This is a genomic window from Bradyrhizobium sp. ORS 86 (genome assembly GCF_045571475.1).
GTDB lineage: Bacteria > Pseudomonadota > Alphaproteobacteria > Rhizobiales > Xanthobacteraceae > Bradyrhizobium.
On sequence record NZ_CP120699.1, the window covers coordinates 2,742,084 to 2,798,854 of the forward strand.

Annotated in this window: 52 protein-coding genes (2 of these 52 cut by a window edge); 25 read left to right on the forward strand and 27 right to left on the reverse strand. The window is 63.1% G+C overall.

Annotated elements, in window-relative coordinates:
* From P6U25_RS12330 to P6U25_RS12345, 4 genes are all read left to right on the forward strand, one after another.
* Window positions 1-64, forward strand: partial view of a class I SAM-dependent methyltransferase gene (locus tag P6U25_RS12330; RefSeq protein ID WP_407151436.1) — the end only. Its footprint begins 845 nt before the window's first position; 64 of the gene's 909 nt are visible here — the last part of the coding sequence; its start codon lies beyond the left edge, outside the window; it ends in the stop codon at window positions 62-64.
* 63 nt (window positions 65-127) lie between these two features.
* Entirely contained in the window at window positions 128-1,564 is a 1,437-nt protein-coding gene (locus tag P6U25_RS12335) for a DUF6418 domain-containing protein (RefSeq protein ID WP_407151437.1), read from the forward strand.
* Window positions 1,530-2,378: a hypothetical protein gene (locus P6U25_RS12340; RefSeq protein ID WP_407151438.1), complete on the forward strand. Its 849-nt coding sequence runs from the start codon at window positions 1,530-1,532 to the stop codon at window positions 2,376-2,378. The genes P6U25_RS12335 and P6U25_RS12340 overlap by 35 nt, the downstream gene beginning before the upstream one ends.
* 103 nt (window positions 2,379-2,481) lie before the next feature.
* The gene (locus tag P6U25_RS12345; RefSeq protein WP_407151439.1) at window positions 2,482-3,675 is read left to right on the forward strand and encodes an HAD-IIIA family hydrolase; all 1,194 of its coding nucleotides are present in this window, start codon (window positions 2,482-2,484) and stop codon (window positions 3,673-3,675) included.
* Between the two features lie 14 nt (window positions 3,676-3,689).
* Here P6U25_RS12345 and pseF read toward each other — a convergent pair whose 3' ends face one another.
* From pseF to P6U25_RS12395, 10 genes are read right to left on the reverse strand one after another with little or no spacing between them, the layout of a single operon-like run.
* Window positions 3,690-4,379: a pseudaminic acid cytidylyltransferase gene (gene pseF / locus P6U25_RS12350; RefSeq protein ID WP_407151440.1), complete on the reverse strand. Its 690-nt coding sequence runs from the start codon at window positions 4,377-4,379 to the stop codon at window positions 3,690-3,692.
* Entirely contained in the window at window positions 4,376-5,551 is a 1,176-nt protein-coding gene (pseC, locus tag P6U25_RS12355; protein WP_407151441.1) for a UDP-4-amino-4,6-dideoxy-N-acetyl-beta-L-altrosamine transaminase, read from the reverse strand. Before pseC ends, pseF begins: the two co-directional genes overlap by 4 nt.
* Window positions 5,548-6,549: a UDP-N-acetylglucosamine 4,6-dehydratase (inverting) gene (gene pseB / locus P6U25_RS12360; RefSeq protein WP_407151442.1), complete on the reverse strand. Its 1,002-nt coding sequence runs from the start codon at window positions 6,547-6,549 to the stop codon at window positions 5,548-5,550. Before pseB ends, pseC begins: the two co-directional genes overlap by 4 nt.
* Before the next feature lie 51 nt (window positions 6,550-6,600).
* Window positions 6,601-7,440, reverse strand: coding sequence for an SDR family oxidoreductase (locus tag P6U25_RS12365; RefSeq protein ID WP_407151443.1), 840 nt, complete (start codon window positions 7,438-7,440; stop codon window positions 6,601-6,603).
* Between the two features lie 14 nt (window positions 7,441-7,454).
* Window positions 7,455-8,216 carry an SDR family NAD(P)-dependent oxidoreductase gene (locus P6U25_RS12370; RefSeq protein ID WP_407151444.1) on the reverse strand — a complete coding sequence of 254 codons (762 nt, stop codon included), beginning with the start codon at window positions 8,214-8,216 and terminating at the stop codon, window positions 7,455-7,457.
* Window positions 8,213-9,061 carry a sugar phosphate isomerase/epimerase family protein gene (locus P6U25_RS12375; protein WP_407151445.1) on the reverse strand — a complete coding sequence of 283 codons (849 nt, stop codon included), beginning with the start codon at window positions 9,059-9,061 and terminating at the stop codon, window positions 8,213-8,215. Before P6U25_RS12375 ends, P6U25_RS12370 begins: the two co-directional genes overlap by 4 nt.
* A complete protein-coding gene (locus tag P6U25_RS12380) occupies window positions 9,058-9,819 on the reverse strand; it encodes an SDR family oxidoreductase (protein ID WP_407151446.1) in 762 nt (253 codons plus the stop codon). The genes P6U25_RS12375 and P6U25_RS12380 overlap by 4 nt, the downstream gene beginning before the upstream one ends.
* A complete protein-coding gene (locus tag P6U25_RS12385) occupies window positions 9,812-10,510 on the reverse strand; it encodes an acylneuraminate cytidylyltransferase family protein (protein ID WP_407151447.1) in 699 nt (232 codons plus the stop codon). Before P6U25_RS12385 ends, P6U25_RS12380 begins: the two co-directional genes overlap by 8 nt.
* Window positions 10,507-12,426, reverse strand: coding sequence for an N-acetylneuraminate synthase family protein (locus P6U25_RS12390; protein ID WP_407151448.1), 1,920 nt, complete (start codon window positions 12,424-12,426; stop codon window positions 10,507-10,509). The genes P6U25_RS12385 and P6U25_RS12390 overlap by 4 nt, the downstream gene beginning before the upstream one ends.
* Window positions 12,427-12,442: 16 nt before the next feature.
* Window positions 12,443-13,819: a CBS domain-containing protein gene (locus P6U25_RS12395; RefSeq protein WP_407151449.1), complete on the reverse strand. Its 1,377-nt coding sequence runs from the start codon at window positions 13,817-13,819 to the stop codon at window positions 12,443-12,445.
* A gap of 231 nt (window positions 13,820-14,050) precedes the next feature.
* Between P6U25_RS12395 and P6U25_RS12400 the strand changes: the two genes are divergently transcribed.
* From P6U25_RS12400 to P6U25_RS12415, 4 genes are all read left to right on the forward strand, one after another.
* Complete coding sequence (locus tag P6U25_RS12400) at window positions 14,051-16,144, forward strand: hypothetical protein (RefSeq protein ID WP_407151450.1); 2,094 nt, start codon at window positions 14,051-14,053, stop codon at window positions 16,142-16,144.
* Between the two features lie 136 nt (window positions 16,145-16,280).
* Entirely contained in the window at window positions 16,281-17,342 is a 1,062-nt protein-coding gene (locus P6U25_RS12405; RefSeq protein ID WP_407151451.1) for a Gfo/Idh/MocA family protein, read from the forward strand.
* A complete protein-coding gene (locus P6U25_RS12410; RefSeq protein ID WP_407151452.1) occupies window positions 17,339-17,806 on the forward strand; it encodes an acyltransferase in 468 nt (155 codons plus the stop codon). The genes P6U25_RS12405 and P6U25_RS12410 overlap by 4 nt, the downstream gene beginning before the upstream one ends.
* A gap of 10 nt (window positions 17,807-17,816) precedes the next feature.
* Window positions 17,817-18,914: a DegT/DnrJ/EryC1/StrS family aminotransferase gene (locus P6U25_RS12415; protein ID WP_407151453.1), complete on the forward strand. Its 1,098-nt coding sequence runs from the start codon at window positions 17,817-17,819 to the stop codon at window positions 18,912-18,914.
* A gap of 40 nt (window positions 18,915-18,954) precedes the next feature.
* Here P6U25_RS12415 and P6U25_RS12420 read toward each other — a convergent pair whose 3' ends face one another.
* Together P6U25_RS12420 and P6U25_RS12425 are read right to left on the reverse strand one after the other, a co-directional pair.
* Window positions 18,955-19,485 carry an HAD family hydrolase gene (locus tag P6U25_RS12420; protein WP_407151454.1) on the reverse strand — a complete coding sequence of 177 codons (531 nt, stop codon included), beginning with the start codon at window positions 19,483-19,485 and terminating at the stop codon, window positions 18,955-18,957.
* 118 nt (window positions 19,486-19,603) lie between these two features.
* A complete protein-coding gene (locus tag P6U25_RS12425) occupies window positions 19,604-20,827 on the reverse strand; it encodes a phenylacetate--CoA ligase family protein (RefSeq protein WP_407151455.1) in 1,224 nt (407 codons plus the stop codon).
* A gap of 90 nt (window positions 20,828-20,917) precedes the next feature.
* Here P6U25_RS12425 and P6U25_RS12430 point away from each other — a divergent pair, with 90 nt between their 5' ends.
* Complete coding sequence (locus P6U25_RS12430; RefSeq protein ID WP_407151456.1) at window positions 20,918-22,069, forward strand: AGE family epimerase/isomerase; 1,152 nt, start codon at window positions 20,918-20,920, stop codon at window positions 22,067-22,069.
* A gap of 64 nt (window positions 22,070-22,133) precedes the next feature.
* Here P6U25_RS12430 and P6U25_RS12435 read toward each other — a convergent pair whose 3' ends face one another.
* The 6 genes from P6U25_RS12435 to P6U25_RS12460 all read right to left on the reverse strand — a co-directional run bounded on the left by P6U25_RS12435 (window position 22,134) and on the right by P6U25_RS12460 (window position 29,391).
* Window positions 22,134-22,973: an ABC transporter ATP-binding protein gene (locus tag P6U25_RS12435; protein ID WP_407151457.1), complete on the reverse strand. Its 840-nt coding sequence runs from the start codon at window positions 22,971-22,973 to the stop codon at window positions 22,134-22,136.
* 140 nt (window positions 22,974-23,113) lie between these two features.
* On the reverse strand, window positions 23,114-24,397 hold the full coding sequence (locus tag P6U25_RS12440; RefSeq protein WP_407151458.1) for an ABC transporter substrate-binding protein: 1,284 nt from the start codon (window positions 24,395-24,397) through the stop codon (window positions 23,114-23,116).
* 59 nt (window positions 24,398-24,456) lie between these two features.
* Window positions 24,457-25,530, reverse strand: a complete 1,074-nt coding sequence (locus tag P6U25_RS12445) for a branched-chain amino acid ABC transporter permease (protein ID WP_407151459.1) — start codon at window positions 25,528-25,530, stop codon at window positions 24,457-24,459.
* A gap of 3 nt (window positions 25,531-25,533) precedes the next feature.
* Window positions 25,534-26,427 (reverse strand): branched-chain amino acid ABC transporter permease, encoded by an 894-nt coding sequence (locus tag P6U25_RS12450; RefSeq protein ID WP_407151460.1) that lies wholly within the window; start codon window positions 26,425-26,427, stop codon window positions 25,534-25,536.
* A gap of 217 nt (window positions 26,428-26,644) precedes the next feature.
* Window positions 26,645-28,573, reverse strand: coding sequence for a long-chain fatty acid--CoA ligase (locus P6U25_RS12455; RefSeq protein ID WP_407151461.1), 1,929 nt, complete (start codon window positions 28,571-28,573; stop codon window positions 26,645-26,647).
* Window positions 28,570-29,391, reverse strand: coding sequence for an ABC transporter ATP-binding protein (locus tag P6U25_RS12460; RefSeq protein WP_407151462.1), 822 nt, complete (start codon window positions 29,389-29,391; stop codon window positions 28,570-28,572). The genes P6U25_RS12455 and P6U25_RS12460 overlap by 4 nt, the downstream gene beginning before the upstream one ends.
* 383 nt (window positions 29,392-29,774) lie before the next feature.
* Between P6U25_RS12460 and P6U25_RS12465 the strand changes: the two genes are divergently transcribed.
* From P6U25_RS12465 to P6U25_RS12475, 3 genes are all read left to right on the forward strand, one after another.
* Window positions 29,775-30,449 (forward strand): Crp/Fnr family transcriptional regulator, encoded by a 675-nt coding sequence (locus P6U25_RS12465; protein ID WP_407151463.1) that lies wholly within the window; start codon window positions 29,775-29,777, stop codon window positions 30,447-30,449.
* Window positions 30,450-30,580: 131 nt separating this feature from the next.
* Window positions 30,581-31,666: a GDP-mannose 4,6-dehydratase gene (gene gmd / locus P6U25_RS12470; protein ID WP_407151464.1), complete on the forward strand. Its 1,086-nt coding sequence runs from the start codon at window positions 30,581-30,583 to the stop codon at window positions 31,664-31,666.
* Window positions 31,647-32,603, forward strand: a complete 957-nt coding sequence (locus P6U25_RS12475) for a GDP-L-fucose synthase family protein (RefSeq protein WP_407151465.1) — start codon at window positions 31,647-31,649, stop codon at window positions 32,601-32,603. The genes gmd and P6U25_RS12475 overlap by 20 nt, the downstream gene beginning before the upstream one ends.
* 112 nt (window positions 32,604-32,715) lie before the next feature.
* Here P6U25_RS12475 and P6U25_RS12480 read toward each other — a convergent pair whose 3' ends face one another.
* Entirely contained in the window at window positions 32,716-33,561 is an 846-nt protein-coding gene (locus P6U25_RS12480) for a uroporphyrinogen-III synthase (protein WP_407151466.1), read from the reverse strand.
* Between the two features lie 137 nt (window positions 33,562-33,698).
* Between P6U25_RS12480 and purU the strand changes: the two genes are divergently transcribed.
* Window positions 33,699-34,562 carry a formyltetrahydrofolate deformylase gene (gene purU, locus P6U25_RS12485; protein ID WP_407151467.1) on the forward strand — a complete coding sequence of 288 codons (864 nt, stop codon included), beginning with the start codon at window positions 33,699-33,701 and terminating at the stop codon, window positions 34,560-34,562.
* Here the strand turns inward: purU and P6U25_RS12490 are convergent.
* Window positions 34,559-34,819, reverse strand: a complete 261-nt coding sequence (locus P6U25_RS12490) for a hypothetical protein (RefSeq protein ID WP_407151468.1) — start codon at window positions 34,817-34,819, stop codon at window positions 34,559-34,561. The two genes, purU and P6U25_RS12490, sit on opposite strands and share 4 nt — an antisense overlap.
* A gap of 375 nt (window positions 34,820-35,194) precedes the next feature.
* On the opposite strand from P6U25_RS12490, the gene P6U25_RS12495 reads away from it, so the two are divergent.
* The 10 genes from P6U25_RS12495 (at window position 35,195) to P6U25_RS12540 (ending at window position 46,600) form a co-directional block, all read left to right on the forward strand.
* Window positions 35,195-36,382: an ABC transporter substrate-binding protein gene (locus P6U25_RS12495; RefSeq protein WP_407151469.1), complete on the forward strand. Its 1,188-nt coding sequence runs from the start codon at window positions 35,195-35,197 to the stop codon at window positions 36,380-36,382.
* 181 nt (window positions 36,383-36,563) lie between these two features.
* Complete coding sequence (locus P6U25_RS12500; RefSeq protein ID WP_407151470.1) at window positions 36,564-37,433, forward strand: branched-chain amino acid ABC transporter permease; 870 nt, start codon at window positions 36,564-36,566, stop codon at window positions 37,431-37,433.
* 7 nt (window positions 37,434-37,440) lie between these two features.
* Window positions 37,441-38,472 carry a branched-chain amino acid ABC transporter permease gene (locus P6U25_RS12505; RefSeq protein WP_407151471.1) on the forward strand — a complete coding sequence of 344 codons (1,032 nt, stop codon included), beginning with the start codon at window positions 37,441-37,443 and terminating at the stop codon, window positions 38,470-38,472.
* Window positions 38,469-39,221, forward strand: coding sequence for an ABC transporter ATP-binding protein (locus P6U25_RS12510; RefSeq protein ID WP_407151472.1), 753 nt, complete (start codon window positions 38,469-38,471; stop codon window positions 39,219-39,221). Before P6U25_RS12505 ends, P6U25_RS12510 begins: the two co-directional genes overlap by 4 nt.
* The gene (locus P6U25_RS12515; protein ID WP_407151473.1) at window positions 39,214-39,930 is read left to right on the forward strand and encodes an ABC transporter ATP-binding protein; all 717 of its coding nucleotides are present in this window, start codon (window positions 39,214-39,216) and stop codon (window positions 39,928-39,930) included. Before P6U25_RS12510 ends, P6U25_RS12515 begins: the two co-directional genes overlap by 8 nt.
* Window positions 39,931-39,949: 19 nt before the next feature.
* Window positions 39,950-41,068 (forward strand): cobalamin-independent methionine synthase II family protein, encoded by a 1,119-nt coding sequence (locus P6U25_RS12520; RefSeq protein WP_407151474.1) that lies wholly within the window; start codon window positions 39,950-39,952, stop codon window positions 41,066-41,068.
* 477 nt (window positions 41,069-41,545) lie between these two features.
* Window positions 41,546-42,901, forward strand: a complete 1,356-nt coding sequence (locus P6U25_RS12525; RefSeq protein ID WP_407151475.1) for a hypothetical protein — start codon at window positions 41,546-41,548, stop codon at window positions 42,899-42,901.
* 60 nt (window positions 42,902-42,961) lie between these two features.
* A complete protein-coding gene (metK, locus tag P6U25_RS12530) occupies window positions 42,962-44,155 on the forward strand; it encodes a methionine adenosyltransferase (protein WP_407151476.1) in 1,194 nt (397 codons plus the stop codon).
* A 201-nt stretch (window positions 44,156-44,356) separates the two neighbouring features.
* Window positions 44,357-45,784 (forward strand): adenosylhomocysteinase, encoded by a 1,428-nt coding sequence (ahcY, locus tag P6U25_RS12535; protein ID WP_407151477.1) that lies wholly within the window; start codon window positions 44,357-44,359, stop codon window positions 45,782-45,784.
* A gap of 354 nt (window positions 45,785-46,138) precedes the next feature.
* Complete coding sequence (locus P6U25_RS12540) at window positions 46,139-46,600, forward strand: hypothetical protein (protein ID WP_407151478.1); 462 nt, start codon at window positions 46,139-46,141, stop codon at window positions 46,598-46,600.
* Between the two features lie 115 nt (window positions 46,601-46,715).
* On the opposite strand, the gene P6U25_RS12545 is transcribed toward P6U25_RS12540, so the two are convergent.
* From P6U25_RS12545 to P6U25_RS12560, 4 genes are read right to left on the reverse strand one after another with little or no spacing between them, the layout of a single operon-like run.
* Window positions 46,716-47,498 (reverse strand): IclR family transcriptional regulator, encoded by a 783-nt coding sequence (locus P6U25_RS12545; protein ID WP_407151479.1) that lies wholly within the window; start codon window positions 47,496-47,498, stop codon window positions 46,716-46,718.
* 26 nt (window positions 47,499-47,524) lie between these two features.
* The gene (locus P6U25_RS12550) at window positions 47,525-48,289 is read right to left on the reverse strand and encodes an SDR family NAD(P)-dependent oxidoreductase (RefSeq protein WP_407151480.1); all 765 of its coding nucleotides are present in this window, start codon (window positions 48,287-48,289) and stop codon (window positions 47,525-47,527) included.
* Window positions 48,286-50,010, reverse strand: a complete 1,725-nt coding sequence (locus P6U25_RS12555) for an FAD-dependent oxidoreductase (RefSeq protein WP_407151481.1) — start codon at window positions 50,008-50,010, stop codon at window positions 48,286-48,288. The genes P6U25_RS12550 and P6U25_RS12555 overlap by 4 nt, the downstream gene beginning before the upstream one ends.
* A 10-nt stretch (window positions 50,011-50,020) precedes the next feature.
* Window positions 50,021-51,223: an ABC transporter substrate-binding protein gene (locus tag P6U25_RS12560; protein WP_407151482.1), complete on the reverse strand. Its 1,203-nt coding sequence runs from the start codon at window positions 51,221-51,223 to the stop codon at window positions 50,021-50,023.
* A gap of 394 nt (window positions 51,224-51,617) precedes the next feature.
* Between P6U25_RS12560 and P6U25_RS12565 the strand changes: the two genes are divergently transcribed.
* Window positions 51,618-52,547, forward strand: coding sequence for an aspartyl/asparaginyl beta-hydroxylase domain-containing protein (locus P6U25_RS12565; protein WP_407151483.1), 930 nt, complete (start codon window positions 51,618-51,620; stop codon window positions 52,545-52,547).
* A 169-nt stretch (window positions 52,548-52,716) separates the two neighbouring features.
* Here the strand turns inward: P6U25_RS12565 and P6U25_RS12570 are convergent, their stop codons facing one another.
* Together P6U25_RS12570 and P6U25_RS12575 are read right to left on the reverse strand one after the other, a co-directional pair.
* Window positions 52,717-52,872 (reverse strand): hypothetical protein, encoded by a 156-nt coding sequence (locus P6U25_RS12570; protein ID WP_407151484.1) that lies wholly within the window; start codon window positions 52,870-52,872, stop codon window positions 52,717-52,719.
* Window positions 52,873-53,111: 239 nt separating this feature from the next.
* Complete coding sequence (locus P6U25_RS12575; protein ID WP_407151485.1) at window positions 53,112-54,218, reverse strand: trypsin-like peptidase domain-containing protein; 1,107 nt, start codon at window positions 54,216-54,218, stop codon at window positions 53,112-53,114.
* Between the two features lie 279 nt (window positions 54,219-54,497).
* On the opposite strand from P6U25_RS12575, the gene P6U25_RS12580 reads away from it, so the two are divergent.
* Window positions 54,498-56,195: an NAD-dependent malic enzyme gene (locus P6U25_RS12580; protein ID WP_407151486.1), complete on the forward strand. Its 1,698-nt coding sequence runs from the start codon at window positions 54,498-54,500 to the stop codon at window positions 56,193-56,195.
* A 103-nt stretch (window positions 56,196-56,298) separates the two neighbouring features.
* Here the strand turns inward: P6U25_RS12580 and P6U25_RS12585 are convergent, their stop codons facing one another.
* A protein-coding gene (locus tag P6U25_RS12585; protein WP_407151487.1) for an FkbM family methyltransferase crosses the window boundary here: on the reverse strand, window positions 56,299-56,771 show its 3' portion. 394 nt of this gene lie beyond the right edge of the window; 473 of the gene's 867 nt are visible here — the last part of the coding sequence; the start codon falls outside the window, past its right edge; the stop codon is at window positions 56,299-56,301.

Here is a 56,771-nt window from a genome sequence, read left to right on the forward strand (position 1 = left end):
CGCGCCCACGCTGCATAATGATGGACTACTCTACACTTGGGAGCCGCTGAGGGACTCGGACTGACCTCGGGATAGCCTGGGCTTTTGTATCGACGGGGAAGAGATGCACGTCCCATGGTGGTGGAGCTTGGATAGCTTGTTTTCGGCAATGATCTGTATCGTGGTCGCCAGCCTTGTGCTTGCAGCCATGGGGCGGATCGCGACAAGTCGGCCCGCCCTTCTTCTGATCGTGTTCTTTTTCTTCTTTGCGTTTGCCTGGCGGCTTGTCTCGGTTCTCTACATCGATGTATTTGGTCCGGTTTACTCCGAACAACTGGAACGGCAGATCGGTCCCGGTCTCGCAGTCCTGCCGCTCGCGGCGTCCCAGGGGCTGGTCATCGTAGCACTGCTCTACTCCTTTCGACCGCGACGGCTGCACGCGCTCTCGGACGAATCTGTCATCCGGCTCTCTGGCTTGCTTAAGGCCGGAAGATGGGACTTGTCCGATCTGGCTTTTCGCACTGTTGGGTTGTTCGTGCTTGCGCTCTGGGTGGAACTGCTCGTGAAAGGACACATTCCGTTGTTCGCGGGGACCGAGCGGTTTAGTTATTCTCAACTTTATGGCGGTCCCTTGCATCAACGTCTGTTGCAATGGGGGCCAATGCTGGCGTTTCAGCTTGGCATTCTGCTGACGCTTCCCGCTCTCCACGACAGGCCGCTGGACCGCCGGTTTGGGCTGTTGTTCGGCGCCCTGATGCTATATCTGTTTGCGGTCGGACATCGCTTTTCATCGTTCTATCTGTATCTCTCGTTCCTCATCATACCGTTGGGAGCCGTCCTGCTCGGGCGTCAGTCGACCGGACGATCCTTCGTGAAAGTGTTGCGCAGTTTCTGGCTGCCGGGACTTGGTTTTCTTGTTCTGGTTGGAGCGGCGCTCACCTATTCGTACGCCGTCGTTCGGGGCGGCGAGGTGGCCGCGGTTCAAGCCAAGCTGGTGCAGCGCATCCTCGTGCAGCAGGGCGAGATGTGGTGGATGACGTACGAGCGTGTCTTTCTGCATGGCGACTGGAACACCAACATTGCCGCCTTCAAGCTGTTTGTTGCTCCCTTCAATCCGAATCGCAACTCGACCATGCAATTCCTGATGGAGATGGGACTCCCACTCGAACGCGCTCAGTTCATCCTCCAGCAGGGATCGGCCTACACTGGCGGCTGGCCCGAAGTGCTCTTCGAGCTGGGAGGGCCGATCGAAGGTTTTTGTCTGGTTGCCATTTCGGCCACATTATTTTCTGAATTCATGTTCTTGCTGGTGCGCTGCATCGTCGAGGAGCGTTATGCCACATGCTTTTTCCTGACCCCGATCTTGTATGCGGTCACGATCTTCCTTGCGTCGGGTATGGTCAATTCCTTCATACAGTTCACTTTTATGGTGAAGCTGGCCGCTGCCGTTTTCGCGTATGTTCTGGAGGATAGATGGCGGCGGAGCTTGATCAAGTCTGCATCGCCGGACGCCGGCGGACGCCTTGCGAACAACGAAAGGGGACCGCAGCATGACTGTATTGCAAGCGCGGATATCAGTCGCTGAGTATTTTGGCGAGCTGTCCACGTTTCTTGGTCGTTCGGTTCGGATGCGGTTGATTACGATTCTGTCGGGCACGCTGGCAGCGATGCTGGTCGCATTCTTCGTCAGTCGAATGTTGCCCGCCACCTACAACGCGACTGCCACTGTTCGCCTCGCTCGTCTCGACGGCGCGGATCTGATGACACCGCAGGCGACGGCTATCCACATGAATTCCCGGCCGTTTCTGCTCAGGGCTCTCGATGCCACGGACCTGCCGGAGAGCAGCGGCGACCGTGGTCGGAATCTTATCCTGGACACCTTCAACGCACGACCCGAAACATCGGGCTCATTGATGCTCTTCGCAACAGCGGCGAGCGAGCAGCAGGCCCGCAGTGCAGTGGAGGCTGCGGTACGCCAGTTGAACCAGGACCAGGAAAAGCTGCGTGATCCTCTGCTTTCAGAACTCAACGGCCAGCTCGCTCTGGCCGATACAAACGTCGCCAGCCTGACGCGAATTCGAGAATTTCTGGCAACGGCCGATTCAACTGCACCGTCCGCATCGGGCGATCCCTCTTCGCTGGCGTTTCGGCGGATGTGGCTGCTTGATCTGACGGCGAGAAACGAGGAAAAGCTGGCCGCCGCAGCGGCAGAACGGCGTGCGCTGGCAGCGCGAATCGGGCCCACAAAGACTTATCCGGCTTCGCTCAGCGAGGATGTGACGATCACCCAGGTATCGCCGCGGCCGGTCCGACATGCGATCTTCGCGGGGGCGATCGCGTTGCTGGTCCTGCTGCTGTACGCCATGGTCCGCATGCCGGGCCCCGCCCGCGCGGACTAAGGATCGTCAATCATGTCGAGCCAAGCGGCAATCTTGCCCCGGATCATCGTCCATCTGCGGTAGCGCACCCAGTCGGCCATCCGTCCTGCGAGGAGACTTCGCGTTGAAACAAGCCGTCGTACTAGTGGGCGGACTGGGGACCCGGCTGGGCGAACGGACGCGCACCGTGCCGAAGCCGCTGCTGGAGGTCGGCGGTAGGCCGTTCCTCGACTATATCTTGGACGAACTTACGCGCTACGGCAGCATCGAGAGCATCCTGCTGCTGGCCGGTCACCGGGCCGAGCAGGTGGTCGGCCAATATGACGGCCGGCCCTGGCGGGCGGCGACGATCTCCGTGATTACGGAACCAGGCCAGCTCGGTACCGGCGGCGCGCTGAAGCACGCGGCGCCTCGGCTGGCTGACCGATTCTTCCTGCTCAATGGTGACTCCTTTTTCGACTTCAACCTCCTCGAGCTCGCGGTGGAAGCGGCCAGGTCCGCAGCCACTGTGCAGATGGCGCTAAAGCGTGACCAAGCCGGTGACCGCTATGGCCGAGTTTTGCTCGAACGCGACGTGGTGCGGAGCTTCCTGCCAGCCGGCGCGCAACCGAACGGTCCGGTCAATTCAGGCGTCTATTGCGTCGACCGCCGGATTCTTGATCTCATCGACGAAGTACCATGTTCGCTTGAGCAGCGCGTCTTCCCAATCCTGGTCGCGCGCGAGCAATTGCGCGCTACGCTCTACGACGGCTTCTTTATTGATATCGGAATCCCAACCGACTTCGCCCGCGCACAAGTCGAGATGCCAGCAGCGCTGTGCCGGCCGGCGGTGTTCTTCGATCGCGACGGCGTACTTAACGTCGATAAGAACTACGTCCACAAGGTCGAGGACTTCGAATGGATCACCGGCGCGCGCGAGGCGATCAAGCTATGCAATGACCGCGGCTATCTGACCTTCGTGGTGACAAACCAGGCTGGCGTTGCGCGCGGCTACTACGGGACCGATGCGGTTCACCGACTGCATGACTGGATGGCCTGCCAGCTCGCCGAGGTCGGTGCCCATATCGAGCAATTTCAGTACTGTCCTTTTCACGAGGAAGGCGTCGTCGAAGAATTTCGTCGCAGCAGCGACCGACGCAAGCCTGCGCCGGGCATGATCCTCGATTGCTTCAAGGGCTGGCCGGTGCGCATAGAAGGGAGCCTGCTCATCGGAGACCAACCGCATGACGTCCAGGCCGCCATCGCCGCCGGGATAGAAGGCCATCTGTTTGCAGGCGGTGATCTCTCAAGCTTCATCCGACCGCTGCTCCGGGCGTAGCGCCGGGGATGCCGCTACTTGGTGTTCTGCGCGCGGTACATGAACTCCGCGATCTCCCAGTCTTCAGGCGTATCGATGTCCTGTACTAGCGTGCGCGGCAGCGGGACGCCGATCGATTGCGGTGAGAAGAGCGGTACATCGTCGAGGAAGGCCCGCGCGGTGCCCCAGTAGAATTGGCCAGCATCGTGGTAAGCCGGCTCCAGGTCCTGCGAGCGCGCCATGCGGTGCTCGGGATAGAGCGCGTCGACCCGTCCGCCCGATCCGAGCCGTACAGCGCGCTGGATCGGGAACGCGTAGCCCGTTACGGAAAACGCGAAGGCGGCATCGGAGGCTAACAGCGCGTCGTGCCCTTCCTGGATGAACAGCGGCCGGATCAGCGGCGCGGTCGCGTAAATGCAGCAGGCGTGGGTGACGTTGTGCTTCTGCGCGATGAACCACTCCACCGCATGTCTGACGACGGCATTGGTGCCGGTGAAATCGTCGGCGATCACCTTCGGCCGCATGAAGGGTATCGATGCACCGAACTGGTGCGCGACCGCTGCGATCTCGTCGTCGTCGGTGGAGACCACGACCTGGTCGAACAGTCCGGTCGCAAGTGCCGCTTCAATCGAATAGGCTATGATGGGCTTGCCGCAGAACTCGCGGATGTTTTTGCGTGGAATCCGCTTGCTGCCGCCACGGGCTGGGATAACTGCTATCTTCACGCCAGGATCTTTTCCAGTGCTGCAACGACGGTGTCCTGCTCGGCATCGGTCATCTTCGAGAACAGCGGCAGTGTGATCGCATCCTCGTAATAGCTTTCAGCTTCTGGAAACATGCCGGTGGTGAAGCCGAGATTACGGTAATACGGTTGCGTGTGCACCGGAATGTAATGGACGTTGACGCCGATGCCGGCGGCGCGTAGCGCATCGAACACCTGACGCCGGCTGAGCTTGACCTCGTTGCGGTGCAGGCGGATGACGTAAAGATGCCAGGAGGATTTGGTGTCGGGATGCTGCCAGGGACAGGTGAGCGGCAGCTTCGTCAGCAGCCTGTCATAGCGCGTGGCGAGTTCGCGCCGGCGCGCGATGAATGAATCGAGCCGAGCCAACTGGCTCGTGCCGAGCGCGGCTTGGATGTCGGTCATCCGGTAGTTCAGGCCTAGCTCGATCTGCTCGTACATCCAGGGGCCGTCGCGCTCCTCGTTCGATGGCTGGCCGTCCGGCGCACGCTGGGCCGGACGGATGATGCCATGGGTGCGCAGATAGCCTATGCGTTCAGCCAGTTTGACGTCATTGGTGAGCGCCATGCCGCCTTCGCCGGTCGTGATGATCTTGACCGGATGAAAGCTGAAAATGGTGGTGTCACCGTAGTCGCCGCAGCCGATCTTGCGACCGCGATACTCACCGCCGACGGCGTGCGAGGCGTCCTCGATGATCTTGAAGCCATAACGGTCCGCGAGCACGCGGATCTCCGCCATTTCGCAGCATTGACCGGCGAAGTGCACGGGCACGACGACCTTCGGCAGTCGTCCCTGCTTGTCGGCCGCCGCAAGCTTCTCGGCCAGCGCCGATACGCTCATATTGTAGGTGCGCGGATCGATGTCGACGAAGTCGACGCTTGCGCCGCAATAGCGTGCGCAATTGGCCGACGCGACGAAGGTATTCGGCGTCGTCCACAGCCAGTCGCCAGGACCGAGGTCGAGCGCGATGCAAGCGATGTGCAGGGCAGCGGTCGCATTCGCGACCGCAATCGAGCTTCGGGCATTGCAATAGGCCGCGAGCGCGCGCTCGAACGTCGGTCCGGCCTGTCCCTGTGTCAGCCAGTCCGAGCGTAGCACCTCGGTGACCGCGTCGATATCTTCAGGCGAAATGTCCTGGCGACCGTAGGGGATCATTGGACCGCAATTCGGTTGAATTCTCTGATTTCGGCGATATCGAGAAAGTGATCGTTTCGGCCCGAATTATACTCGAAGCCGTCCACGACCGGCTCGCCTTTTTCGCCGATCTGGTTGGTCAGATAGTCGATATCCTTGCGGAAGAACTTGATCGTCGGCTTGATCACGAAATGGTCGTGGAAGCGCAACGTCAAATGCGAGTCGTCGGTCGGGCACATGATCTCGTGCAGCTTCTCGCCTGGTCGGATACCGACTACCTTGGTCGGGAGGCCAGGCGCCATCGCGGCCGCAAGGTCCGGGATACGCACCGAGGGGATCATCGGCACGAATATCTCGCCGCCGGACATTCGCTCAAAGCTCTTGCGCACGAAATCGACGCCCTGCTGCAGCGAGATCCAGAACCGCGTCATGCGCGGATCGGTGATCGGCAAGTGGTCGGCGCCATCAGCGATCAGCTTGTTGAATAGCGGCACGATCGAGCCGCGCGAGCCGACCACATTGCCGTAGCGAACGACACTGAACATCGTCTGATGTCCGCCTGCCATGTTGTTGGCTGCGATGAACAACTTGTCGGAGGCGAGCTTGGTGGCGCCGTAGAGATTGATCGGCTGCGCCGCCTTGTCGGTCGACAGTGCGACGACCTTCTCGATGTTGGCATCGAGCGCGGCCTGGATCACATTCTCGGCGCCGTGCACGTTGGTCTTGATGCACTCCATCGGATTGTATTCCGCCGCCGGCACCTGCTTCAGGGCCGCAGCATGCACGACATAGTTCACCCCCTTCATCGCCGTGCGTAGGCGCTCGCCGTCGCGCACATCACCGATGAAATAGCGCATCGCGGGCTGGTCGAACTCCTGCTGCATCTCATACTGCTTGAGCTCGTCGCGCGAGTAGACAATGAGCCGACGCGGCTTAAAGCTCTTCAGCACGTTACGGACAAACTTGCGCCCGAACGATCCGGTGCCGCCGGTAATCAAGACGGATTTATCGTCAAACATGCTGGATTCTGCACCGGCTGATATTGAAGGTATTGTGGGAGTGCGGCGTGGTTACCACACGCTCCTCCCGCCGTCCACGACCATGTTTTGGCCAGTCATGTAGCTCGACGCGTCCGAGCAGAGGAACTGGATTGCGGCACGGTACTCTTCGACGTCAGCCATGCGACCCATCGGGATCAGGCGGGCGAGCTTTTCGACGAAAGCGGGATCCTGGTTGTTGAAGACGCCCCCCGGTGAAATCGCGTTCACGCGGACGCCTTTGTCGGCCCAGTACGTCGCGAGGTATTTTGTTAGGCCTATCAGGCCATGCTTGATCACCGAATACGTCACCGGCTTGACCGGCTGTTCCTCTTCGTGCGTGACGTTCGGTTGCCGGTAAAGCCGCTGGTCCGGCGCGATCACGCCGAGGTCGGAGGCGATGTTGAGGATCACGCCGCGGCCTCGCGCGGCCATCGCGCCGCCGAACACTTGCGAGCACAGCATCGCGCCGGTCAAGCCCACGGCGATCTCCGTCTGCCATTGAGGGACCGGGAACGCCTCAAAGCGTGAGGAGTGCGCCACGCCCGGTGCTGAGGTCACCTTCGGATCAATCGCGGCATTGTTGATGAGGATGTCGACCGCGATGCTGGAGCGGGCGAGGTCATCGCTGACTGTACGGATGGAGTCCACCGAGCTCACGTCAAGCGCAGCGGGCACGAGATCCGCCGACGGGATCTTGTCCCTGATTGCGGTGACCGCGGCTTCGGCCTGCGCCATGATGATGTCGGTCACCACGACGCGCGCGCCAGTCTCGACCAGGGCGGCAACGTGCTGGCGTCCCAGTAGTCCGCCGGCGCCAGTGACGAGCGCAGTGCGTCCCGATAGATCGTAACGAGAGGCGAGGGCGGTCATCGGATGGCTCCATTTCAGGCGCGCAACTGGCCGCCGTCGGCGACGATCACCGTGCCGGTGATGAATGATGCGCGGGGCGAGGCAAGAAAGGTGACTAGGTTGGCGATCTCTTCGGGTTTCCCGAGTCGGCGCAACGCGACTTCGTGCTCCAGCATGTCGTCGACGGCTGCCTTGTTTTCTTTGATCTTGCGTGCCCAGGTGCCGTCAGCGGTCAAGATATTGCCTGGCGCAACGGCGTTGATCCGGATGCCCTCCAGCGCAAGCGGCCGTGCCAGCCCGCGCACGGTGGCATTGAGCGCGGCCTTGGCGGCCGAATAGGTGACGGGCGCACCCAGAGCGGCAAGGCCGCAGATCGAAGAGATGCAGACGATAGCGCGCGCTCCGCTGCCGCGCGCCATGATCGGCCGCGTCGCCTCTATCATGTTGGTGGTCGCGAACAGATTGAGCGACATCACCCGCGACCATTCCACCGATGTCTCGCTGCCCGGCGGAACCGACGCACCACTGCCGACATTGCAAACGAGGATATCGATGCCGCCCCATTGCTGCTCGACCTTGCTTGCCAGCGCAAGCGCCGCAACCGGGTCGGTCACGTCAGCCGCATGACACGAAGTTTGGCTGCCGATGTCCTCGCCCGCCCTCTTGAGCGCGTCGAGACTGCGGGCGGCGAGAGCAACCCTTGCGCCCTCCGCAGCGAGCGCTCCGGCGATCGCGAGTCCGATGCCGCGGCTGGCGCCGACAACGAGAGCGACGCGGTTTTCGAGCTCGAGCTTCATCGTCGCGCAGCCTCGATCCAGCCGATCGTCATGTCGCGATATCGCGCCAGCGCACCGGCGTGGTCGCTGTCGGTCGCGCGCGCCGTCTGCAGGATATATCGGCTGACATAGCCGGACTGCTCGATGAGCCGAATGGTCTTCGCGAGATCGGCTGCGCCGGTTCCGAGTGGCACCGTAGTGCCGCCGCGCAGGCGGTCCTTGACGTGAACGTTGAGAATGCGCGGCGCGTAGGCAGCGATCTCGTCCGCGCTGTCATAGCCGAGCGCGGCGCTGTTGCCGATGTCGTAGTTGATGCCGAAGGATTCACGCGGCAGTTTTGCAATGAACTGCGCCAGCGGCGCCGGAGGCAAGTCAGATTCGAATACAATCTTGACGCCTTGCTTGACAAGCGCCGACGTTCGTTCGTGCAAGACGCGGAGTAGTGTCGCTTCTTGGTCTGCGCTCTCGATCTTGCCGTTGTCGACCAGCGGGATCACAACCAATTCGATGCCGAGGGCGCCGCAGGACGCGATCACCAGGTCGAGGTCGCTGACCAGCGCCGCTTGGGCATTGCCGCTTACCTTCCAGAACGGCGCCTGCATGAAGCAGTCGCCGGTGAGGCTCGGAATGTGCACGCCATTGGCGCTTGCGAGGTCGAGAACGCTGCTTTGTCCGTCACTGGTCGTCAGCGGATTCTCGCGCAAGCGATCCTGATCGATGGTCCATTCCATACGCGTCAGGCCGAGGGCCTTGGCGCGCGGAAATTCTTCACGCCATTCGTTCCAGGGAAAGGCCTGGATCTTGCCGTTTACCGGGGCCGACAGCCGCCCCTGCATGAAACCGATACGTTGAAGCGGTGAGGTCACGATGGGCGATCCCTGGCTGTTGCAAGGCCCTTGGCGGTCCAGCCGCCGTCGACGAACAGCTCCTGTCCGGTGATGTAGGCTGATGCCGAAGAGGCTAGGAAGATCGCCGCACCGACGAGGTCGTCCGGTTGTCCCCAGCGGCCGAGCATGGTGTGGCGGCGACGGTCTTCATGCATCGCCGGATTGGCATGGCTCGCGGCCGTCATGTCGGTTACGACATAGCCGGGCGCCAGCGCATTCACGCGGATGCCATCGCGCGCGTAATCGGCGGCGAGCGCGCGGGTCAGGCCGGCGAGACCGGCCTTGGCCGCGACGTAGCCGGGATTGCCAGGGAAGCCGCGCACCGAGTTGATGCTGGTGATGTTGACAATCGAGCCGCCGCCCGCCTGCTTCAAGAGCGGATAGGCGGCAAGAATGGTTGCGTAGACGGCCGTTAGATCGGTCGCGATCGTGGTACGAAAGCGGTGCAACTCGTCGGCCTTGCCGGCAGGCAGGCTGATGCCTGCCGCGTTGACAAGAATGTCGAATCGGGCGCTCGCCTTGGCGACTTCATCTAATGCGCGCTGGATCGCCGCGTCGTCGGCAAGGTCGCAGACGATGGTGCTCACCCCCTGCGGCGCGATACCGGAGCGGCTGAGCCCGAATACGGTCGCGCCTGCACTCGCAAGGCCGGCCGCGATCGCTTTGCCGATGCCGCGCGAGGCGCCGGCAACAAGTGCGGTCTTTCCGGCGAGCGAGAATGGACTGAGGTCAGTCATAGCCATAGCTGCGCATGATTGCCGCACACAGTTTGATGTCTTCGATGCGGTCGATCTGGAACATCTTGTGCCGTTCCATCAGGTGCATTCCGATCTTGCCGCCTAGGCGGTTCTGGTGCTCGCGCAAAAGCGAGGGGATGAACACGTAGAACGAGCCGTTTTCGAGATAGCGCTTTTCGATCTGCTGGCGCATGCGGCGATTTCGAAAGTCGTAATTGATCGGCTCGGGGCCATTGGTGCCGATGCGCCAGTTGAAATAGTCCTCGACCTCGCAGACCGAGAGCAGGCTGTCGAGCTTCTCGCGGTCGAAAGTCTCGAGCGCGCCTTCGATGTCGCCGGACTCGCGGATCGGCGACGTCGCCTGCAGCGCGACGATTCGCTCGAACGGGCCAAGCCTCTGATCCAAGGCTTCGAGGGCATGCAGCCAAGCCGATTCCGAAGAGGCGAAGTCGCCCGAGATCTCTCCGGGGCGGCGGACGCCGATCGCGCCGGCAGCTTCCGCCGCGGCAAGGATGGCATCGCTGTCGGAGGAGACTGCCACAACATCGACACCGCGCGCCGCGGCCGCCTGCATCACGGTCCAAGCCAGCAGCGGCTTACCGCAGATGTCGATCAAGTTCTTGTTCGGAATGCCCTTGGAGCCGCCGCGTGCGGCGACCACGGCGAGCGTGCGCTTTGCCTTGCCGGTCATACGCGGCCCTCAAGGCGTTCAAGCGCCGTCCAAAAACCTTCGCCCATGTTCTTGTGACCCTGCCAGATCTCTGGGATGAAGGAGGCGCCGGGCGCATGCTTGCGCAGCAACGCGCCGACCTCGTCAAAGTCGATCTCGCCTTCGCCAACCTGCAGGCCTTCGCCGTCAAGTCCCTTGGCATCGCCAAAATGAAGATGCGCGATGTGCGGGCCAAGTTGCGCCAGACCTTCCGCGAAGTCGAAGCCGAAATGATTGGCCGCAAGCTTGGTGTGCGAGATGTCGACGCACATCCGCAAATCATGCTCGGTGCAGAAAGCGGCTGATTCGTGCGGGAAGATGAAGATGTTCTGGTGGCGCTGGCCGCCAAAGTGCCAGGGGAAGGGTGCCATGGTCTGTGGGATCAACTCGACTCCTTCCATGTCGAGCTCCTTCAGGCTCGCCGCGAAGATGCGGTAACGCTCAGCTTTCTCTTCCGGCGGCAGCGGCTCGTCCATGGTGAAGCCGCCGATATTGGCGACGATCGGCGGTCGCTTGGTGCTGGGGAAGAACTTCTTCAGGCCGCGGGTGATGTCGATCACTGCCTGGGTCTGCTCGAGCGAGTAGCGTCGCAGGGATTCGTCCGGCGTTGCGAGGTCCATCAGCTTACTGCCAGCGAACAGCTCCGGTGCATGGACGACAAAGCCGAGATCGTAGGTGCCGGAAAGGTAAGCAGCGGGATCGCGCTCCATGTCGCTGTAGCTGAGATGGAACTCTATGATGTCGGGCTGGCAGATTTCCAAAAAGCGCTCGGTGTCATGATAGCGTACCGGCACGCCCCAGGGCCGGTCGAAGCGATAGCGCCGCGCCTGAACCGTCCCCTCATGGAGATCGCTTTGGAAGAAGTAGTCGTCGGCCGACATTTTGCGTGCGATGCGCTTCCCGATCAGTGCCGGCATCTTCAACGGCGAAAGGCCCTGACCGGGGCTTTTCACTGCGACGTCGGCGTCCGAAATGACCGTGCCGGGAGCGATATCGCGCGCCGCGACCAGGCTTTTCGCGAGATTTTCGCGATTGATCAACTCGCCTTGGCTCAGCGCGCGTTCGGCAAGCTTCTCGCCGCGCGCGGCTTCGATTTCGCGGATGCCCGAGACCAGCGCCTTGAACTCTTCGGGCTCGAGGCTCGCTGCGTGGTCGGGCCCTTCCATCTCGCGATCAAGTGTGATGTGACGCTCGACCACGACGGCGCCGAGTGCCACCGCGCCTATCGAAACAGCGATGCCGCGTTCGTGGCCGGAATAGCCGACGAAGGGGTGGATCTCGCGCAGTGTTTCCATGAAGCGCAGATGGATGTTGTGAAGCGCAGCCGGGTAGGTGCTTTGACAATGCAGCAGCACGTAACTCGCCGCACGATCGTCGAGGAACCCTGCCGCGGTCTTGATCTCGTCTGTCGTGCTCATACCGGTCGAGACAATCAGCGCCTTGCCAGTGGCGGCGAGCTTTGCAAGGAGCGGCAGGTTGGTCAGGTCGGCGGAAGCAACTTTGTAGGCCTGAACGCCAAAATCTTCGAGCGCCGCGACGCTCGCCGCATCCCAAGGCGTGCAGAGATACTGCATCCCTTTGGAAGCGCAATAGTCGGCGATGCCGCGCTGCTGCTCAGTCGTTAGCTCGAAGCGGCGCAGCAGGTCGAGCGTGTACTCGACCGCAAGATCATCGTCCTTTCCGGACAGCGAGGAGGCACGATAGACCTCGTCCAGCTTGCGCATCTGGAATTTGGCGCAGTCGGCACCGGCGGCGACCGCCGCGTCGACCAGCGCGATCGCTTGATCGAAGTCGCCGTTATGGTTGTTGCCGACCTCGGCTATGACATAGCACGGCTGTGTATCGCCGATGGTACGGGTGCCGATCCGGATTGCGGCAGCTTGCTTGGTCGAATTCATCAGCACTTTTCTCGATCTATGATGTCGTATCCGCCGGAAACCGCGATTTCCAGGACTTGAGTCCGTTTTCCTCGAATGCAATGCGCGAGCAGCGCAGACCTTTTTGTTCCAGTGCTGCGATCAGTGGGTAGCGCTTGAACGGGCGGACGAAGAACATGAAATAGCCGCCGCCGCCGGCGCCGAGTAGCTTGCCGCCGACTGCGCCGTTGGCCTTGGCGTGATCGTAGATTCCGTCCAGCTCGGTCGAACTGATCTTGGAGCTCAGCTGGCGCTTGGCGTGCCAAGACTGGTCGATCAGCCGGCCGCATTCGAGGAGTTGGCCGCGCAGCAGATGATGGCGAATCTGGCGCGTTACTTCCTTCTGCTTGGCCGCCGCGGCGATCGCATCGGTGGTCCGGTGCTGCGCTTTCTGATCACGGTGCACCGAGCCGGAATCGTGATTGAGGCCCGTGTAGCAGAGCACCAAGCTCTCCTCGAGTTCAGCTATGATGTTAGGATCAAGGCGTAGCGGTACGATGGTGTTCTGTTCTGAGGAGAATTCCATGTGGTTGAAGCCGCCGAATACAGTTGCGTACTGGTCCTGCCAGCCGCCGGGAATGTTCAGCATTAATCGCTCGGCTTGGAATGCCGTTTCGGCGATCTCGTGCCGATCCCACTGATCGCTGCGGAATTCGTTGAAGCAGCCGATGATCGCCGAAGACACCACGGCCGAGCCGCCGAGGCCGGAACCGACGGGAAAATCGGCGGATACGTCGAGATCGAATCCGTAGGCTGGGTTGATCAGCCGGATCACCGACTTGATCAGCGCCAGTTCGCCGTCGCTGCCGAGGCTCGCGAGATCGTCGGCCTCGATGCGACGGCGGAAGTCATGTGAGTAGATCCGAATGCGACCGTCATTGCGCCGCCGCAGCGTGGCATGCGCGTACATCCCGATCGTGGCATTGATCACGGCACCGCCATTGTCGACAAAATAATGGGTGAGGTCGGTGCCGCCGCCAGAAAAGCTGATGCGGACAGGCGACCGAGCGCGCGCGAACACCTCGCTCTCGGCGGATAGGCTGAACAAGTCGCGGCTGAAGACGTCGACCAACCGCAGGTCGAGATCGAGGATCGGGACGACGTGCACCCGCTGGTCGAGCAATTTGAGAATCTGCTCGCGTGGTGCGCCGGCGCGAGCCCAGACAAAGTCGCGATTAATACAACTTGCGACCTGGCCGGTGATCGAGACGCCGGTCAAGAGCCGCCTGCGGATATCGCCGTCGGTGACCGCGCCGACAATGCGGCCGGCGCCATCCTCGGCGAATAGGATGCCGAGCTTGTTGGCATTGAGGCGACGAAACGCCTCCTCAATGGATTCCGTTTCTGCGATCGTGAGGTGGCTCTTGCCTGCCAATGTCCTGGGTCCAAGTCGGGGGGCAAAAAGTAGAGGAAATTCCGGTTCTTATGACCGGCGCGAGCCGTCCGAAAACGTCTCAAATTTCGAGTCGTTAGATACGGCAGGGAGCCGGATCATGCAAGTTTCGCTAGCAGTGGCGTCCCATCCCGAGGTGTGGTAGCGGCGGGGTTCGGCGGGCCGCAATCTGGGGCTTGTACCGCCTCCCTCGATCGCCGCGGTGGAACCATCGTGCGCAACCAGTCCCGAAACAGGCTCGCTTGCGTGATGGCTGCTGAACATCTTCTTGAGCCTTGGTCTGTGGCGCGGCGCTTCATCCGGTACGGCCCGCAACCCGGCGCGCAGCCGACCCCGATCGTCTTTGTGGTGATTTTCGCTTTGACGATGTCGGCGGTGTTCGCGGCCATGGGCGCCGTGGTTCGGTGGCCGATGGGAGGTCCGCCCGCCCTGGTCTTCCTCAAGGCGTTTTTCCTCCTGAGCGCCGCCGTCTCGGCGGCGACCCTCGCGCTGTCACGGGTCGAGCGGCGTGGCGCGTCGCATGTCGCGGTGCTGATGTGTCCCTTGGTTGTACTGTTCTTGCCGTGCCTCGCCTGGCTCATGGGACGCACGGCCGAATTCGTCGTTGATCCTGTCCTGATCGTGCTGTTTGTAGCCGGGATCCTGCACGTTGTCACCGCCGGACGCCGCATGCCGGTCGGTCGGACGCTGCCGGTCTTCGGGTGCGGCGTCCTCGCGGGCCTCGGCTACTTTCTGCTCGTCAACGCGCAAGGTTATACCAATGTGCTGTCGCCGGAGCAGGCTCTGGTCGGTACTTCAAATCTGGACACGCTGTTCCATGCGTCAATCGCGAACATGCTGGTCAAGCATGGTGAGCTCAGCACTGGTCTCGATGGCTTCGTGCCGCTCAAATACCACTTCCTGTCGCACATCTGGCTCGGTTGCGTCGGCCTGTGGCTCGGCACGGACACACTGACTGCCTATTTCGTCGGTGCCCAGGTCGTCGCCATTCCCATGCTGTTTTTTAGTCTGTCGCTGGGGACCCATGCGTTACGTCCCGCCGGGCAAGGGCTGAACGGCGGCGCCCTCGTTGTACTGTTTCCGCTTCTGTTGCTGGTTCTGACCGAAATTACAGGGCCGACGTCATACCTGGTGTCGGAGTCCTACTTTCTTGCCATCATCATTTATCTGCTGGCGCTGCCTTCGCTTGCTGAGATCTCACGGACCGGCAGGGGCCGACGGTTGGGTCTGCTGGCTGCCTGCCTTGCCGTCGCGACGATCTTGATGGGGCTCTCCAAGGTCTCAGTCGGTGCGGTGTTCGCGGTCCCGTTTGCTTATCTGCTGCTGCGGCAGTGGTGCAGAACACTCCTGACATTCCTCAAGCTGATGCTTTCGTTGCTGTTCGTCGCAGCCCTCGCCGGCGTTATTATCTTCCGCGGCCTCGGCGGAACGGCGCAGATGCTTGCTCCGCTGAGCTTCGCCCGGGATTATCCGGACATGGCATGGTTGCACGTCGCCTCGAATGCGGTGCTCGTGCTTGGCGCGATCGCTGTGTGGTGCGTTGGCACTTCATCCGAAAGGAAAAGTGCCGAAGCCTTTGCCCTCATCGCCGTCACCGCGACGATGCCGGCGCTGATCCTCTCGACCGCCGGCGGCGCGGCGTATTATTTCGTGAATGTCGGAACGTTCGCCGCGATCGTGTTTGTGTCGGCCTATGGCGGTCCGTGGCTTTATGGCTTGGCGCCAAAGCTGTTTCGGCCCGAACCGATAGTCGTGGCAATCCTGCTGGTCACTCTGGGAACGGATCAGAAGACCGGCAGCCCTTTCGCTTTCGCAGACGAATTCGCGGAGCTTCAGCTCCGTGCGAGAGGCTATCTTGGAGACGGCCCGTCTCCCAATCCGGTCGCATGGCGTCGCGTCCGCACGCTATTGATCCCCGGGGGAGCAGGCAGACGCGCGCTTGCGAGCGACGTGAAGCGGCTGGCCAGGGGACAATCCATACAAAGGTTGTCGGAAGCCGGAGTGACCCGCACGCCCGGCGCGGCGGTGTTCATTCCGCCCGACCTCGCGGTGTATTGGTCGGCCTACCGGGATTGCCGAGCCGCCTCGCTCGTCGTTCCCGCGGTCCTCGGCGTGCCGATGGTGAGGGGATTTAATCCAGAGTGCAGTAAGGATCCGAATTATGGCTTTTCCGCCTACGCATCCGACGCCGTGTCCCAGCCGTCGTCTGACTCCGAACTGTGCGAGCGAGTCGCGACATGGGGACTTAAGGCGATCTTTGTGCTCGCTTCGTCGGTTCGGGTCCGCAAGATCGCGTGCGGCCAATAGCGCTGCGCGCGCGACAGACCTTGCCTTACGCCAAGTTTTGCTAGTATTGGACGGCTGACGTTTCTACGCACGCGACGCCGACCCATTGGTTGGTTGGCCACGATGCAGTCACCGGCAAGCCGGGATGAGGCCCTGCATGATCAGATTTGGCCTGCTTGGTTGCGGGCGTATCGCCAAGCGTCATTCCGACCTCCTGGGTGGCAATCACATCGAAGGGGCAAGCCTGGTTGCGGTTTGCGATCCCGTTCGTGCGCGTGCCGATGCGATCGCCGCCAAGTTCGGGGTGGCGGCGCATTACGAGATGGATGAGTTCCTGGCGCGCAAGGACATCGACGCGGTCGCTGTGCTGACGCCAAGTGGGTTGCATCCCGTGCACGTGATCGCCTGCGCCAAGGCCGGCAAGCATGTCGTGGTCGAGAAGCCGATGGCGCTGCGCCTGCAGGACGCCGACGACATGATCCGGGCCTGCGACGAGGCCGGGGTCAAGATGTTCATCGTCAAGCAGAACCGCTTCAACGTGCCCGTGGTCAAGGCGCGCGAAGCGCTCGATGCCGGCCGCTTCGGCAAGCTTATTCTGGGGACGGTGCGTGTGCGCTGGTGCCGCGATCAGGCCTATTACGACCAGGACGACTGGCGCGGCACGTGGGCCTATGACGGCGGCGTGCTGACCAACCAGGCGAGCCACCATGTCGACATGCTGGAGTGGTTCTTCGGCGACGTCGTCAGCGTCCATGCCCGCGCGACCACCGCGCTCGCGAAGATCGAGACCGAGGACACCGCGGTCGCCACGCTGAAATTCCGCAATGGCGCGCTTGGCATCATCGAGGCGACCACCGCGGCGCGTCCGACCGATCTCGAGGGGTCGCTGTCGATCCTCGGTGAGCGGGGAACAGTCGAGATCTCTGGCTTCGCGGTCAACCAGATCCGGCACTGGCGCTTCGTCGACGAACTGCCGTCGGACAAGGACGTGGTGGAAAAGTTCTCCGTCAATCCACCCAATGTCTACGGCTTCGGCCATCAGGCGTATTACCACCATGTGGTCGATTGTCTGGTCAACCAGCGCTCCGCCCTGGTCGATGGACTCGAGGGCCGCAAGAGCCTCGAGTTGATCTCGGCGCTCTACGAGTCGATCGAGACCGGTGCAGAAGTCGCGCTACGCTTCACGCCGCGGCTGAGCCGGTTGGGTGTCGTATCGTGAACCGGCCGGAGGTGCATCAGGCAGGCGTTCGCGACGTGGCATTCGGCGCGCGCGTCAAGATCGTCGAGCCTTGCAATCTCTATGGCTGCAAGATCGGAGACGACTGCTTTGTCGGTCCCTTCACCGAAATCCAGAAGGGGGTCGTAATCGGGGCGCGAACCCGCGTGCAATCGCATGCCTTCGTCTGCGAACTGGTGACGATCGGGGAGGACTGCTTCGTCGGGCACGGGGTGATGTTCGTCAACGACACGTTCTCCACCGGAGGCCCTGCGCGCGGCCGCAGGGAATTGTGGCGTGAGACCGTGATCGGCAACCGAGTCTCGATCGGCTCCAATGCGACGATCATGCCGGTCAGGATCGCCGACGATGTCGTGATCGGCGCAGGCTCAGTGGTGACGAAGGACATCACAACATCTGGCACCTATGCCGGCAATCCGGCGCGACGCTTGCTGACGAGCCAATAGGGGACGAGTGATGCCGGTGCCGTTTGCCGACTTGCAGCTACAGTACCAGACCATCAAGGGCGAGATCGATGGCGCAGTCGCCAGCGTGATCCGCGACAACGCCTTTATTCGTGGCAGCTATGTTGATGGGTTTGAACGGGAGTTCGCCGCGGCCGCGGAGGTCGCGCACTGCGTGTCCTGCGCCAACGGCACCGACGCGCTCTATCTCGCCATGAAGGCGTTGAAGGTGAAGCCGGGCGACGAGGTGATCACCACGGCGCATTCCTGGATCTCGACCTCGGCGATGATCACCCATTCCGGTGCCACCCCCGTGTTCTGCGATACTGATGGGGCGACGTTCACGATCGATCCGTCGGCGATCGAGGCTGCGATCACTCCCCGGACGGTTGGGATCATCCCGGTGCACCTTTACGGCCAGCCCGCGGATATGGATGCGATCATGGCGATCGCAGGCAAGCACAAGCTCTGGGTGATCGAGGATTGCGCGCAGGCGCACCTTGCTCGCTACAAGGGCCGGATGGTCGGAACGTTCGGCGAAGCCGCGACCTACTCGTTCTATCCGGGCAAGAATCTGGGCGCGATGGGCGATGCCGGCGCGGTGGTCACCAACGATGCCGCGCTCGCCGAACACATGACCATGCTGGCCCGCCATGGCGGGCTGGTGAAGCACCAGCACCAGGTCGAGGGGATCAACAGCCGGCTCGACGGTCTGCAGGCCGCGATCCTCTCGGCTAAGCTGCCGCACCTCGCCGCATGGACCGAGGCGCGGCAGGGCGCCGCGAAGATCTATGACGCCGGCCTCAACCAGATCGAGGATGTTGTGGTGCCCGGCGTCGCCTCGGGGCGCAGCCACGTCTACCATCTCTACACGATCAGGCATCCCCGCCGCGATGCGCTGGCGGCGCACCTGAACGCCAACGGCGTGCAGACTGCGATCAACTACCCCATGGCGCTGCCGCTCCTGCCGGCCTATACGCGATTGGGCCACCGTCCGGAGCAGTTCCCGAACGCGTATCGCGACCAGGGGCAGATCCTGTCGCTGCCGATGTTCGCCGAGATCACGCGCCAGCAGCAGGACGAGGTGATCGAGCTGGTGCGACACTTCTGATCGCGATTGCGAATGCCAGCCCTCGATTGATGCGACGGCCTCAGCCGACCAGCAGCAGAGGTCGCACGAACGTCTCCAGATTGGGGCCTGAAAACAGATAGCCTTTCAGGCCCGCGGCGCGGGCTGCCGCAATATCTGTCGGTTGGTCGCCAACGAGAAAGCTTCGTTCGGCGTCGACCGGAAAGCGCTTCAGGAGGTCGTTGATCATGCCTGGCGCGGGCTTGCGGCGATGGCTGATCTGTCGATATCGCTCCACGGTCCCTTCGGGATGAAACGGGCAGTATTCGAAGGCGTCGATATGCGCGCCGATCTTGCCGAGCTCGTCGGCCATCCAATCGTGGAGCTGCTGGACATGCGCTTCCTCGTAGAGGCCTCTTGCAACACCTGACTGGTTGGTCACGACAAACGCAAAATAGCCCATGTCGTTGACGGCTTTGACCGCCTCTCGCGCACCGTCGATCCAAACCAGCTTGTGGCTTTCGAAGAGGTAACCGATGTCCATGTTCAGGACGCCGTCCCGATCGAAGAAGACAGCCGGTCTTCGCGCCTGATCTTCGAGGGCGCTGCTCATCAGATTATGATCCGTTTCTACGAGGCGTGAGCCACCTCAATAGTTCACGATGCCGCGGCCGACAACGCAGATTGAGTCCGCTCCGCCGGTCGGTTTTTGCCCTTTGCAGATCACGCGCCTATCGCTCATCCGCGATCACCTTGCCATCATTGGGCAGCGAGCCCGCGCGAACCAGATCAACGGTGCCGCCGAGTTTCGTCACGGCACGCAGCACTGCCGCGAGCTCAGACTGCAGGGCCTCCGTCGGTGATGCGCATTCGGCTTTCAGCGTCATCGCGTCGGTCTCACCAGCGCGCGTGACGACAAGGCGAAGCCGGCCGAGTTCGGGATGCCGTTTGCTGATCTCGGCGATCTGCTCTGGGCGGACGAACATGCCCTTGACCTTGGTGGTCTGGTCGGCGCGGCCCATCCAGCCGTTGATGCGCATATTGGTGCGCCCGCACGGGCTCTTGCCCGGCAGGACCGCGGTGAGGTCACCGAGGGCGAGGCGGATCCAGGGATGATGCGGATCGAGCGAGGTCACTACGATCTCGCCGACATCGCCGGGCGTCACCGGGTCGCCGGTGCCCGGCTTCACGATCTCCAGGATCAGATCTTCATTGACCGTCATGCCCTCGCGCGCAGGGGTTTCGAACGCGATCATGCCGAGATCGGCGGTGCCGAAGGCCTGATAGGCATCGATGCCGCGCGACTTCATCTCCTCTTGCAGCGACTTCGGAAACGCCGCGCCGGAGACCAGTGCGCGCTTGATCGAGGACACGTCGCGACCGGCCGTTGCGGCGGCGTCGAGCAGGATCTTCAGAAAGTCCGGCGTACCGCTATAGCCGATCGGCCGATAGGCCTCGATCAGCTCGAATTGTTGCTCGGTGTTGCCCGGACCGGCCGGAATCACCGCGCAGCCGAGCGCGCGAGCCGAAGCGTCGAAGATGAAGCCGCCGGGCGTAAGGTGATAGCTGAAGGTGTTCAGCACTACATCGTCTGGGCGAAAGCCTGCCGCGAACAGCGCCCGCGCGCCGCGCCAGGGATCGGCTTGGCGGCCTTCCGGCTCGAAGATTGGCCCGGGCGACGTGAACAAGCGGGCGAACGAGCCCGGTGTGTCGGCCACGAAGCCGCCGAAGGGCGGGGCAGCCTTGTGCAGGGCAGGGAGTTCCGACTTGCGCAGCACCGGCAGCCCGGCCAGGGCGTCCCGGCTCGTGATCGACGCGGGATCGATGCCCCTCAAGAGGTTGGCGTAGGCTGGCGCAGCCATTGCCCTGCGCAGCACCTCCGGCAACCGGGCGAGCAGGGCGGCCTCACGCTCGGCCGGATCGCGCGTTTCCAGAGCGTCGTAATAGTCGGTCATGGCGGGTCCTCAGGGTTCACCCGGTTGCATGCCACATTGCGCGTGCTATGAGGCGGCGAGCACCGGTGTCGGATCGTTGCGGGGAACACAATGTCTGAAGGATTGAGCGTCGCGGCGTATGGGCCGGCCGACGTTGTTGCAAGGTTGAAGCGCCGGATGATCGACCACGCGCTGCCGTTGTGGTCGACCGTCGGCTGGGACAGTGCGGCCGGCGGCTTCATCGACCGACTGCTTCCAGATGGCAGCGCGGATGCTGCCGCGCCGCGCCGGGTATTCGTGCAGGCACGGCAGATCTATTGCTATGCTAAGGCCGCACAGATGGGATGGTACCCGGACGGCCGCGCGATCGCGCTGAAGGGGGTGGAATATCTGCTGGCCAAGGCCAAGGCGCCGGACGGCCGGCCAGGCTATGTCCACCGGCTGACGCCCGTGGGAGGCGTGCTTGATCCGCTGCGCGACTCCTACGACCACGCCTTCGTGTTGTTTGCGCTCGCGACCGTCTACGGCCTCGATCGCGACGCCCAGATCCGCGCCGAGATCGACGCTCTGCTGTCGTTCCTCGACGCGGAGCTGCGCTCGCCGCATGGCGGGGTGCTGGAAGGCTTGCCGCCTTCGATGCCGCGCCGGCAGAATCCACAGATGCACCTGTTTGAGGCGATGATCGCGTGCTTCGACGCCACTCACGATTTGTCGTTCCAGAACCGTGCCGGTGAGTTCTTCGCGCTGTTCCTGGCCAATCTCTACGACAAGCAAACCCACGTGCTCGGGGAGTATTTCGAGGAGGATTGGTCGAAGATCCTGCCGGTCAGCGTCGAACCTGGACATCAGGCGGAATGGGTCTGGCTGCTGAAGGGATTTGAGCGCATCACCGGATGCCCGACCGGGCGGCAGCGTGGCGAACTGTTGGCGTCGGCGCTGCGCTATCGCGACGCGGCCACCGGCTGCCTGATCGACGAGGGCGACATCGAGGGCAACATCCGCCGTCACACGCGACGGCTGTGGCCGCAGACCGAAATCGCGAAGGCGTGGATCGCACAAGCGGAAGCGGGCGAGGCCGGTGCCGCGGACGAAGCCCGCGCGGCGCTGGTACGGCTGGAGCGGCACTATCTCAGCCACCCGGTCGCGGGCGGCTGGTACGACCAATTCGATCGCGAAGGTACGTCGCTGGTCGCCACGATCCCTGCATCGTCGTTCTATCATGTTCTCTGCGCGGTCGCAGAAGCCGAGCAGGTGCTCGGCTAGAGCCGCGTTCCTGATCTGACGCGTTTTCTTCACGCGAACCGGTCCTCACTCCGCTCGAAAACGCTCAGAGCCAGCGCTTGCGTCGCTTGAAGCTCTTCAGGTTCTTGAAGCTCTTGCGCTGGTCGCCGGCGCCGCCGAGGTAGAATTCCTTGACGTCCTCGTTGTCGCGCAGTTCATCCGCTGAGCCGTCGAGTACGACCTTGCCTTGCTCCATGATGTAGCCATGGCTCGCGACCGAAAGCGCGGCGCGTGCATTCTGCTCCACGAGGAGGATCGTGACACCGAGGTCGCGGTTGATCTCCTTGACGATCGCGAACACTTCCTTGACGAGCAGGGGCGACAATCCCATCGACGGCTCGTCCATCAGAATCATCTTCGGGCGCGCCATCAGTGCGCGGCCGATCGCAAGCATCTGCTGTTCGCCGCCGGAGAGGTAGCCGGCGAGCCCGGTGCGCTCCTTCAGGCGCGGGAAATACTTGAACACCATGTCGATGTCGTCGGCGACCTCGTTGTCGCGGCGGGTGAAGGCGCCGAGCCGCAAATTCTCCAGCGAGGTCATGTCGGCGACGATGCGGCGGCCCTCCATCACCTGGAAGATGCCGCGGCGGACGATCTTGTCCGGATCGATGCCATTGATGCGCTGACCCTCGAACAGGATCTCGCCGCGGGTCACCTCACCATCCTCGGTCTTCAGCAGGCCGGAGATCGCCTTCAAGGTGGTCGACTTGCCGGCGCCGTTGGCGCCAAGCAGCGCCACGATCGCGCCCTTCGGCACCTCCAGGCTCAGTCCCCGCAGCACGAGGATGACGTCGTCATAGACGACCTCGATATTGTTGACGCTGAGCAGCGGCGGAGGCGGAACGGCGGTCGGCGCGGGGCGGGTAGCTTCGAGGGTTTCGTTCATGGTCTCGATCACTCTCCACTGTCGTCACCCGCGAAGGCGGGTGACCCAGTATTCCAGAGACGTCTGCGATCAAACCGTGAGGGCGCGGCGTCCTGGATCCCCCGCCTTCGCGGGGGATGACGACTTTCCGAGTTACGACCTCACCACCCGAACCATTCCGGCTTGCGCGGCAGCTCGATGGTTTTCACTTTCTCGAGCTTGATCGTGCCCTTTGCCATCAGGTCGTTGATATCGCCGTCGGTCGCGCCCGAGATCCTCGAGCGATAGAGGTCGACCTTCATGGTTGGGCGGTGATCCTTCTCGGTCCAGGTCGAGGGATTGCAGACGCCGTCCATGCCAGCCGGCACCCAGTCCTTCTTCTGGTAGAAGCCCTTGGCGACGTTCTCGCCGGTCGTGCCGCCGTTCTTGGCGGCCCAGTCGAGCGCTTCCTTCAGATAGAGTGCGCTGCAGACCGCGGCGATGTAGTGCACCGGGCGATACACCTTGCCTGACGGGTCGGACATCTTGGAGATTTCCATCACCGTCTTCATGCCGGGCGCGTTGCCGCCCCAGCTTACCGCCGTGCGGAGCGGGAAGATCACGCCGTCGGCTGCATCGCCGGCGGTCTTAGCGGCGTTCTCGTCCATACCCCAGACGTTGCCGAGGAACTGGACGTCGACGCCGGCGGCCTTACAGGCCTTCAGCACCGAGATGTTCGAGGCGGCGGTGTTGCCGAGATAGGCATAGTTTGCACCGGAGCTCTTCAGGCTGAGACACTGCGCCGAGTAGTCGCCGGGCGAGAGCGCGAACACCAGCGGGGGCAGCACCTCGAAGCCGAGCTCGGTCGCAAGCGCTTCACCAGCCGCCTTGGGCGCGTTCGGATAGGGATGGTTGGCGCCCATGTGGACGAATTTCGGCTTGCCGGGCTTTCCCTTGGCCTTCCAATCTTCCGCGGCCCAGGTCAGCATCGCGCGCATCGAGTCCGAATAGCTCGGGCCATAGAAAAAGTTGTATGGCGCGGGCTTGGCCTTGCCGCTGGTGCCCTCGGGGTCGGTCAGGGCCGCGGCATAGGAGCCGGAGATGTCGGGGATCTTGTCCTGCGCAAGAAAGCCCGTGAGAGCCTCGGTGTCCGCGGTGCCCCAGCCCATGATCGCCGCGACCTTGTTGTCGGGCGCCGACCATTTCTTGTAGAGCGCGATCGCGCGCGGCACCTGGTAGCCATAGTCGTTGCTGTCGACGTTGAGCTGCTTGCCGCCGACGCCGCCATTCTTGTTGACCCAGGCGAGGGTGTCGGCGACGCCTTGGCCATAGGGTGTGCCGACGTCGGATGTGCCGCCCGAGAGGTCCTGCAGATGGCCGATCGCGATCTGGGCCTGCGCGGTGGCGGCTGCGCTGCTGATCAGCAACGCAAGAGAGGCCGAGCTCAAAAGGGATCTAATCGTCATTCTAGGTTTCCTCCTGTTATTCATTGAACCGATCTTGCGCGCAATGTCCGCTCCCTGACTCAATGCGAGAACGGGTAGAGCTTCCAGTAGGTCTTGATCTGCCGCCAGCGATGCGCGAGCCCGTCCGGCTCGAACATCAGAAAGCCGATGATGATCAGGCCGATCGCGATCTCGCGCAGGAAGGTGATGTTGTTGTTGAGCTGCAGCGCCTTGTCGACGGCACCGCCCTTCAGCCATGCGCTCAGCCATTCCATCGATTCCGGCAACAGCACCACGAAGGCCGTGCCCATCAGCGTGCCCATGACCGACCCGGTGCCGCCGATGATCACCATGGCGAGGAACAGCACCGAGCGTTCGATGCCGAATCCCTCCTGCGACACGACGAGCTGGTAATGCGCGTAGAGCGCGCCGGCGATGCCGGCAAAGAACGCGGCAAGCCCGAACGACAGCGTGCGGTACTTGGTCAGGTTGATGCCCATGATCTCGGCGGAGAGATAATGGTCGCGTATCGCGACCAGCGCGCGGCCATCGCGTGTCCGCATCAGATTGGTGACGAGGAGATAGCTGACCACGACATAAGCGAGCACGACGTAGAAATACTGTCGGTCACCGCGCAGCGTGTAGCCGAAGATCGAGAACGGGTTGGCGCTCGCCGGCACCGAGCCGCCCGAAAACCATTCGGCGCGCGAAAAGAAGTCGAGCAGGATGTACTGCGCGGCGAGCGTGGCGATGACGAGGTAGAGCCCCTTCAGCCGCGCCGCCGGCACACCGAAGATCAGGCCAACCAGCGCCGTGATCAGGCCGGCAAGCGGAATGGCGAAGAACACCGGGATCGGGGCGTTGTTGGAGATGTAGGCCGAGGTGAAGGCGCCGAACAGGAAGAACGCGGCGTGGCCGATCGAAATCTGGCCGGTGAAGCCGACCAGGACGTTGAGGCCGAGCGCTGCGATCGCGAAGATGCCGATCTGGATCGCAATGGAGAGCCAGTAATTGCTCAGCAGCATCGGCGCGAGGCAGGCGATCACGATACCGGCGATCGCAAAGTTGCGGCTCGTTGCGGTCGGGAAGATCGTGGTGTCGGCCGCGTAGCTGGTGCGGAAGTCGCCCGACGGGATCAGGGTGCTTGTTGCCATTGATCAGACCCGCTCAATATCCCTGGTGCCGAACAGGCCGTAAGGCTTGATCATCAGGATGATGATCAGGACGTAGAACGGCGCAATTTCGTAGAGATTGCCCCAGTGCAGAAATTCGCTGTCGACATATTGGGCGACGTTCTCCAGGAGGCCGATGATGACGCCGCCGAGCACGGCGCCGCCGACCGAATCGAGGCCGCCCAGGATCGCGGCCGGAAACACCTTGATGCCGTAGGCGGAAAGGCCTGATGATACGCCGTTGACCACGGCGACCACGACGCCGGCGACCGCCGAGACGGTGGCCGAGATCGCCCAGGCCATCGCGAACACGCTTTTCACGGAAATGCCGAGCGACTGCGCGACCTGCTGGTTGAACGCCGTGGCGCGCATCGCAAGGCCATATTTGGAAGCGCGAAAGAACCAGGCCATGCCCACCATCATGGCCAGCGAGACCACGAGGCTCATGACATAGACGGTCTGGATCTGCAGACCGAACAGGTTGACCGATTGGCTCTCGAACACCCGCGGGAACGGCTGCGGGTTGACGCCGAAGATCCACTTTAGCGCGGCCTGGAACACGGTCGACAGGCCGATCGTCACCATGATGACCGAGATGATCGGTTCGCCGATCATCGGACGCAGGATCACGACCTGGATCGCGATGCCGAAGATGAACATGAACACGAGCGTAACCGGCATGCCGATCCAGAACGGGAGCTGGTACTTGGTCAGCAGTGCCCAACATACCCAGGCGCCGACCAGCAGCAGTTCGCCCTGCGCGAAGTTCACGACCTGGGTCGCCTTGTAGATCAGCACGAACGACATCGCGACAACGCCATAAAGCGTGCCGACCACGAGGCCATTGACGATGAGCTGGATCAGGAACTGGGTGTTCATGGGGTGCGGTCGCTCCGATCGGAGGTGCCGGCACCCTCTCCCCTTGTGGGAGAGGGTGGCTTCGCGAAGCGAAGCCGGGTGAGGGGTTCTCTCCGCATCGGGATCGTGGAGAGGGTACCCCTCACCCACGCGAGTTCCCGTCGACCGGGGGTGCAGCCCTCTCCCACAAGGGGAGAGGGCACATTCACGCACATCACGCTCTGTTCTCGCAACGCGGTCATTCCGCGGCCTCCGCGACAGCCGTGTGGCCGAGATCCACCACCTGCAGGGTGGTGCGGACGCGTTGCGTCGTGCCGTCCTGGAAGCGGATCACGGTGTCGACAGGGATATTGTCCTTGCCGCGATAGATCGACTCGATGATGTCTGCATATTTCTCATTGATGACGCCGCGGCGGACTTTTCTGGTTCGGGTCAGCTCGCCGTCGTCGGCATCAAGCTCCTTGTAGAGCAGCAGGAAGCGCGAGATACGCTGCGCGGGCGGCAGCGTCGCGTTGACCGTCTCGACCTCCTTCCGCAACAGCGCATAGACCTCCGACCGCGAGGACAGGTCGGTATAGGTCGTGAACGAGATCCGGTTTTTCTCCGCCCATTTCGAGATGATCGAGTAGCGGATGCAGATCATCGCGGCCAGCGCGTCGCGGCCGGCGCCGAGCACGACGGCTTCGGCGACGTAAGGCGAGAACTTCAGTTTGTTCTCGATGTATTGCGGCGAGAAGCGCTCGCCGCGCGAGGTTTCGGCGAGGTCCTTGATACGGTCGATCACGACGAGCTGCCGCTCATCGTTGTAGTAGCCGGCATCGCCGGAATGCATCCAGCCGTCCTTGATGTCGGCCGTCGAAGCCTCGGGGTTCTTGTAATACCCGAGGAACATGTTGGGGTGACGCACCACGATCTCGCCGACACCGTTGACGTCGGGACTGTCGATCCGGATTTCGACGTCGTCGGCCATGGGAACGCCGGTGGTGTCTGGGTCGACCTTGCCTTCGGGGTGCAGCGTATAGGCGCCGAGCAACTCGGTCTGGCCGTAGAGCGTGCGCAGCGGCACGCCCATGGCCTGGAAGAACTTGAAGGTCTCCGGTCCGAGCGCCGCGCCGCCCGTGGCTGCCGAGCGCAGCCGCGTAAAGCCGAGCCGGTCGCGCAGCGCACGGAACAGCAGCTTGTCGGCGAACATCGAGCGCTTTCCGTCAGCGAGCGCCGCGAGCCCGGTTTTCATGCCGATATCGTACAGCTTCTGCTTGAGCGGGGAGGTGTCCATCACGCCGGCGCGGACATCAGCGGCGATCGATTCCCAGACGCGCGGCGCGAACAGCACGAAGGTCGGCGCGATCTCGCGGAAATCGTTCATCATGGTGTCGGGCTCTTCGACGAAGTTGACCTTCATCCGGCACAGCAGTCCTTTGCCGAGCGCATAGACCTGTTCCATGATCCAGGGCAGCGGCAGCACCGACACGTACTCATCGTCCGGGCCCTTGGGGTCGAAGGCGAGATAGGTCGCGCAATGCCGCAGGACGCGGCCGGCCGCCAGCATCGCGAGCTTCGGATTCGCGGTCGTGCCTGAGGTCGTGCAGAGGATCGCGACGTCTTCGCCGCGGGTGGCGTCGACCAGGCCGTCATAGAGGCCGGGCTCGCGCGAGGCGCGGTCGCGCCCCATTGAGGCGAGCTTGCTCGCCTCCATCAGGCGCGGGTCGTCGTATTTTCGCATGCCGCGCGGGTCGGAATAGACGATGTGCTTAAGATGAGGCGCCCGGTCGGCGAGGCCGAGCAGCTTGTCGACCTGCTCTTCGTCCTCGGCGAATACGAGCCTGGCCTCGCCGTAGCTCAGGAGATAGGCGGCTTCCTCGTCCAGCACGTCGCGATAGAGGCCGAGGCTCATCGCGCCGATCGCGTGGCTGGCGATCTCGGCAGAGACCCAATCCGGCCGGTTGTCGCCGATAATGCCGATCACATCGCCGCGACCGAGGCCGAGCTCGACCATGCCGAGCGCGAAGTCACGGGTGCGGGTCTGGTAGTCGCTCCAGGTGATTTCGCGCCACAACCCGAAATCCTTCTCGCGTAGCGCGATCTCGCTACCGTGCTCCCTGGCGTTGAGGCGGAGCATCTTGGGGAAGGTGTCAGCCTGCGCGGCGCGTCCGGCGTAGTCCATCATGCCGCGCTCTCCCGCACCGCCGGCTTGTCGTCGGGATCGACCAGCACCTCGTCTTCTTCGCCGAGATAGGCGCGCTTGACATGGGGATCGGCGAGCACGGTCGCCGGGTCGCCTTCGGCGATCTTGCGGCCGAAATCCAGCACCATGACGCGGTGGGAGATGTCCATCACGACGCCCATGTCGTGCTCGATCATCATCACCGTCATGCCGAACTCTTCGTTGAGGTCGACGATGTAGCGCGCCATGTCTTCCTTTTCTTCGAAGTTCATGCCGGCCATCGGCTCGTCGAGCAGGATCAGCTTCGGCTCCAGCGCCATCGCACGGGCGAGCTCGACGCGCTTGCGCAGGCCGTAGGGCAGGGTGCCGGCGGTCGCCTTTCGCACCGATTGCAGGTCGAGAAAGTCGATGATCTCTTCGACCTTGCGGCGATGCTCCAGCTCCTCGCGGCGCGCGCCGGTCAGCCAGTACAGCGATCCCGTGATGAAATTGTTCTTCAGGAGGTGATGGCGGCCGACCATGATATTGTCGAGCACGCTCATGTGGTGGAACAGGGCGAGATTCTGGAAGGTGCGGCCGATGCCGAGCCGCGGCCGCGCGTTCGCGGTGAGGCCGGTGATATCCTGGCCGCGATAGAACAGGTGGCCTTCGGTCGGCTTGTAACGGCCGGAGATGCAGTTGACGATCGAGGTCTTGCCGGCGCCGTTCGGGCCGATGATGGAGAACAGCTCGCCCTCGTTGACGCCGAAGCTCACGTCGGTCAGCGCCCGGACGCCGCCAAAGCGCAAAGAGACCCCGCGCACCTCCAGACTATAAGCCACCCTGTTCCCTCCAGATACGGCGCTTGGCGCGCTCTTTATCTATCGCTCGAAAGCCAACTCGATCTTACATGGGCCGCTGTAGGCAGGCCATCCGGCTCATGATGCCGGGTGCCTCAGAGCTTTGCTCGTCTGCATCACCTGCGTCATGTGCGGTAACGCCGCACCCACTTGTCCCAGCCCCGCGCTACCCGCCAACGGCGATCCGCTTGAGGGAGCGCGCGGCGTTACGCGAGGTGGTTCTCAATACGAGAAAGCGATACGTTGGATTGTCATGTGCCCGACAATTCATCAGGAAATTTTCGCTGGCTTTCCAAGCCTCAGGTTCCTAACGGAAACGGCATTGTTGCGGTGCAATATGGTTGGGGTGGGACGCTGTCGCTCGAATGATTGCTGCTGATTACTTGAGGCGCATCGCGGCCTGGTCGCGCGAACTGACCGAGCAGGAAATCGAGGTCGCCCGCGTGGGCATCGCCGAGAAATCCTATCGCGCCAACGAATTCATCTTCATGCGCGGCGACAATTTCCAGTACTGGACCGGCATTGTCAGCGGGCTGGCCCGTATGGGCATCGTATCCCGCCGCGGCAAGGCGGCGAGTTTCGCGGGCCTCACCACCGGCGCGTGGTTCGGTGAGGGCACCGTGCTCAAGAACGAGGCGCGGCGCTACGACGTGGTGGCGTTGCGCGACACGCGGCTGGCGATGATGGACCGCCGCACCTTCGTCTGGCTGTTCGAGAACAGTGTCGGCTTCAACCGATTCCTGGTCGGACAGCTCAATGAGCGGCTGGGCCAGTTCATCGCGCTGCTCGAATATGGCCGCACGCTGGATGCGACCGAGCGGCTGGCCCGGTCGATCGCCTCGCTGTTCAATCCGATTCTCTATCCCGACCTGACGCTGCACCTGGAGATCACCCAGGAGGAGATCGGGGCATTGTCGGGAATCTCCCGGCAGAACGCCAACCAGTGCCTGAAGCGGCTGGAACGGGAGGGGCTGCTTCGGCTTGAATATGGCGGGGTGACCATCATCGACCTTGAGCGACTGCGCCGCTACGGTGAATGATTGGGGCGTCGGCGACCCGTAAGGTTCCTAAATCGCTGATTTCAAACGACTATGGCATTAGACTTGGTCCGGGTCGGATGCTACAGACCGCCCCTGTTTGGATGGTGCGGGTTTCGCGCTCTGGAGATGACATGGCAGCTCAGGATTCGAAACGGCGCGTTGCGCTAATCACCGGTGTCACCGGGCAGGATGGCGCATATCTCGCCGAATATCTGCTCGGTCTCGGCTACACTGTGCATGGGATCAAGCGCCGGTCGTCCTCGTTCAACACCGCGCGTGTCGACCATCTCTACCAGGACCCCCATGTCGGCAACGTGCCATTCCTGATGCACTACGGCGACATGACCGATTCTACCAATCTGATCCGGCTGATGCAGCAGATTCGTCCGACCGAGATCTACAATCTCGCCGCCCAAAGCCACGTTCAGGTCAGCTTCGAGAGCCCGGAATACACCGCCAACGCGGACGCCATCGGCGTGCTGCGCCTCCTGGAGGCGATCCGGATCCTTGGTATGGAAAAGGAGACGCGGTTCTACCAGGCCTCGACCTCCGAGCTTTACGGCCTGGTGCAAGAGGTGCCGCAGAAGGAGACCACACCGTTCTACCCGCGCTCGCCCTACGGCGTGGCGAAGCTGTACGGCTACTGGATCACGGTGAACTACCGTGAGGCGTACGGCATGTTCGCCAGCAACGGCATCCTGTTCAACCATGAGAGCCCGATCCGCGGCGAGACATTTGTGACGCGCAAGATCACGCGTGGCGTCGCACGCATCGAAGTCGGCCTGGAAGACACGATCTATCTCGGCAATCTCGAGGCCAAGCGCGACTGGGGCCACGCACGCGACTATATCGAGGGCATGCACAAAATCCTGCAGGCGGACGCGCCCGACGATTTCGTGCTGGCGACCGGAGAGACGCATGCGGTGCGCGAATTCGTCGAGCTGGCATTTGCCGAGATCGGCCGCACGATCGAATGGCGAGGCAAGGGCGTCGATGAAACCGGTGTCGACAAGGCGTCCGGCAAGACCGTGGTGCGCGTCGACCCGACCTATTTCCGCCCGACCGAGGTTGATCTCTTGATCGGCGACTCGAGCAAGGCGCGCGCCAAGCTTGGATGGAGGCCGAAGACATCCTTCGCACAACTGGTGAAGGAAATGGTCGCAAGCGATCTCGCAGAGGCCAGACAGGACGCCGCCAATGGCAATCACTCCGTATGAACTGAAGGGCAAGACGGTCTTCGTCGCCGGCCATCGCGGCATGGTCGGCTCGGCGCTGATGCGCCGGCTGGCGCACGAGAAGGCAGAGGTCCTGACAGCATCGCGCAGCGAGGTTGATCTGCGCAATCAGGCCGCGGTGAATACGTGGTTTGCCGCGAAGCGTCCGCAGGCCGTGTTCCTTGCCGCGGCCAAGGTCGGCGGCATCGTCGCCAACAACACGCTGCGGGCCGAGTTCCTCTACGACAATCTGGCGATCTCGACCAATGTGATCCAGGCCGCTCACGCCAATGGCTGCGAGAAGCTGATGTTCTTCGGCTCGTCCTGCATCTATCCGCGGCTCGCACCGCAGCCGCTGCGTGAGGATTCGATGTTGACCGGCCCGTTGGAGCAGACCAACGAGCCCTATGCGATTGCCAAGATCGCCGGCATCAAGATGGCGGAGGCCTATCGCAGCCAATACGGCTCCGATTTCATCAGCGTGATGCCGACCAATCTCTACGGCCCCGGTGACAACTATCATCCAGAGTACAGCCACGTCGTTGCTGCGCTGATCCGCCGCTTCCATGAGGCCAAACTGTCGGGAGCGACTAACGTCGTGGTGTGGGGCACTGGCACGCCTCGGCGCGAATTCCTCTATGTCGATGATCTCGCCGACGCCTGCATCCACCTGATGAAAACCTATTCCTCTGCTGAACTGGTCAATATCGGCACCGGCGAGGATATCAGCATCGCTGAATTCGCCCGTGTGGTCGCGGCTGCGGTCGGCTATCGCGGCGAGATCAGCTTCGACACGTCGCGCCCGGACGGCACGCCGCGCAAGCTGCTCGATGTCAGCCGCTTGGCCAAGCTCGGCTGGCGCGCCTCCACCTCGCTCGAGAACGGCATCAGGCTCGCGTACCAGGCCTATCTGAGCGAGACCAAACAGGCGGTCGAGTAGCGCGCGACTATCACCACCCGGCCATTGTGAGCATAAGCAAAGTAATCCACCTCTCCGCGCGAGGAACGGATGGATTGCTTCGTCGCTCGCGCTCCTCGCAATGACGACCTGGCTACTGCCGTGCCGCCATCCGCGGCGGGTTCTTCGACAGGGCGGTCGCCATGGCCGAGATCAGCGGCTTCATGAAGAACGCGTCGTTGGCCGGATAGATGTCCGTGCGCAGGCCATGGGCCTTCAACTCGTCGGACACAATGGGGCCGACGGAGGCGATCGGCGTCTGCTTCAGCCCATCGCGCAACTGAGCCTCGCAATTGTGCGCCCGCGCCACGTCGATCAAGCGGCGGACTTGCCCCGAACTCGTCAGTGCGATCGCGTCGATGCGGCCGCGCGCCATCTCATCGATCGCGGCGACGATGTTGGCGTCGGCGGCGCGCGCGTCGTAGACGTAGGGCAGGACGGTATCGACGTCGGCGCCCTGCGCCTTGATCGCGCCGATCAACACGCTGTGGTCCTTGTCCGGGTAGAGCTGCAGGCCCACGCGATGGCCGTTCAGGTCGAGCTTCGACAGCATTTCGGCGACACCTTCCGATGTCGGCTTCTCCGTCGTCATCTGGGGCTCCAGCCCAATCTCGCGTAAGGCGCGGCCGGGTTTGGGGCCGCGGGCAAACTTGCGCGCCTTGCCGATGCTGCCGACGAATTCCGCCTCGGCCCCGGTCCGGCGCACGAGCTTCATCAGGCGGCGCAGGCCTTCGCCGGTCATCAGCACGAGATCGTCAAGCGGCCGCTCGATCGCACGGCGGATCCAGGTCTCGATCGGCGCCGGGTCGGGCGCATCATGGATGGTGAACATCGGGCATTGCAGCACATCCGCGCCCTGCTCAGCGAGCAAGCGGGAAAACTGTGCCTCCTCGCGGGTTTCGAGGATCAGGATGCGGTAGCCGTTCAGCCGGTCAGCCATGATGGTGCTCTAACAAACATTGCCGTCTTTTGTTCGATTTGAACCCTGCTACGGGATTGGCGCAAGGGTGCGGGCGGTGATAGACGAAGGCCAAAATCGTCGCTCCGCGGCTCTTGCTCAAGTTCTGGTCAATTGGCATGCCCGACCATCAATTCGTTTTGACCCTGTCCTGTCCGGATCGCCCGGGAATCGTCTCGGCGGTGTCCACCTTCCTAGCTCACAACGGGCAGAATATCCTGGATGCCCAGCAGTTCGACGATACAGAGACGGGCAAGTTCTTCATGCGCGTGGTCTTCACCGCGGCGGACCTCGCGGTCGAGTTGCCGGCGCTGCAGACCGGCTTTGCCGCGATCGCCGAACGCTTCAGCATGGAATGGCAGATGCGCGACCGCGCCAGCCGCCGCCGGGTGATGTTGCTCGTTTCCAAGTCCGATCACTGTCTGGTCGACATTCTCTATCGGTGGCGCACCGGAGAGCTCGAGATGATCCCGACCGCGATCGTTTCCAATCATCCGCGCGAGACCTATGGCTCGCTCGATTTCGGCGACATCCCGTTCCATTGCCTGCCGGTAACAAGGGAAACCAAGCGCCAGCAGGAAGACGCGGTGTGGAAGCTGGCGCAGGATACCCAGACCGACCTCGTGGTCTTGGCGCGCTACATGCAGATCCTGTCGGACGAGATGTCGGCGCGGCTGTCAGGCCGCTGCATCAACATCCATCATTCGTTCCTGCCGGGCTTCAAGGGCGCCAAGCCCTACCATCAGGCGCATGAGCGCGGCGTCAAGCTGATCGGCGCCACCGCGCATTACGTCACCAGCGATCTCGACGAGGGACCGATCATCGATCAGGACGTCGAGCGGATCAGTCACCGCGACACGCCCGAGGATCTCGTCCGCAAAGGCCGCGACATCGAGCGCCGCGTGCTGGCGCGGGCGATCCGCTATCACTTGGCCGACCGCGTCATCCTCAACGGCTGCAAGACCGTGGTATTTGTCGACTAATGAGCCGCGCCCTGTGACGTCGGGACTGGCGTCGATGCCGCCTTGGGATCGTCGCCGCGCTCGGCCGCCGGCATCAGGCGCTTGCGCTCGCGCTCCTTCATGAACTCATCGTATTTGGCGGTCCCCGGGCGGGGCGGGGCGTCGGCGGGCAAGCCGCCGGCCCAAGCCGGAAGATAATCGCCGACGCCGGCTGCCATTTTCTCGTTGAGCGAGCTGCACCCGCTGAGCGCGGAGGCCACCAGCACGAGGGCGGTCATGATGAGGACAGGGCGGATGCAGTTCGGCATGTGGGAAGGGTACGACCCTAATTTTTGAGGATACTGAACTAGAGGCGCGACGCTTCGTCCGCAATTGTGCTTCTTTGTTGACAGCTTCGTTTGCTTCGCATGATCGTCCAAATCGCAAGGCCTGCGAATCGTAGGTCGCGGGTCGCTTTGAGCGTTATGTTATGGTAATTTAATACCTTAAACCTAAATCAGCCGATGCCGGCTGCAGTGGACGGCACTCGCCCATCGTCCGATTGACAACAGGGCGGCGGAAGACGCCATGTCGCAATGCGGCTTTGGCCGCGATGCTGGCGAAACAAGAACCGGGGACTCGGTTCATCGCACAAGGAGGGGGAGAGAACGCTCATGGTCAATTTCAATCGTCGCAGGATGTTGCTGTGGGCGGCCACGGCGGCCACCCTCCCGGGGCTGTGCGCCGTCGCGCCGGCGCACGCCGAAGACACCGTGAAGATCGGCCTGATCGTGCCGATGACCGGCGGTCAGGCTTCGACGGGCAAGCAGATCGACAATGCCATCAAGCTCTATATGCAGCAGAACGGCGACACCGTTGCCGGCAAGAAGGTCGAAATCATCCTGAAGGATGACGCCGCGATGCCTGACAACACCAAGCGTCTGGCGCAGGAGCTGATCGTCAACGACAAGGTCAGCATCATTGCCGGCTTCGGCGTGACGCCCGCCGCACTTGCCGCGGCGCCGCTGGCGACGCAGGCGAAGATCCCGGAAGTCGTCATGGCCGCCGGCACCTCCATCATCACCGAGCGCTCGCCCTACATCGTGCGCACCAGCTTCACGCTGGCGCAGTCCTCCACCATCATCGGTGACTGGGCGGCCAAGAACGGCATCAAGAAGGTCGCGACGCTGACCTCCGACTACGCGCCGGGCAATGACGCGTTGACCTTCTTCAAGCAGCACTTCACCGCCGGCGGCGGCGAGATCGTCGAGGAGGTCAAGGTGCCCTTGGCCAATCCCGACTTCGCGCCGTTCCTGCAGCGCATGAAGGACTCCAAGCCCGACGCGATGTTCGTGTTCGTTCCGGCGGGGCAGGGTGGCAACTTCATGAAGCAGTATGCCGAGCGCGGCCTCGACAAGAGCGGCATCAGGGTGATCGGCCCCGGCGACGTCATGGACGACGACCTGCTCAACAACATGGGCGATGCCGCACTCGGCGTGGTGACCGCGCACATCTATTCGGCGGCGCATCCCTCGCAGAAAAACAAGGATTTCGTCGCCGCATATAAGAAGGCATTCGGCAACCGTCCGGGCTTCATGGCGGTCGGCGGCTATGACGGCATCCACCTGATCTACGAAGCGCTGAAGAAGACGAGCGGTGACAGCAACGGCGACAAGCTGGTCGCGGCGATGAAGGGCATGAAGTGGGAGAGCCCGCGCGGCCCGATCTCGATCGACCCGGACACCCGCGACATCGTGCAGAACGTCTATATCCGCAAGGTCGAGAAGGTTGACGGCGAGCTCTACAACGTCGAGTTCGCGACCTTTGAAGCGGTCAAGGATTCCGGCAAGACGAAGAAGTGACGCAGTCACCATTGCCGGGCGCGGGCTCTGCGCTTTCTACGTCCTGCTGGGGCCTGACCCCATCACCACGTTTTTTCCTTGGCGAGAAAGACGTGGATGGTCGGGACGAGTCGGGCCATGGCGCTGTACTCGACTTTTGCGGCGTGGTCTTCGTTGCGTCCTCGCGATTGAGCTGACCCCAATGGCTTCTGTCCTCACGAACCTGTTCGACGGCGTCGCCTACGGCATGCTGCTGTTCGTGCTCGCCTGCGGGCTTGCGGTGACGCTCGGGCTGATGAACTTCGTCAATCTCGCGCATGGCGCCTTTGCCATGGCCGGTGGCTACGTCTGCGCCGTGCTGGTGAATAATTCCGGCTGGCCGTTCTTTGCCGCGCTGCCGCTCGCTTTCGCCGCCAGCGCCGCGATCGGCGCCGTGATGGAGCAGGCGCTGTATCGTCATCTCTACACGCGCAGCCATCTCGATCAGGTGCTGTTCTCGATCGGCCTGGTGTTCATGTCGGTCGCCGCGGTCGACTACATCATGGGCTCGGCGCGGGTCTTCATCAAGTTACCGGCGGCGCTGGAAGGGCAGATCGATCTGTTCGGCGTCGGGATCGGCCGCTACCGGCTGATGATCGTCGTGATCTGCGGCCTGCTGACGCTCGCGCTGCAACTCATCCTGTCCAGGACTCGGTTCGGCAGCCGCCTACGCGCCGCCGTCGACGATCCGCGCGCTGCGATCGGGCTCGGCATCAACGTGCCGCAGGTATTCGCCTTCACCTTCGCTTTCGGCTGCGGACTTGCCGGCCTCGGCGGCGCGCTGAGCGCGGAGATCCTCGGGCTCGACCCCTATTTCCCGCTGAAGTTCATGATCTATTTCCTGATCGTCGTGACGGTCGGCGGCTCATCCTCGATCACCGGGCCGTTCCTGGCCTCGCTGCTGCTCGGGATCGCCGACGTTGCAGGCAAATATTACGTGCCGAAGATGGGTCCGTTCGTGATCTACACTGTCATGATCGTGATCCTGATCTGGCGCCCGAACGGCCTGTTCGGCCGCACCGCTGCGCGGTGAACGCGCCATGACCGCGCTGACGGACGTTTCCTCTCAAGCCGTTGCCGGCGCACGCTGGCGGCTCGGCGAGGTCGCGTTCTGGGTTCTGGCGCTCGCCTGCGCCTTTCTGTTCCCGTCGCGCTATCTGATCATGACCGACATCGTGCGGCTCGGGCTGTTCGCGCTGTCCCTCGACCTCATCCTCGGTTATGCCGGCATCGTTTCGCTGGGCCACGCGGCGTTTTTCGGTATCGGCGCCTATTCGGCCGGGCTGTTGGCGTTGCACGGCATCATCAACGAGCCGGTCATCGCGCTCGTCGCGGCGGGTCTCGTCGCGGCCGCGCTCGGTTTCCTGACCAGCTTTCTTGTCATCCGCGGCGTCGACCTGACTCGGCTGATGGTGACGCTCGGGATCGCGCTCTTGCTGGAGGCACTCGCCGAGCGCTTTTCCGACGTCACCGGCGGCACGGACGGCCTGCAGGGCATCGAGATGCAGCCGATCCTCGGGCTGTTTGCCTTCGATATGTTCGGCAAGAACGGATTCTTCTATTCGTTGATCGTGCTGTTCGTCCTGTTCCTGCTCGCCCGGCGCATCGTGCATTCGCCATTCGGGCTGTCGCTGCGCGCGATCAGGAACAATCCGCTGCGCGCGGCGGCGATCGGCGTGCCGGTCAATCGTCGCCTGGTCGCGGTCTATACGCTCGCCGCGTTCTATGCGGGCATCGCCGGCGCGCTGTTCACCCAGACTACCGCGCTCGCCTCGCTCGACGTCTTCGCCTTCGAACGCTCGGCCGATCTGATGCTGGTGCTCGTGATCGGCGGCACCGGCTATCTCTATGGCGGTCTGATCGGCGCCGTCGTGTTCAAGATGTTGCATGAGTTCTTTCAGGGGATAACTCCGCAATACTGGCTGTTCTGGATCGGTCTCGTGCTGGTCGTGATCGTGCTGGTCGGCCGCGCGCGCATGCACCGCTGGGTGCTGTTCGTGCCGAATTTGATCATCCGCCAATTCGCCGGCCGCAAGGCTGTCGTCGCTGTTCCCGAGAGTGATGCGTCATGACAATCTCGCTCGAAACCCGCGGCCTTGAAAAATCGTTCGGCGGGCTTCGCGTCACCCGCGATCTGTCGCTGAAGGTGATGCGGGGCGCCCGCCACGCGCTGATCGGCCCGAACGGCGCCGGCAAGACCACTGTCATCAATCAGCTCACCGGCGTGCTCAGGCCGAACAGCGGACGCATCCTGCTCGAAGGTAGCGACATCACCGGCCTCTCCGTGCATAAGCGCGTGCTGCGCGGCCTGTCGCGCACCTTCCAGATCAACCAGCTTTATGCCGATCTCACCCCGCTCGAGACCATCGGGCTTGCCGTCTCCGAGCGGATGGGCCGCGGCGGCGACTGGTGGCGGCGGATGGGCACACGCGACGATGTCAATACGGAGATCGCCGAGATTCTCGCGCGCTTCCATTTGCTCGACGTGATGAGCGAGCTCACCACGACGTTGCCTTATGGCAAGCAGCGCCTGCTCGAGATCGCAGTGGCGATCGCCGCCAAGCCGCGAGTCCTGCTGCTCGACGAGCCGGCGGCCGGCGTGCCCGAGAGCGAGCGGCACGACATCCTCGCGGCGGTCGCGGCGCTGCCGCGTGATGTCACGGTGCTGCTGATCGAGCACGATATGGACTTGGTGTTCTCCTTCGCCGACCGCATCTCGGTGCTGGTCAATGGCGGATTGCTCACTGAAGGCGCGCCCGACGAGGTCGCGCGCGATCCGCAGGTGAGGGCGGTCTATCTCGGCGAGGCCGCCGATGCCTGATCTTCTTTCCGTACAGGACCTGCGTGCCGGATATGGCGAGGCGGTGGTGTTGCCCGGGATGTCGCTCAGCCTCGCGGAAGGCCAGGTGCTGGCGCTGCTTGGCCGCAACGGCACGGGCAAGACCACGCTGATCAATTCGATCGTCGGCATCGTCAGGCGCTTCGGCGGCAGCGTGTCGCTGGCGGGCCGTGACATCTCGGCGATGCGGCCCGACCAGCGCGCTCGTGCCGGCATCGGCTGGGTGCCGCAGGAGCGCAACATCTTCCGTTCGCTGACCGTGGAAGAGAACATGACTGCGGTGGCGCAGCCCGGGCCGTGGACCGTCGAACGGGTGTATGAGATGTTTCCGCGGCTGAAAGAACGCCGCGGCAATTTCGGCAACCAGCTCTCCGGCGGCGAGCAGCAGATGCTGGCGATCGGTCGCGCGCTGACGCTGAATCCGAAGGTGCTGCTGCTCGACGAGCCGACCGAGGGCCTCGCGCCGATCATCGTTGAGGAATTGTTAAAGGCGATCGGAACCATCACGCGCTCGGGGGGTATTTGTTCGATTATCGTCGAGCAGAACGCACAAAAGATTCTGGGGCTTGCCGACCGCGTTGTGATATTGGAACGCGGCACGATCGTGCACGATGCCGCAAGCAGCGCGCTGAAAGCCGATCCGTCCGTCCTTGAACGCCACCTCGGCGTTTCAGGGGCCAAAGCACACTAGAAACGTCCGGGAGTCGATCATGCAGCGAACCAAGCCTCCGTTTCGTGCCGACGAGGTCGGCAGCCTGTTGCGCCCGCCGAAGATCAAGGAGGCCCGCGCCAGGCTGGAGAAGGGCGAGATCTCGGCCGACGATCTGCGCAAGGTCGAGGACATGGAGATCGAGAAGGTCGTGCACAAGCAGGCCTCGATCGGGTTGAAGCTTGCGACCGATGGCGAGTTCCGCCGTTCCTGGTGGCACTTCGATTTCCTTAGCCACCTGACCGGCTGTGAGCTGTTCCACCCGGAAATGGGTATTCAGTTCGCGGGCGTGCAGACCCGGCACGACGCCATCAGGGTGATCGGCAAGCTCGACTTTTCCGATCGTCACCCGATGCTCGATCACTTCAGGTTCCTGAAGAAATACGCCGACCAGGCCCATGTCACGCCGAAGATGACGATCCCGTCGCCGGCGGTGCTGCACTTCCGCGGCGGACGCAAGCTGATCTCGAGGGAGGTCTATCCCGATCTCGAGGAGTTCTACCAGGATCTCGGCAAGACCTACCGCAAGGCGGTGAAGGCGTTCTACGACGCCGGCTGCCGCTACCTGCAATTCGATGACACGGTGTGGGCCTATCTGTGCTCGCAGGAGGAATTGCAGAAGTCGCGCGATCGCGGCGACAATCCCGATGGCCTGCAGGAGATCTATGCCCGCATCATCAACTACGCGATCGCCGAGCGTCCCTCGGACATGGTGATCACCACCCATGTCTGCCGCGGCAATTTCCGCTCCACCTGGATTTCGTCTGGCGGCTACGAGCCGGTCGCCGAGACCCTGCTCGCCGGCACCAACTACGACGGCTATTTCCTCGAATATGATTCCGACCGTGCCGGCGGCTTCGAGCCGCTGCGCTTCCTGCCCAAGGGCAACAAGGTCGTGGTGGTCGGCGTCATCACCTCGAAGTTCGGCGAGCTCGAGAAGAAGGACGACATCAAGCGGCGGCTGGAAGAGGCGGCGAAGTTCGCTCCGCTCGAGCAACTCGCGGTGTCGCCGCAATGCGGCTTCGCCTCGACAGAGGAGGGCAACATCCTCTCCGAGGAGGAGCAGTGGGCCAAGCTGCGACTCGCGGTCGAGGTCGGGAACGAGGTGTGGGGGAAGTAAGACCGCCTCGGTTGTCGTCATTGCGACGAGCGAAGCGACGAAGCAATCCACTCTTTCCCTCCGCGGAGGCATGGATTGCTTCGCGGGGCCTGTCATCGGGCGCGCATTCGCGCGACCCGTTGGCTCGTAATGACGTGGCAAGAGTGAGCATCATCTTCCTGCCGGATCGACCTCGCCGAGCAGCGAGGAATTCGACTACCGTAGCTGCCTGCCCGTAGTCGCGGCGACGACCTCGGCACGGACCCCCGCCGGCACCTGCCCGGAACGAACTGTCGGCGCCCCGGGCGAGGCGGGCGCAGCAAGGCCTGATCCACCCTCGATACCCTGACTGGACCCGGCGCTGCCAGCCGTGCGGCTCACGCACGTTTGCTGATCGGCGCGCAGATAGGGGTTCAAACGGTGGGCAAGACGTGCTACGAGACAATCAACCTTTAGCTCTGCCCACCATCGTCCCAACTGTCCGCCCACGCCCGCTCCATGAAGAACGACGAAATCCTCGGCCAGATCACGGACTTCTGCCGTCGTTCCGACATGGCGGAGACGACGTTCGGCCGCCGGGCCGTCAACGACGGCAAGCTGGTGCACCGGCTGCGCGAGGGCAAGCGCATCACCATCGATACGCTCGACCGCATCAACGCCTTCATCGCCACCTCCACGCCGGGCGGCGTGGCGCCGCCGCGCGGCCTGGTGGTGCCCCTGGAGAAGCGCGATCCGCGGGGCAATTTCCGCTTCTTCGAGAATCGCCAGCGATATCTGCTGTTTGTCCATACTTGCAGCGAGAAACGGGTGATTGCTGACCGGGTCGCGCTGGAATTGTCGGCGATCCATCCGCGGCCACCGGCGCTGCGGGTGTTCGACGCCGGCATGGGCGACGGCACCGTGCTGGCGCGGGTTCTGCGGGCGATGCACGGCCGCTTCCCCAATATGCCGTTCTACGTTGCCGGCAAGGAGCTCAGTCTCGAGGACGTCCGCCTCACCCTGGACAAGGTGCCGGATCGCCTGTTCGAGCATCCGGCGAGCGTGTTCGTCTTCACCAACATGTACTACGCGGAGGCGCCCTGGCTGACACCGCGGTCGAACACGGCCGCCGCGAGCATGATCTGGCACGAGGTCCCCCTGCGCGGGGCCTCCTCGGGCGAATTCGAGGCCCAGATCGCAGAACTCGGCCCATTTCTCGAGCAAAACTGGCGGGCCATGGTGAGCCCGCGGACCGCCATGCCGATCTACGAGCGGCCGGTTGCTCTGGTGCTGTACCGTGACGATCACCGGTTTCTGCTCGACTCGATCATTCCCCGAGCCGGCCGGACCGAGGCCAATTTCGACCTTGTGATCGCCTCCCAGCCCTACCGGGCCAAATCCTCTGTGAATTTCCGCGCCAAGCGGATCATCGCGCCGCTGGCCCGGGCGTTGCGCGGCGGCGGGCGCCTGATAGGAATCCACTCCCATGGAGGCGACCCCGGGCTTGAAATTATTCAGGCCGTTTGGCCCGGAGAAAATCCTTTCGCCGTCAGTCGTCATGAGATATTGCGCGCGGTGAAATATGAGCTTGGGTCGACCGGGCGTGAGCTGAACTTCAACGCTTACGCGGATAACCGTTCGATCTTCCGATATGATATGGAAGCGCTGCCCAACGAGGTGACGGGCTCGATCGGAACCTCGACGGCCTTTGCAGCGTGGAATGCGGCAGTGTATGTCGCGCAGATCGAAGATGACCGGTTGACCGAAACGACCGAAAACGGACGAGCTCTCGAGGCCACGCGCGAAGTTCTCCGCAAACACAACGGGCTGTGGTTTTACGACGAATCCTACGTCATCTCGCGACGACGAGACTGACATTCCGGGGACATATTCACCAACGAACGTCGGCGTCCGACGAAACAAGGGGTTTGCTTGATGCGCGCGTCTTATCTGTTCACCAGCGAGTCGGTCTCGGAAGGTCATCCGGACAAGGTCTGCGATCGCATTTCGGACGAGATCGTGGACCTGTTCTATCGCGAGGGGCCCAAGGCGGGCATCGACCCCTGGCAGATCCGCGCGGCATGCGAGACGCTCGCGACCACCAACAAGGTGGTGATCGCCGGCGAGACCCGCGGCCCTAGCTCGGTCACCAACGACCAGATCGAGAGCGTCGTCCGCGACGCAATCAAGGACATCGGCTACGAGCAGGAAGGCTTCCACTGGCAGAACTGCGACATCGAGATCCTGTTGCATCCGCAGTCTGCCGACATCGCGCAGGGCGTCGACGGCAAGCAGCCTTCCAACCAGGAAGAGGGCGCCGGCGACCAGGGCATCATGTTCGGTTACGCCACCAACGAGACGCCGGACCTGATGCCGGCGCCGATCTTCTACGCCCACAAGATCCTGCGGCTGATCTCTGAAGCGCGCCACTCTGGCAAGGAAAAGGTGCTCGGCCCGGACTCCAAGAGCCAGGTCACCGTCCAGTACGAGAACGGCAAGCCGGTCGGCGTGCGCGAGATCGTGGTCTCGCACCAGCATCTGGTCGAGGACCTCACCTCCAACCAGATTCGCGACATCGTCGAGCCCTATGTCCGCGAGGCGCTGCCGAAGGAATGGATCAACGGCAAGACGATCTGGCATATCAACCCGACCGGCAAGTTCTTCATCGGCGGCCCCGACGGCGACTCCGGGCTGACCGGCCGCAAGATCATCGTCGACACCTATGGCGGCGCGGCGCCGCACGGCGGCGGCGCATTCTCCGGCAAGGACCCGACCAAGGTCGACCGTTCGGCGGCCTATGCCGCACGCTATGTCGCCAAGAACATCGTCGCGGCGGGTCTCGCCGACCGCTGCACGCTGCAACTCGCCTACGCGATCGGCGTTGCGCGTCCGCTGTCGATCTACATCGACACCCACGGCACCGGTAAGGTGCCGGAGGACCAGCTCGAGAAGGCGGCGGCGCAGGCGATGGATCTGACGCCGCGCGGCATCCGCACCCATCTCGACCTCAACCGCCCGATCTACGCCCGCACCTCGGCCTACGGCCATTTCGGCCGCACGCCGGACAATGAAGGCGGCTTCTCCTGGGAGAAGGCCGATCTCGTCGAGCAGCTCAAGCGCGCGCTCTGATGCTTTTACCTCGCCCCGCGTGCGGGGAGAGGTCGCCGCGAAGCGGCGGGTGAGGGGGACTCTCCGCGGACTCAGTCGGTGGATGGAGCCCCTCACCCCGACCCTCTCCCCGTAAGAACGGGGCGAGGGCGAATGCCCCGCCGCACGGCGTTGGGCTCGCTTTGCTACTGATACGCTGGACTCACCGACTAGGAAAACAACATGAACGCCCCCACGAAGCCCGGCTTCACCGACTACATCGTCAAGGATATTTCGCTCGCCGATTTCGGCCGCAAGGAGATCTCGCTCGCCGAGACCGAGATGCCCGGCCTGATCGCGACCCGCGAGGAGTACGGCCCCAAGCAGCCGCTGAAGGGCGCGCGCATTGCGGGCTCCCTGCATATGACGATCCAGACCGCGGTCCTGATCGAGACGCTCGCCGCGCTCGGCGCCGACATCCGCTGGGTCTCCTGCAACATCTATTCGACCCAGGATCACGCCGCCGCCGCGATCGCGGCTGCCGGCATACCGGTGTTCGCCGTGAAGGGCGAGACGTTGACCGAATACTGGGACTACACCGCCAAGCTGTTCGACTGGCACGGCGGCGGCACGCCTAACATGATCCTCGATGACGGCGGCGACGCCACCATGCTGGTGCATGCGGGCTATCGGGCCGAGCAGGGCGACACCGCCTTCCTCGACAAGCCGACCTCGGAGGAAGAGGAGATCTTCTACGCGCTGATCAAGCGCCTCCTGAAGGAGAAGCCGAAGGGCTGGTTCGCCGAGATCGCCAAGAACATCAAGGGCGTCTCGGAAGAGACCACCACCGGCGTGCACCGCCTGTACGAGATGGCCAACAAGGGCACGCTCTTGTTCCCTGCGATCAACGTCAACGACAGCGTCACCAAGTCGAAGTTCGACAACCTCTATGGTTGCCGCGAGTCGCTGGTCGACGGCATCCGCCGCGGCACCGACGTGATGTTGTCGGGCAAGGTCGCGATGGTCGCGGGCTTCGGCGACGTCGGCAAAGGCTCGGCCGCCTCGCTGCGCCAGGCCGGCTGCCGCGTCATGGTTTCCGAGGTCGATCCGATCTGCGCGCTGCAGGCGGCGATGGAAGGCTATGAAGTCGTCACCATGGAAGACGCGGCTCCTCGTGCCGACATCTTCGTCACCGCCACCGGCAACAAGGACATCATCACCATCGAGCATATGCGCGCGATGAAGGATCGTGCCATCGTCTGCAACATCGGTCACTTCGACAACGAGATCCAGATCGCGTCTTTGCGCAATCTGAAGTGGACCAACATCAAGCCGCAGGTCGACGAGATCGAATTCCCCGACAAACACCGCATCATCCTCCTGTCGGAGGGCCGTCTGGTGAACCTCGGCAACGCGATGGGCCATCCGTCCTTCGTGATGTCGGCCTCGTTCACCAACCAGACGCTGGCGCAGATCGAGCTGTTCGCCAATAACAAGGGCGGCAAGTACGAGAAGAAGGTCTACGTGCTGCCGAAGACGCTGGACGAAAAGGTCGCGCGCCTGCACCTCGCCAAGATCGGCGTCAAGTTGACCGAACTGCGCAAGGACCAGGCCGACTACATCGGTGTCAAGCCGGAAGGCCCGTACAAGTCGGATCATTATCGTTACTGATCCCGCATCTGTAGGGGCAGACCCGTGAGGAGTGGCTTCCGATCGGGCTTTGCCCTTTCGCATGCATGAAGAACGAACGATGGGTGACGATACGACCCGTCGAAGATGACTGCATGCGCCTAGCGGTCATCCAAGAACGCTGGCCCCGAGGCTTGGACTGAGCAAAGTTGTGGCTTGATAGGCGAATAGGCTGCGCCCACCATCGACTAGCAGCTCAAGCATTGGCATTGGTTCTTGATTATCGGCACTGGGCTACGCCATGCTCAAGCGGCCAGCCGGTATCCGATGATGTCGCAGATCGGCTAGAGCGGAATTAGTGCGCTCTAAACTGTTTCAGTGCAACAACGGTGGTCGATGATTGATCCTGCGCGCTCGATTGGTAAACGTGAATTCGCCGTGGCTCTCGGCGGTTCTCTCGCAATCACCGCAGTCTTTCTTCCGATCGCGCTTTGGCTGGGAAGGGAATACGTGCCAGATGTTCGGCCAACTGGTGCTGTTGTAGCTTTGCTAACAAAGTTTGAACCGGATGGAGGATTTGCTTTCAGCGCTCCAACACAGATGCTCGGCGAACATATCGATGATGATCCAAGAAATCAGCGATCGCCGGTTGTCGTTTATGAAGGGGCTACCCCGCTGAAGTTCCCAAGGAGCGCCCGCGCGGACATTCAAAATATAGGACTTGGTCGGTTCAACTTTGTCAGGCAATCGCACGATACGGTTACGACGTATGTTGTCTTCTCAACCAGCGACAACTCTGATCCGCGGACGAATGGTCGAAACTATTGGCTAGTTCTGCCGGCTGCTTCTACGCACTGACGAAGTCTACGCGTCGTTTTGCGTGTTCGCATCCATTTTCGTAAAACAGAAATATTTTTCAGGCCAGGTCTTGCGCCGTCGGGCAACTCAGTGATAGCGGCCGTCGCTCCGACGCCTACACTGTGCCGTGGCCCAACTGTCTCGAGATATCGCTCGCACAATTGCGCAGCGCGGTCGCGATCGTGCTGCCCCAATTGACGTCGAACGTGCCCTCCGGCCCCATCGCCGTGATGACGAGTGCGACGTGGCCGGCATGATCGAACACCGGAGCTGCGAAGGCGTTGACGCCGGGTAACGGATCGCCGATGGCGCGCGCCAGCCCGTGGCTGCGGACCTCGGCCAGCATCTCCGTGGTCCTCGCGCTTGTTGGCGCGCGCTTCGGATTGTAGCCGACACCGAGGCGATCAAGACCGCTTTCGAGCGCCGTCCTGACCGCATTCGGCGGCATGAAGGCGGCGAATGCCCGGCCGGTCGCGGTCTCAAGCAGGGCCACGACCGATCCGACGCGCATTGCGATGTGCACGGGATGGCTCGGCTCCTCGAGCCGCACCACAGTCGGCCCGTGGGTGCCCCAGACAGACAGCGACACTGCATGATTGATGCTGTCGGCGAGGGTGGCGATCCGCGGCGTCGCGATGCGTACGGCCGAAAGCCGGCGCAGACTGATCAGGCCGAGCTCGAGTGCGAGCGCGCCGATCTCATAGCGGCCCGTGGTCTCGTCCTGCTCGATCAGTCCGATGCGGGAGAAGCTCACCAGATAGGGATGCGCCTTGGCCGGCGGCATGCCGGCTTCGCGCGCAAGATCGCGCAGCATCATCGGTTCGCCGCTGCGGGCGAGCGCGCGCAGCAACTCTCCACCGACCTCGATCGACTGTATGCCGCGGCTTTCTTTCGTCATGGCCCTGCGAGCTCTCGACAACGTCCTTATACGGCCAGAAATCCTCCGTCGACGGGCATGGTCACGCCGTTCACATAGGACGCGAGTTCGGAGGCGAGAAACACCACCGGGCCGACCAGCTCCTCCGGCTCCCCGACACGGCCGAGCGGCGTGCGGCCCAGAAATCCTGCGAGCCGGGCGGGGTCGCTGCGAGTCGCTTCAGTCATGGCGGTCGCGATCACGCCGGGGGCGATGGCGTTGACGCGGATGCCGTCGGCCGCGAGTTCGCGCGCCAGCGCCTGCGTCAACAGCTTCACGCCGCCCTTGGACGGCGCGTAACCCAGCGTGTCGGCAACCCCGACGAAGGAGGCGATCGAACCGAGATTGATGATCGCGCCGCGGGTCTCGCGCAGCGCCGGCAGGAAGGCGTGGGTCACGTTGAAGGTGCCGGTGAGGTTGACGTCGAGCACCCGCCGCCAATTGTCGTGCGCCTTGGGCGAATCGATCCCCTCGCGAATGATGATGCCGGCGTTGTTGACCAGCACCGCGATCGGCCCGATCTCGCGGCCGATCCTCTGCGCCAGCGCATGACAGGCCGCGGCATCCGACACGTCGAGGCGAAAGGCCCAGGCGGCGCAGTCAGACCCGCGGATGTCGGCCGCGGTTTGTTCGGCGCCGGCGAGATCGATGTCGGTCACCACCACATCGGCGCCGTGGGCCGCAAGTCCGCGCGCGATGGCGCGTCCGTTGCCGTGGGCCGCGCCGGTGACCAGCGCGCGCTTGCCGGCCAGCAATTGGGCGACCGCGCTCATGCCGCGCTTCTTTCCGACGTGGCCGATGCAAGGTGACGTCCGGCGATGTAGCCGAAGGTCAGCGCCGGGCCGAGGGTGATGCCGGCGCCCGGATAGTTGCCGCCCATGATGCTCGCCATGTCGTTGCCGGCGGCATAGAGCCCGGGGATGACATGTCCCTCGGCATCCAGCGCGCGCGCCTGCGCGTCGGTAACGATGCCGGCATAGGTGCCGAGATCGCCGATCACCATCTTGATCGCATAGAACGGTCCGTGTTCGAGCGGCGCCACGCAGGGGTTCGGCCCGTGCAGCGCGTCGCCCTGATAGCGGTTATAGGCGCGCGAGCCCTTGCCGAAGGCGGGATCGCGCCCTTCCGCGGCGAGCTTGTTGAAGTCGGCAACCGTTGCCTTCAATCCGCGGGCGTCGATGCCGGCCTGCGCGGCGAGTTCGGCGAGCGTATTGCCGCGCTTCAGATACCCCGTCTTGAGATGATGGCCGAGCGGCATCGGGCGCGGTGGCACGCAGCCGAGGCCGTATTTGCGCAAGGTCCGGTGATCGCAGACAAGGTACGCCGCGATCTCCTCGCTGGGCTTGGCAGCCTTCATCATCTCCTGCACGAAGTCGTGGTAGGAGTTGCCCTCATTGGCGAAGCGCTTGCCGTCGCGCATCACCGCGATCACGCCGGGCTTGGCGCGGTCGATGAAGTGCGGCATCACGCCCTTCGAGCCATCCTTGCGCGTGGTGACCGAGACCGGCACCCAGGCCGCCGCGTTGGGGAGCGAATCCTCGACCCGGCCGCCGACGGATTCCGCGAGCCGCAAGCCGTCGCCGGTGTTGCCGGTCGGGCCGGGCGAGTAATGCTCCTTGCCCGTCGGTGCATGCGGGAACATCTTCTGCCGCCGTGCGACGTCATGCGGAAAGCCGCCGCAGGCGAGCACCACGCCGCGCCTCGCATTGATCCGGATCGTGCGGCCCTGGCGTTCGACCACCGCGCCGCGCACCGCGCCGTTCTCGATGATCAATTGGCGCACCGGCGAATTGAGCCAGAGCGGCACGTTGAGGTCGAAGGCGGATTTGGCCAGCCGGCCGGCGAGCGCATTGCCATTTGTGAGGGTCATGCCGCGGCCATGGCGCACCACGTCGCCGGCATGCTTCGAGAGGCGCTTGGCGACATAGGCCGCCGAGGCCAGCGAGCGGGTTGCGCGCATGAAGTGGATGATCTCCTTGCCGGAGCCGAGCATCATGCCGAACACGGTGAGCTCGGGCAGGGGGCTGCCGAGATCCTTGATGTGGTTGCCGAGCTCACGCCCGTCGAACGGGCGGGCGACCATCGAGCGGCCACCCTGCGCGCCGCCCGGCGCTTCGGCATGATAGTCCGGGAAGGTCAGCGGCATGTCGAATCGCACCGCTGTCTTGGTGGTGAAGAAATCGACCGCCTTCGGCCCTTCGGTCAGGAACGCATCGACGCGCGCGGCATCGAAGCTGTTGCCGGCTTCGTGCCTGAGATAGGTCCTGGCCTGGTCGGGGCTCTCCTCGATGCCCCAGGCTTTCGCCAGAGACGTGCCGGGGATCCAGAGCCAGCCGCCGGAACGCGCAGTGGTGCCGCCGAAGCGCGGCTCCTTCTCGACGACGAGCACCTTCAGCCCGTGGTGGGCCGCGGTGACTGCGGCCGACAGGCCGCTGCAACCGGAGCCGACCACAAGCGCGTCGCATTCGTAGGTCTCTTGCGCGTTGTCTGCCATACGACCGATCCTATTTCTTCAACAGCGGGCACTTCGACTCGGACACCGGACGGAACGCATCCTCGCCTTTCACCGTCTTGACGATATCGAGATAGTCCCACGGCTCCTTGGATTCCGACGGCGACTTCACCTTGGCGAGGTACATGTCGCGGATCACGCGGCCGTCCTCGCGCAGCTTGCCGCCGTGCACGAACGTGTCCTCGATCGGCAGTTCGCGCATCTTGGCCATCACCTTCTGCGGATCGTCGGTGCCGGCGGCCTTGATCGCCTTGAGATAATGCAGCACCGAGCCGTAGACGCCGGTCTGGATCATGGTCGGCATCACCTTGGTGCGTTCGTAGAATTTCCTCGACCAGGCCCGTGTCTTGTCGTCCATGTTCCAGTAAGACGCCGTGGTCATGTAGGTGCCTTGCGCCGCTTTCAAGCCGATCGCGTGGATATCGGTGTCGAACATCAGGAGACCAACGAGCTTCTGACCGCCCTGCACGAGACCGAATTCGCCGGCCTGCTTGATCGCGTTGTCGGTGTCCTGGCCGGCATTGGCGAAGGCGACCACGTCGGCCTTGGAGCTTTGCGCCTGCAGCGCGAAAGAAGAGAAGTCGGCGGTGTTGGTTGGATGCCGAACGCTGCCGAGCACCTTGCCGCCCATCTCATTGATGAAGCGCGTGGCGTCCTTCTCGAGCTGCTGGCCGAAGGCGTAGTCCGCCGTGATGAAGTACCAGGACTTGCCGCCCTGCTGGATCACCGCGGAAGCTGTCACCTTCGACAGCGCGTAAGTGTCGTAGGTGAAGTGTACGGTGTTGGGGCTGCACAGCTCGTCCGTCAGCGAGCTCGCGCCGGGACCGGACAGCAGCGCGATCTTGTTGCGCTCGCGGACCATGTTGTGGACGGCGATCGCGATGCCGGAGTTCGGGATGTCGACCACCGCGTCGACCTTGCCGTTGTCGAACCAGCCGCGCACGATCTGCACGCCGACATCGGTCTTCATCTGGTGGTCGGCCGAGATGATATCGATCGGCTTGCCGAGCACCGTCGGCCCGAACTCCTCCACCGCCATCTTGGCCGCCTCGACCGAACCCGGGCCCGAATTATCGCGGCCCCAGCTCGACAGGTCGGTCAGCACCCCAATGCGCACGACGTCGTCAGAGACCTGGGCGTGAGCGACCGATGTCATGGCCGCAAGAATGGCGACTGCCAAAATGTGTCTCATCATTCCTCCCTTTAGCTTCGCCGTTCGACGGCGGGTTAGCTTTGATTAGTAATTGTCTAACTAATTTGTCAATGATGAACTTCTCTCGCGGTTCGCGCTGTAGATCGATCCCTTCGTCTCCGCAATTTGAAGTCGAAAGTCCGCAGGTGTGATCGACGCGCTGCTTCCCTTTTGGTGAGCAAACGCTTACAAGAGCGCCGGGATGGCAACTCGGCAGGGCTTCCGGGACCGGGGTCGGATCTGCCGTCGCGCCAACCCGCTATGAAACAAGGGGATTTCGCGAACGCGATGCGCTTTGAGCTTCTGCTTGTCCTGGGCCACCGGCCAGCCGGACCGGCTGTTGCGGGACAGGGCGAGGGGAACGGACCGCGTCGGGGGCCGCGATCACAGACGGATCATGTTGAGACAGCTCTTTGCGCCGCAGCTCGTTCTTCTCTACGTGCTGGTGGCTTCCACGCTCTATGTGCACTTCCGCGGCAAGCAACGGCTGCGGTTCGCGCGCCAGCTCGGCGATCACTCGACCTATCTCGCGCCTTACAACGTGCTGATGTATGCGGGCTCGGCAGTGCCGAACACGCCGGTGATTCCGGTCGAGCAGTTTCCGGAGCTGAAGAAGCTCTCTGACAACTGGGAGATGATTCGCGACGAGGCGACGCGCCTGTTCGACGAGGGCTTCATCCGCGCCGCAGCGAAGAACAACGACTGGGGCTTCTATTCCTTCTTCAAAAGCGGCTGGAAGCGCTTTTACCTGAAATGGTACGACGACTTCCTGCCGTCGGCGCGCACGCTGTGCCCGAAGACGGTCGAGCTGTTGAATTCGATCCCGAACGTGCACGGCGCGATGTTCGCGATGCTGCCGCCGGGCGGCAAGCTGGGCGCGCATCGCGATCCCTTCGCCGGCTCGCTGCGCTACCACCTCGGCTTAGTGACGCCGAACTCGAACCAGTGCCGCATTTTGGTCGACGGCGTCGAATGCGTCTGGCGCGACGGCGAGGCCTTCATGTTCGACGAGACCTTCATCCACAGCGCCGAGAACAAGACCGACGTCAACCGCATCATCCTGTTCTGTGACGTCGAACGCCCGATGAAGTTCGGCTTCATGACCGCGATGAACCGCTGGGTCAGCCACAACATCGTCAAGGCGTCGGCCACGCAGAACGTCGACGGCGAGCACGTCGGTGCGTTGAACAAGGTGTTCGGCAAGCTCTATGAGCTCCACCTCGCCAGCCGCAAGGTCAAGGACTGGAATCGGAGCGTGTACTACACGCTGAAGTATTCGGTGACCGCGCTGATTCTCGGCCTGATCGTTGTGTCGGCACTGCGGTAATCGCGATGCCGCTGCCACGCTGAAAGCAAAGGCCCCGGAGCGTGCTCCGGGGCCTTGTCTTCTAGGGGTGCAGCTTCGTGACCAGGCGCGGCCGTTTCGGTGATATCGCCAGTCCGCAAATGCGAGATCACAACCGCCGAAGTGCGAGCTGTGACGCTAACGGCCAAAATCAGTCGCGCTCGAAAATCCTGGCGCCGGGGTAGACACGCCGGGCGTACGCGACGACCCACTCCCGGTCCTGAGTCTCCAGGAACGGAGTTCGGATCTTGCACGACCCGACGATGAGGTGCCAAAGGCCATTCAGCTTCTGAATGTTGACGATCATTTGAGGATTCCTCAACGAACCGGTGTTGCAGGCGACACCTGGTTCTCGTGACAGTCTTCCCAATCATTGCGAGTGTAAAAATCTCTCTCCGCCGCTCAACTGTACGAGCGTAGGCACAGGGCATGACAAGGAATCACAGAGATCATACCAAGGTATGTTGATGTCTGTCCGGAGGAGCAACGGGAGCGCGTTAGTTCCATCTCGCGAGTCGCAAGGTCAAGGAATGGAATCGCCCGGTCTTAGCGAATGAGGCGACTTCTGTTGGCGAGCGTGCCGTTGTGCGCGAGCGGCGGCGCCACTCGAACCACAATGTTGGCGAGGCCGCCCTCGCGTTCGAGCGTCAGCCTGACGTCCTGGCCGATCCGGGCGAGGCCCACCAGATTGCGAAGCTGGGCTGCGGTGCGGATCGGGTGGCCGTCGGCCATGGTGACGACGTCGCCTTTGCGCAGGCCGGCTCGCTCCGCAGGCGAATCCGCTGCGACCTCGGCGATCACGGCGCCTTCGCTGCGGCCCCTGTTGCTGGATGGACGCAGGTCCTGCAGCGCGATTCCGATGCGGCCGCGTTCGACGTGCCCGGTGGCGATGATCTGCTCCATCACCCGCCGCGCCATATTGACCGGAATCGCAAAGCCGATCCCGACATTGCCGCCCGCGGGCGAGATGATCGCCGAGTTGATGCCGACCAACTCGCCGCGCAGGCTGACCAGCGCGCCGCCGGAATTGCCCGGATTGATCGCGGCATCGGTCTGGATGAAGTCCTCGTAACCTTGCTTGGCAAGGCCGGTGCGTCCGAGCGCACTGACGAGCCCCGAGGTGACGGTCTGGCCGAGGCCGAAGGGGTTGCCGATTGCGAGCACGAAGTCGCCGACCTCGAGCGCGTCGCTATCGCCGAGCGGAAGCGCCTTGAGGTCACCAGGGTTTTCAATCTGCAACACGGCGACATCGGTCGGCGGATCGCGGCCGATCACCTTCGCGGCGAACTGCCGGCTGTCCTTGGTGGTGATCTGAACGACCGATGCGCCTTCGACGACATGGTTGTTGGTCAGGACATAGCCGCGCTGGGCATCGACGATCACGCCGGAGCCGGCGGCGTTGACCTCGTGCTCGATCTGCTTCGGAACGTCGAAGAATTCGCGGAAGACGGGATCGCGGTAGAGCGGGTTGTCCTCGCGGACCCGGCCATGCACGGAGATGTTGACGACCGCCGGCGTGATCCGGCGGACCAGCGGCGCCAGTGTCGGGATCGAGCCGCCCGTTCGCAAGTCCGGCACCTGGGCCACGGCCGGATGCATCACCGACAGCGCCAGCACCACGAGACCAAGCGAAAGCCAATATGCACGAACCATCTTCGCCATCCGTCGTTTCGCCTAGGTGCGAATTTGGAAAACTTTGTGGCCGTGCACGGCGCCGTCACGCAAAAGTGGAGGCCCACGGTCGGTGCGGGACCGACGCGCCCGATCCGGGCGTCAGCGCCGGCTTCATCACGCTGTCATGAACCACTGCGCGGCGCGCGTTCCGGCCTCCCGGCCGAGTAAGGACATGGCGCGCAGGGCGCCTTCGCGCTCCGATCGTGCGCGTCGAAGTGCTACAGTTCGACCCGGCATTCCACACTGAGGGACCTCGTCATGCCCGAGTCGACTCGAGATTTCGCCACCACCGCGCTGAGCGGATACGAGTTATTAGCTGATCCGCAGTTCAACAAGGGCACGGCGTTCTCCGAGGCGGAGCGCGAGGCATTCGACCTGCACGGGCTGCTGCCGCCCAATGTCGCGACGCTGGACGAGCAGGTCTCGCGCCGCCTCCAGGCCCTGCGCGGCTACGAGACCGATCTCGAACGCTATGCCTTCCTGCGCGAGTTGCAGGACACCAACGAGACATTGTTCTACGCGCTGTTGGTCGCCAATCTGGAAGAGCTGCTGCCGATCGTCTACACGCCGACCGTCGGCGAAGGCTGCCAGCACTTCAGCCGCTTATTTCGCAAGCCGCGCGGGCTGTTCCTCAGCATTCCGCACAAGAACCGGATCGATCGCATTCTGGCGCAGCCGCGCTTCGACAGGGTCGAGGCGATCGTCGTCACCGACGGCGAACGCATCCTCGGCCTGGGCGATCAGGGCGCCGGCGGCATGGGGATCCCGATCGGCAAGCTTGCGCTCTATACCGGCTGCGGCGGCCTGCATCCGGCGACGACGCTGCCGATCCTGCTCGATGTCGGCACCGACAATCCCGATTGCCTGGCCGATCCGCTTTATATCGGCTGGCGCAACGAGCGCATCCGCGGACAGGAGTATGACGACTTCATCGAGGCCTTCGTCGCAGCCGTGGTGAAGCGCTGGCCAAATGTCCTGCTGCAGTGGGAAGACTTCGCCAAGAACAACGCGACCCGCATGCTCGAGCGCTATCGCGATCGGCTCTGCACCTTCAACGACGACATTCAGGGCACGGCAGCAGTGGCGACCGGCGCCTTGCTGGCGGCGATCAACGTCACCGGCGTACCGCTGACCGAGCAGCGCGTGGCCGTGCTCGGCGCAGGCTCGGCCGGCTGCGGCATCGCCGGCCTGATCCGCGCCGCGATGCGCGATGCCGGCCTGTCGGAGAGCGAGGCCGCGACGCGCTTCTTCATGGTCGATCGTGATGGGCTGCTGCTGGAAGGCATGAGCGGACTCGCCTCATTCCAGCTTCCCTTCGTGCAGAAGACGCAGGCGATCGCGGGCTGGACGCTCACCCATCCCGACAAGATCGGGTTGCTCGACGTGGTGCGCAACGCGCGGCCGACCGTGCTGATCGGCGTGTCCGGCCAGGCCGGTGCGTTCTCCGAGCCGATCGTGCGCGCGATGGCCGAAATCAACCAGCGGCCGGTGATCTTCCCGCTGTCGAATCCGACCTCGCGCGCCGAAGCGACACCGTCGGACATCGAGACCTGGACCGAGGGGCGGGCGCTGATCGGCGTCGGCAGCCCGTTCCCGCCGATCACGCGCGACGGCACTCGCTTCAAGGTCGACCAGACCAACAACTCCTACATCTTTCCGGGCGTCGGCCTCGGCGCGCTGGCGGTCGGCGCCCGCCGCGTCAGCGACGGCATGTTCATGGCCGCAGCCAAGGCGCTGGCGAGTTCCTCGCCGGCTCGCGACAACCCGAAGCACAACCTGCTGCCGCCGGTCAGCGCGCTGCGCGACGTCGCAGTGACGGTCGCCCTGGCAGTGGCGATCCAGGCGCACAAGGAAGGGCTGGCCAAGGATGTTCCGGTCGATCAGATCGAGCAGCGCATCCATGCCAAGGTCTGGATGCCCCGTTACGCGCAGTACCGCCGAAGCGATCGACCTTAAGCGGAACGCGCATCAGCGACGCGCGACCTGCACCTCTATAGGAGGGGATGGGTCCCGCGACATCAAGCGAGCGGAGCGCTGTAGATCGGCTCGCTCCCGGCGATCACTCCCTCATCGCATGGGTGTCGTACCAGCCAGGCGGCGGGAATTGCGTCGCCGGATTCAGGTATTGCTTGGAGCCCTTGAGGCGAAACATCTTCTCCTGAACCTTGCCGACCATATTGAACATGCTTTTCGCCCCGCCGCCGAACAGGCCGAGGTCTCCATTGATGGCATATCCACGAAAGATGCCCTTGTAGAGCTCGATGGCTTCAAGTGCGCTGACCCACGTTCCAGGTAGCTCACTTCCAAAAAGGCCGCTGCTTCCACTCTTGAACTGCCAATCGATAAACCGTCCTTCCTTCGGAATCGTTGGACATTTCTGCATGGAGACAAGGGACTGGTCGATAATCCGATATTTCCGGTATCCCAGCCTTTCGAAGGTCTCAAATTCTTCGATGAGCTTCTTCCAGCTTGTCTTGTCGGACTCGATGGACACGAATCTGGGTAGTTCGGAAAGGCCCTCGAGAGACGCCA

Excerpts from the sequence above, each read along its gene's own strand:
- P6U25_RS12510 (WP_407151472.1), top strand. The coding sequence starts at position 38,469 with ATGACAATCTCGCTCGAAACCCGCGGCCTTGAAAAATCGTTCGGCGGG.
- P6U25_RS12370 (WP_407151444.1), bottom strand. The coding sequence starts at position 8,216 with ATGAAGCTCGAGCTCGAAAACCGCGTCGCTCTCGTTGTCGGCGCCAGC.
- P6U25_RS12420 (WP_407151454.1), bottom strand. The coding sequence starts at position 19,485 with ATGAGCAGCGCCCTCGAAGATCAGGCGCGAAGACCGGCTGTCTTCTTC.
- P6U25_RS12385 (WP_407151447.1), bottom strand. The coding sequence starts at position 10,510 with ATGACCGGCAAGGCAAAGCGCACGCTCGCCGTGGTCGCCGCACGCGGC.
- P6U25_RS12365 (WP_407151443.1), bottom strand. The coding sequence starts at position 7,440 with ATGACCGCCCTCGCCTCTCGTTACGATCTATCGGGACGCACTGCGCTC.
- P6U25_RS12430 (WP_407151456.1), top strand. The coding sequence starts at position 20,918 with ATGTCTGAAGGATTGAGCGTCGCGGCGTATGGGCCGGCCGACGTTGTT.
- P6U25_RS12495 (WP_407151469.1), top strand. The coding sequence starts at position 35,195 with ATGGTCAATTTCAATCGTCGCAGGATGTTGCTGTGGGCGGCCACGGCG.
- P6U25_RS12475 (WP_407151465.1), top strand. The coding sequence starts at position 31,647 with ATGGCAATCACTCCGTATGAACTGAAGGGCAAGACGGTCTTCGTCGCC.
- P6U25_RS12380 (WP_407151446.1), bottom strand. The coding sequence starts at position 9,819 with ATGACTGACCTCAGTCCATTCTCGCTCGCCGGAAAGACCGCACTTGTT.
- P6U25_RS12450 (WP_407151460.1), bottom strand. The coding sequence starts at position 26,427 with ATGAACACCCAGTTCCTGATCCAGCTCATCGTCAATGGCCTCGTGGTC.
- P6U25_RS12455 (WP_407151461.1), bottom strand. The coding sequence starts at position 28,573 with ATGATGGACTACGCCGGACGCGCCGCGCAGGCTGACACCTTCCCCAAG.
- P6U25_RS12490 (WP_407151468.1), bottom strand. The coding sequence starts at position 34,819 with ATGACCGCCCTCGTGCTGGTGGCCTCCGCGCTCAGCGGGTGCAGCTCG.
- P6U25_RS12480 (WP_407151466.1), bottom strand. The coding sequence starts at position 33,561 with ATGGCTGACCGGCTGAACGGCTACCGCATCCTGATCCTCGAAACCCGC.
- pseC (WP_407151441.1), bottom strand. The coding sequence starts at position 5,551 with ATGATCCCCTACGGTCGCCAGGACATTTCGCCTGAAGATATCGACGCG.
- P6U25_RS12565 (WP_407151483.1), top strand. The coding sequence starts at position 51,618 with ATGTTGAGACAGCTCTTTGCGCCGCAGCTCGTTCTTCTCTACGTGCTG.
- P6U25_RS12540 (WP_407151478.1), top strand. The coding sequence starts at position 46,139 with ATGATTGATCCTGCGCGCTCGATTGGTAAACGTGAATTCGCCGTGGCT.
- P6U25_RS12425 (WP_407151455.1), bottom strand. The coding sequence starts at position 20,827 with ATGACCGACTATTACGACGCTCTGGAAACGCGCGATCCGGCCGAGCGT.
- P6U25_RS12390 (WP_407151448.1), bottom strand. The coding sequence starts at position 12,426 with ATGAATTCGACCAAGCAAGCTGCCGCAATCCGGATCGGCACCCGTACC.
- P6U25_RS12570 (WP_407151484.1), bottom strand. The coding sequence starts at position 52,872 with ATGATCGTCAACATTCAGAAGCTGAATGGCCTTTGGCACCTCATCGTC.
- gmd (WP_407151464.1), top strand. The coding sequence starts at position 30,581 with ATGGCAGCTCAGGATTCGAAACGGCGCGTTGCGCTAATCACCGGTGTC.
- P6U25_RS12445 (WP_407151459.1), bottom strand. The coding sequence starts at position 25,530 with ATGGCAACAAGCACCCTGATCCCGTCGGGCGACTTCCGCACCAGCTAC.
- P6U25_RS12550 (WP_407151480.1), bottom strand. The coding sequence starts at position 48,289 with ATGAGCGCGGTCGCCCAATTGCTGGCCGGCAAGCGCGCGCTGGTCACC.
- ahcY (WP_407151477.1), top strand. The coding sequence starts at position 44,357 with ATGAACGCCCCCACGAAGCCCGGCTTCACCGACTACATCGTCAAGGAT.
- P6U25_RS12340 (WP_407151438.1), top strand. The coding sequence starts at position 1,530 with ATGACTGTATTGCAAGCGCGGATATCAGTCGCTGAGTATTTTGGCGAG.
- P6U25_RS12465 (WP_407151463.1), top strand. The coding sequence starts at position 29,775 with ATGATTGCTGCTGATTACTTGAGGCGCATCGCGGCCTGGTCGCGCGAA.
- P6U25_RS12515 (WP_407151473.1), top strand. The coding sequence starts at position 39,214 with ATGCCTGATCTTCTTTCCGTACAGGACCTGCGTGCCGGATATGGCGAG.
- P6U25_RS12525 (WP_407151475.1), top strand. The coding sequence starts at position 41,546 with ATGAAGAACGACGAAATCCTCGGCCAGATCACGGACTTCTGCCGTCGT.
- P6U25_RS12440 (WP_407151458.1), bottom strand. The coding sequence starts at position 24,397 with ATGACGATTAGATCCCTTTTGAGCTCGGCCTCTCTTGCGTTGCTGATC.
- metK (WP_407151476.1), top strand. The coding sequence starts at position 42,962 with ATGCGCGCGTCTTATCTGTTCACCAGCGAGTCGGTCTCGGAAGGTCAT.
- P6U25_RS12505 (WP_407151471.1), top strand. The coding sequence starts at position 37,441 with ATGACCGCGCTGACGGACGTTTCCTCTCAAGCCGTTGCCGGCGCACGC.
- P6U25_RS12580 (WP_407151486.1), top strand. The coding sequence starts at position 54,498 with ATGCCCGAGTCGACTCGAGATTTCGCCACCACCGCGCTGAGCGGATAC.
- P6U25_RS12545 (WP_407151479.1), bottom strand. The coding sequence starts at position 47,498 with ATGACGAAAGAAAGCCGCGGCATACAGTCGATCGAGGTCGGTGGAGAG.
- P6U25_RS12435 (WP_407151457.1), bottom strand. The coding sequence starts at position 22,973 with ATGAACGAAACCCTCGAAGCTACCCGCCCCGCGCCGACCGCCGTTCCG.
- P6U25_RS12415 (WP_407151453.1), top strand. The coding sequence starts at position 17,817 with ATGCCGGTGCCGTTTGCCGACTTGCAGCTACAGTACCAGACCATCAAG.
- P6U25_RS12555 (WP_407151481.1), bottom strand. The coding sequence starts at position 50,010 with ATGGCAGACAACGCGCAAGAGACCTACGAATGCGACGCGCTTGTGGTC.
- P6U25_RS12405 (WP_407151451.1), top strand. The coding sequence starts at position 16,281 with ATGATCAGATTTGGCCTGCTTGGTTGCGGGCGTATCGCCAAGCGTCAT.
- pseB (WP_407151442.1), bottom strand. The coding sequence starts at position 6,549 with ATGTTTGACGATAAATCCGTCTTGATTACCGGCGGCACCGGATCGTTC.
- P6U25_RS12500 (WP_407151470.1), top strand. The coding sequence starts at position 36,564 with ATGGCTTCTGTCCTCACGAACCTGTTCGACGGCGTCGCCTACGGCATG.
- P6U25_RS12575 (WP_407151485.1), bottom strand. The coding sequence starts at position 54,218 with ATGGTTCGTGCATATTGGCTTTCGCTTGGTCTCGTGGTGCTGGCGCTG.
- purU (WP_407151467.1), top strand. The coding sequence starts at position 33,699 with ATGCCCGACCATCAATTCGTTTTGACCCTGTCCTGTCCGGATCGCCCG.
- P6U25_RS12520 (WP_407151474.1), top strand. The coding sequence starts at position 39,950 with ATGCAGCGAACCAAGCCTCCGTTTCGTGCCGACGAGGTCGGCAGCCTG.
- P6U25_RS12560 (WP_407151482.1), bottom strand. The coding sequence starts at position 51,223 with ATGATGAGACACATTTTGGCAGTCGCCATTCTTGCGGCCATGACATCG.